Annotated in this window: 47 protein-coding genes and 1 riboswitch (2 of these 48 cut by a window edge); of the genes, 31 read left to right on the forward strand and 16 right to left on the reverse strand. The window is 70.9% G+C overall.

The genetic code is table 11. The annotated features are described in order from the left end of the window. Window positions 1-592: the 5' portion of a RecQ family ATP-dependent DNA helicase gene (locus tag I8N67_RS06745; protein ID WP_200301659.1), read on the reverse strand. It extends 1,589 nt beyond the left edge of the window; 592 of the gene's 2,181 nt are visible here — the first part of the coding sequence; it begins with the start codon at window positions 590-592; its stop codon lies off the left edge, out of view. A 133-nt stretch (window positions 593-725) separates the two neighbouring features. Between I8N67_RS06745 and I8N67_RS06750 the strand changes: the two genes are divergently transcribed. The 7 genes from I8N67_RS06750 (at window position 726) to I8N67_RS06780 (ending at window position 12,327) form a co-directional block, all read left to right on the forward strand. Beyond that, complete coding sequence (locus I8N67_RS06750; RefSeq protein ID WP_200301660.1) at window positions 726-2,264, forward strand: DUF4192 domain-containing protein; 1,539 nt, start codon at window positions 726-728, stop codon at window positions 2,262-2,264. Window positions 2,265-2,716: 452 nt separating this feature from the next. Then, a complete protein-coding gene (locus I8N67_RS06755) occupies window positions 2,717-4,933 on the forward strand; it encodes a glycogen debranching N-terminal domain-containing protein (protein ID WP_372443654.1) in 2,217 nt (738 codons plus the stop codon). Between the two features lie 151 nt (window positions 4,934-5,084). After that, window positions 5,085-5,843, forward strand: coding sequence for an NUDIX hydrolase (locus I8N67_RS06760; protein ID WP_200301661.1), 759 nt, complete (start codon window positions 5,085-5,087; stop codon window positions 5,841-5,843). A gap of 232 nt (window positions 5,844-6,075) precedes the next feature. Then, window positions 6,076-8,172, forward strand: a complete 2,097-nt coding sequence (locus I8N67_RS06765; protein WP_200301662.1) for an ABC transporter ATP-binding protein — start codon at window positions 6,076-6,078, stop codon at window positions 8,170-8,172. Between the two features lie 184 nt (window positions 8,173-8,356). Continuing rightward, complete coding sequence (locus I8N67_RS06770; RefSeq protein WP_200301663.1) at window positions 8,357-9,244, forward strand: FadR/GntR family transcriptional regulator; 888 nt, start codon at window positions 8,357-8,359, stop codon at window positions 9,242-9,244. Between the two features lie 559 nt (window positions 9,245-9,803). Continuing rightward, window positions 9,804-11,345, forward strand: coding sequence for an RNA polymerase sigma factor (locus tag I8N67_RS06775; protein ID WP_200301664.1), 1,542 nt, complete (start codon window positions 9,804-9,806; stop codon window positions 11,343-11,345). Between the two features lie 145 nt (window positions 11,346-11,490). Further along, complete coding sequence (locus tag I8N67_RS06780) at window positions 11,491-12,327, forward strand: S1 family peptidase (protein ID WP_200301665.1); 837 nt, start codon at window positions 11,491-11,493, stop codon at window positions 12,325-12,327. A gap of 117 nt (window positions 12,328-12,444) precedes the next feature. Here the strand turns inward: I8N67_RS06780 and I8N67_RS06785 are convergent, their stop codons facing one another. Continuing rightward, the gene (locus I8N67_RS06785; protein ID WP_013000244.1) at window positions 12,445-12,675 is read right to left on the reverse strand and encodes a DUF7455 domain-containing protein; all 231 of its coding nucleotides are present in this window, start codon (window positions 12,673-12,675) and stop codon (window positions 12,445-12,447) included. A 479-nt stretch (window positions 12,676-13,154) separates the two neighbouring features. Here I8N67_RS06785 and I8N67_RS06790 point away from each other — a divergent pair, with 479 nt between their 5' ends. From I8N67_RS06790 to I8N67_RS06800, 3 genes are all read left to right on the forward strand, one after another. Further along, a complete protein-coding gene (locus I8N67_RS06790; protein WP_200301666.1) occupies window positions 13,155-15,278 on the forward strand; it encodes a DNA gyrase/topoisomerase IV subunit B in 2,124 nt (707 codons plus the stop codon). 185 nt (window positions 15,279-15,463) lie between these two features. Beyond that, entirely contained in the window at window positions 15,464-16,003 is a 540-nt protein-coding gene (locus I8N67_RS06795; protein ID WP_200301667.1) for a DUF485 domain-containing protein, read from the forward strand. Then, window positions 16,000-17,592 (forward strand): monocarboxylic acid transporter, encoded by a 1,593-nt coding sequence (locus I8N67_RS06800; protein ID WP_200301668.1) that lies wholly within the window; start codon window positions 16,000-16,002, stop codon window positions 17,590-17,592. The genes I8N67_RS06795 and I8N67_RS06800 overlap by 4 nt, the downstream gene beginning before the upstream one ends. 31 nt (window positions 17,593-17,623) lie before the next feature. Here the strand turns inward: I8N67_RS06800 and I8N67_RS06805 are convergent, their stop codons facing one another. The 4 genes from I8N67_RS06805 to I8N67_RS06820 form a co-directional block, all read right to left on the reverse strand. Next, window positions 17,624-18,304, reverse strand: coding sequence for a response regulator (locus I8N67_RS06805; protein ID WP_200301669.1), 681 nt, complete (start codon window positions 18,302-18,304; stop codon window positions 17,624-17,626). Further along, the gene (locus I8N67_RS06810) at window positions 18,301-20,091 is read right to left on the reverse strand and encodes an ATP-binding protein (protein WP_234045214.1); all 1,791 of its coding nucleotides are present in this window, start codon (window positions 20,089-20,091) and stop codon (window positions 18,301-18,303) included. The genes I8N67_RS06805 and I8N67_RS06810 overlap by 4 nt, the downstream gene beginning before the upstream one ends. Window positions 20,092-20,217: 126 nt before the next feature. Beyond that, window positions 20,218-21,156: a ferredoxin family protein gene (locus I8N67_RS06815; RefSeq protein ID WP_200301670.1), complete on the reverse strand. Its 939-nt coding sequence runs from the start codon at window positions 21,154-21,156 to the stop codon at window positions 20,218-20,220. A 132-nt stretch (window positions 21,157-21,288) separates the two neighbouring features. Next, entirely contained in the window at window positions 21,289-22,569 is a 1,281-nt protein-coding gene (locus I8N67_RS06820) for a citrate synthase (protein WP_200301671.1), read from the reverse strand. 98 nt (window positions 22,570-22,667) lie between these two features. Between I8N67_RS06820 and I8N67_RS06825 the strand changes: the two genes are divergently transcribed. Then, complete coding sequence (locus I8N67_RS06825) at window positions 22,668-23,834, forward strand: citrate synthase/methylcitrate synthase (protein ID WP_200301672.1); 1,167 nt, start codon at window positions 22,668-22,670, stop codon at window positions 23,832-23,834. Window positions 23,835-23,959: 125 nt separating this feature from the next. Here I8N67_RS06825 and I8N67_RS06830 read toward each other — a convergent pair whose 3' ends face one another. Beyond that, window positions 23,960-24,196, reverse strand: coding sequence for a hypothetical protein (locus I8N67_RS06830; protein ID WP_200301673.1), 237 nt, complete (start codon window positions 24,194-24,196; stop codon window positions 23,960-23,962). A 223-nt stretch (window positions 24,197-24,419) separates the two neighbouring features. Next, window positions 24,420-24,902 carry a DUF6082 family protein gene (locus I8N67_RS06835; RefSeq protein ID WP_307835167.1) on the reverse strand — a complete coding sequence of 161 codons (483 nt, stop codon included), beginning with the start codon at window positions 24,900-24,902 and terminating at the stop codon, window positions 24,420-24,422. A 545-nt stretch (window positions 24,903-25,447) separates the two neighbouring features. Between I8N67_RS06835 and I8N67_RS06840 the strand changes: the two genes are divergently transcribed. Then, a complete protein-coding gene (locus I8N67_RS06840; protein ID WP_234045215.1) occupies window positions 25,448-26,575 on the forward strand; it encodes a CobW family GTP-binding protein in 1,128 nt (375 codons plus the stop codon). A gap of 26 nt (window positions 26,576-26,601) precedes the next feature. On the opposite strand, the gene I8N67_RS06845 is transcribed toward I8N67_RS06840, so the two are convergent. Beyond that, window positions 26,602-29,058 (reverse strand): DNA gyrase/topoisomerase IV subunit A, encoded by a 2,457-nt coding sequence (locus tag I8N67_RS06845; protein WP_200301676.1) that lies wholly within the window; start codon window positions 29,056-29,058, stop codon window positions 26,602-26,604. Window positions 29,059-29,453: 395 nt separating this feature from the next. On the opposite strand from I8N67_RS06845, the gene I8N67_RS06850 reads away from it, so the two are divergent. The 4 genes from I8N67_RS06850 to I8N67_RS06865 all read left to right on the forward strand — a co-directional run bounded on the left by I8N67_RS06850 (window position 29,454) and on the right by I8N67_RS06865 (window position 34,308). After that, a complete protein-coding gene (locus I8N67_RS06850; RefSeq protein ID WP_234045239.1) occupies window positions 29,454-30,851 on the forward strand; it encodes a M16 family metallopeptidase in 1,398 nt (465 codons plus the stop codon). Next, window positions 30,848-32,236: a M16 family metallopeptidase gene (locus I8N67_RS06855; RefSeq protein ID WP_200301678.1), complete on the forward strand. Its 1,389-nt coding sequence runs from the start codon at window positions 30,848-30,850 to the stop codon at window positions 32,234-32,236. Before I8N67_RS06850 ends, I8N67_RS06855 begins: the two co-directional genes overlap by 4 nt. 204 nt (window positions 32,237-32,440) lie before the next feature. Further along, window positions 32,441-32,615: riboswitch (cyclic di-AMP (ydaO/yuaA leader) on the forward strand. Between the two features lie 12 nt (window positions 32,616-32,627). Next, on the forward strand, window positions 32,628-33,413 hold the full coding sequence (locus I8N67_RS06860) for a M23 family metallopeptidase (protein WP_200301679.1): 786 nt from the start codon (window positions 32,628-32,630) through the stop codon (window positions 33,411-33,413). A 190-nt stretch (window positions 33,414-33,603) separates the two neighbouring features. After that, entirely contained in the window at window positions 33,604-34,308 is a 705-nt protein-coding gene (locus I8N67_RS06865; RefSeq protein WP_200301680.1) for a GntR family transcriptional regulator, read from the forward strand. 170 nt (window positions 34,309-34,478) lie between these two features. On the opposite strand, the gene I8N67_RS06870 is transcribed toward I8N67_RS06865, so the two are convergent. Further along, window positions 34,479-34,760 carry an HPr family phosphocarrier protein gene (locus I8N67_RS06870; RefSeq protein WP_200301681.1) on the reverse strand — a complete coding sequence of 94 codons (282 nt, stop codon included), beginning with the start codon at window positions 34,758-34,760 and terminating at the stop codon, window positions 34,479-34,481. 190 nt (window positions 34,761-34,950) lie between these two features. Between I8N67_RS06870 and I8N67_RS06875 the strand changes: the two genes are divergently transcribed. The 4 genes from I8N67_RS06875 to I8N67_RS06890 all read left to right on the forward strand — a co-directional run bounded on the left by I8N67_RS06875 (window position 34,951) and on the right by I8N67_RS06890 (window position 40,451). Beyond that, window positions 34,951-37,797, forward strand: coding sequence for a bifunctional acetate--CoA ligase family protein/GNAT family N-acetyltransferase (locus tag I8N67_RS06875; protein WP_200301682.1), 2,847 nt, complete (start codon window positions 34,951-34,953; stop codon window positions 37,795-37,797). A 182-nt stretch (window positions 37,798-37,979) separates the two neighbouring features. Continuing rightward, window positions 37,980-38,567, forward strand: coding sequence for a DUF5998 family protein (locus tag I8N67_RS06880; protein ID WP_200301683.1), 588 nt, complete (start codon window positions 37,980-37,982; stop codon window positions 38,565-38,567). Beyond that, window positions 38,567-39,754 carry an alkaline phosphatase family protein gene (locus I8N67_RS06885; protein WP_200301684.1) on the forward strand — a complete coding sequence of 396 codons (1,188 nt, stop codon included), beginning with the start codon at window positions 38,567-38,569 and terminating at the stop codon, window positions 39,752-39,754. Before I8N67_RS06880 ends, I8N67_RS06885 begins: the two co-directional genes overlap by 1 nt. A 49-nt stretch (window positions 39,755-39,803) precedes the next feature. Beyond that, window positions 39,804-40,451 (forward strand): thymidine kinase, encoded by a 648-nt coding sequence (locus tag I8N67_RS06890; RefSeq protein WP_200301685.1) that lies wholly within the window; start codon window positions 39,804-39,806, stop codon window positions 40,449-40,451. Window positions 40,452-40,468: 17 nt separating this feature from the next. On the opposite strand, the gene I8N67_RS06895 is transcribed toward I8N67_RS06890, so the two are convergent. Beyond that, entirely contained in the window at window positions 40,469-41,263 is a 795-nt protein-coding gene (locus tag I8N67_RS06895; protein WP_200301686.1) for a VOC family protein, read from the reverse strand. Between the two features lie 323 nt (window positions 41,264-41,586). On the opposite strand from I8N67_RS06895, the gene I8N67_RS06900 reads away from it, so the two are divergent. Next, window positions 41,587-42,414: a sulfurtransferase gene (locus I8N67_RS06900; protein WP_200301687.1), complete on the forward strand. Its 828-nt coding sequence runs from the start codon at window positions 41,587-41,589 to the stop codon at window positions 42,412-42,414. A gap of 169 nt (window positions 42,415-42,583) precedes the next feature. Here the strand turns inward: I8N67_RS06900 and sepH are convergent, their stop codons facing one another. The 3 genes from sepH to I8N67_RS06915 form a co-directional block, all read right to left on the reverse strand. Continuing rightward, window positions 42,584-43,612 (reverse strand): septation protein SepH, encoded by a 1,029-nt coding sequence (gene sepH / locus I8N67_RS06905; protein ID WP_200301688.1) that lies wholly within the window; start codon window positions 43,610-43,612, stop codon window positions 42,584-42,586. Window positions 43,613-44,014: 402 nt separating this feature from the next. Next, entirely contained in the window at window positions 44,015-45,334 is a 1,320-nt protein-coding gene (locus I8N67_RS06910; protein WP_200301689.1) for a D-arabinono-1,4-lactone oxidase, read from the reverse strand. Beyond that, on the reverse strand, window positions 45,294-46,535 hold the full coding sequence (locus I8N67_RS06915) for an MFS transporter (protein WP_200301690.1): 1,242 nt from the start codon (window positions 46,533-46,535) through the stop codon (window positions 45,294-45,296). The genes I8N67_RS06910 and I8N67_RS06915 overlap by 41 nt, the downstream gene beginning before the upstream one ends. Before the next feature lie 149 nt (window positions 46,536-46,684). Between I8N67_RS06915 and I8N67_RS06920 the strand changes: the two genes are divergently transcribed. Then, window positions 46,685-47,812, forward strand: coding sequence for a ferrochelatase (locus tag I8N67_RS06920; RefSeq protein WP_200301691.1), 1,128 nt, complete (start codon window positions 46,685-46,687; stop codon window positions 47,810-47,812). 8 nt (window positions 47,813-47,820) lie between these two features. After that, a complete protein-coding gene (locus I8N67_RS06925) occupies window positions 47,821-48,639 on the forward strand; it encodes an inositol monophosphatase family protein (protein WP_200301692.1) in 819 nt (272 codons plus the stop codon). A gap of 87 nt (window positions 48,640-48,726) precedes the next feature. On the opposite strand, the gene I8N67_RS06930 is transcribed toward I8N67_RS06925, so the two are convergent. Continuing rightward, window positions 48,727-48,900: a hypothetical protein gene (locus I8N67_RS06930; RefSeq protein WP_166662622.1), complete on the reverse strand. Its 174-nt coding sequence runs from the start codon at window positions 48,898-48,900 to the stop codon at window positions 48,727-48,729. 417 nt (window positions 48,901-49,317) lie between these two features. Between I8N67_RS06930 and I8N67_RS06935 the strand changes: the two genes are divergently transcribed. From I8N67_RS06935 to I8N67_RS06950, 4 genes are all read left to right on the forward strand, one after another. After that, window positions 49,318-49,971, forward strand: coding sequence for a response regulator transcription factor (locus I8N67_RS06935; protein WP_045561067.1), 654 nt, complete (start codon window positions 49,318-49,320; stop codon window positions 49,969-49,971). A gap of 6 nt (window positions 49,972-49,977) precedes the next feature. After that, a complete protein-coding gene (locus tag I8N67_RS06940; protein ID WP_200301693.1) occupies window positions 49,978-51,237 on the forward strand; it encodes a sensor histidine kinase in 1,260 nt (419 codons plus the stop codon). Between the two features lie 406 nt (window positions 51,238-51,643). Beyond that, entirely contained in the window at window positions 51,644-51,940 is a 297-nt protein-coding gene (locus I8N67_RS06945) for a DUF4193 domain-containing protein (RefSeq protein ID WP_005481602.1), read from the forward strand. A gap of 13 nt (window positions 51,941-51,953) precedes the next feature. Further along, the gene (locus I8N67_RS06950; protein ID WP_200301694.1) at window positions 51,954-52,904 is read left to right on the forward strand and encodes a hypothetical protein; all 951 of its coding nucleotides are present in this window, start codon (window positions 51,954-51,956) and stop codon (window positions 52,902-52,904) included. Between the two features lie 160 nt (window positions 52,905-53,064). On the opposite strand, the gene I8N67_RS06955 is transcribed toward I8N67_RS06950, so the two are convergent. Further along, window positions 53,065-53,526 carry a DUF3093 domain-containing protein gene (locus tag I8N67_RS06955; protein WP_200301695.1) on the reverse strand — a complete coding sequence of 154 codons (462 nt, stop codon included), beginning with the start codon at window positions 53,524-53,526 and terminating at the stop codon, window positions 53,065-53,067. 112 nt (window positions 53,527-53,638) lie between these two features. Between I8N67_RS06955 and I8N67_RS06960 the strand changes: the two genes are divergently transcribed. The 4 genes from I8N67_RS06960 to I8N67_RS06975 all read left to right on the forward strand — a co-directional run. Further along, on the forward strand, window positions 53,639-54,223 hold the full coding sequence (locus tag I8N67_RS06960; protein ID WP_200301696.1) for a PaaI family thioesterase: 585 nt from the start codon (window positions 53,639-53,641) through the stop codon (window positions 54,221-54,223). Beyond that, on the forward strand, window positions 54,220-54,750 hold the full coding sequence (gene dut, locus I8N67_RS06965; protein WP_200301697.1) for a dUTP diphosphatase: 531 nt from the start codon (window positions 54,220-54,222) through the stop codon (window positions 54,748-54,750). Before I8N67_RS06960 ends, dut begins: the two co-directional genes overlap by 4 nt. 1 nt (window position 54,751) lies before the next feature. After that, a complete protein-coding gene (locus I8N67_RS06970; RefSeq protein WP_200301698.1) occupies window positions 54,752-55,531 on the forward strand; it encodes a DUF3710 domain-containing protein in 780 nt (259 codons plus the stop codon). A gap of 219 nt (window positions 55,532-55,750) precedes the next feature. Next, window positions 55,751-57,671 carry the 5' portion of an ATP-binding protein gene (locus I8N67_RS06975; RefSeq protein WP_234045216.1) on the forward strand. The gene runs 644 nt beyond the window's last position, so only the first 1,921 of its 2,565 coding nucleotides appear in the window; its start codon is at window positions 55,751-55,753; its stop codon lies off the right edge, out of view.

The raw sequence follows: 57,671 nt of genomic DNA on the forward strand, positions 1-57,671 counted from the left end.
TCGTGGCGAGCACCGGCACGCCTGACGGGAGATCGGCGAGCATGGTGCGCAGCCGGCGGTAGTCGGGGCGGAAGTCGTGGCCCCAGTCAGAGATGCAGTGCGCCTCGTCGACCACGAGCAGACCCGTCGCGGCCGCCAGTTCGGGCAGGACCTGGTCGCGGAAGTCCGGGTTGTTGAGCCGCTCGGGGCTGACCAGGAGCACGTCGACCGTGCCCGCGGTGACCTCCTGGCGGATCGTGTCCCACTCCTCCGTGTTGGAGGAGTTGATGGTGCGCGCCCGGATTCCGGCTCGGGCGGCCGCCTCCACCTGGTTGCGCATGAGCGCGAGGAGCGGGGAGACGATGACCGTGGGGCCCGCGCCCCGCTCACGCAGCAGCGCGGTCGCGACGAAGTACACCGCGGACTTGCCCCAGCCCGTGCGCTGCACCACCAGGGCTCTGCGCTTGTCGGCGACCAGCGCCTCGATGGCGTGCCACTGGTCCTCGCGCAGCCGGGCGGTGCCCGCTGGGGCGCCGACGAGGCGGGTGAGCACGGCATCGGCGGCCGTACGCAGATCTTGGCGGTCGGTGGTGGGCAGGTCTTCGTCGCTCATGGCCCCATGCAACCCGATGACTCGGACATCGCGCGAACGAGGAGGGCGAACTGTGGACAGCTTCTGACGTGGTCATGGTCGGAGTTATCCACAGGGCAAAGCGGAATTTCAAGATCCGCGAGATGGTCGCCGCATGACGAATCACAGCGAAGCGGCCGGGACCTCCGGCAACAGTGACATCAGCGGGCAGAACGGATGCCGTGGCAGCGGTGAACCCTCCGCGTACCTCCAACACGGCGGAGCCACCGGACCTCACGGAGAACAGCAGGTCACCCTCCGCACACCGGCCGAGCTCGCCGACGCCTTGCCGTATCTGCTCGGCTACCGTCCCGAGGACAGCATCGTCCTCGTCGCGCTCCACGACCGCGACACCCGCGGACGGTTCGGCGGGCGCGCACGGCTCGGCATCCCGGCCCAGACCGACGATTGGCCCTCCGTGGCCCAGCAACTGGCCCACGGACTGGTGACCGGAAGCGAGCGCCGGGGAGCCAAGCCGGAGAGCATGGTCGCCTTCCTCTGCCAGGATCCGGCGAGCGGTGAGTCGTCGGAGGACGTCATGGAACGCCTGCGGCCACTCGCGCAGCTGTTGCGGAGGGCATGCGGCAGCCTCGACGTTCCTGTGGTGGAGGCCCTCTGCATCTCCGACGGCCGCTTCTGGTCCTACTGCTGTCCCGGCAACGGATGCTGCCCGCCCCAGGGAGCGGCGATGGGGCTGCCGGGCACCTCCGTGCTGGCCGCCGCCGCGACCTACGCCGGCCTTCAAGTCCGCGGTTCCCTGAAGGAGATGCGGGCGAGGCTCATGCCGTGGGAGACCGCGGCGGCGTTGCGGCAGGAGACCGCGCTCGACGCCGCCCAGTCCGCCCTCATCCCGCGGATTCTGGACGCGGAGAGTCGCGCGGACGTGGGCGAGGAGACACTTGCGGTGGCGCAACGAGTCATGGGGCGTCTCGCGGACACCCCTGCTGTGTCCGGCACGCTCGACGCGGACCTCCACGACGACGAACTCGTCGGACACGATGACGCCGCCACCCTGATCCTCGGACTCCAGGACCGGGCCACCCGCGACCGCGCGGCTGAATGGATGGAAGGCGACGAGGCCCGCACCGCCCTCCGGCTCTGGCGCGCGCTGGCCCGCCGCTGCGTCGGCCCCTACGGCGAGCATGCCGCCGCCCCGCTCACGCTCGTCGGCTGGGTCGCGTGGTCCTCCGGCGACGAACTGGAGGCCCGCGAAGCCCTAGCCATGGCCCTCGCCGCAGACCCGGACTACCTCTTCGCCCGTCTCCTGCACCAGGCCTGCAACGAAGGCCTCGACCCGGAGTCCATTCGCCGCTGCCTGCGATCGGAACGCAGGGGACGCGACCTGGCGGCGGCTTCCGAGGGCCCGGCCGCCGACGAGCTGATCCCCACCGAGCGGTGTTCCGGCGCGGAATCGTCAGCCGCTCAGCCCTGTGTCCCCACCAGCCCCCGCCGCCGACGCAGGTCCCGCCCCGACGGGAGTCCCGACGGCCGCACCACCCGGCGGTCCCCGGGCGCGGCTCATGCCCGCCGCCCGCGTTCCGCCGACGGCACCCGACCCGCCGGCCGGCGGCCGGGACGTGCGGCCGGCGGCGCGAGCGGTCGGGCACGGGCGCGCCGCGGTGGTGGAGCGCAAGCCGTGGAGGGGGAGGAGTGAGTAAGCAAGTCCAGCGCGGGACTCGCGTGCGGGTGTGGCTCTGGTTCCGGGCTCACCTGGCTGCGCTGATCCACTTCTGGACTCGCGTGAGGCTGTCACCTGGCTTGCCTGTTCACATGGCCGCGCTGCCCGGATCAGCCGCCCGCAGGACCGTGCCGTCCCCGTTCCGGGCTCCCCTCCGCCCGCCGTTCCGTTCTTGCCCCGGCTCACCCGGGCCAATCGTCGCCCGCAGCTTCACGGCCTCCCGAGCCGGCCCGTCGCTCCGTCATTCGGTCGGCTTCCGGAAGAGGAGGCGTTACCCGGAGCGGAGCCGTTCCGTTCACCCGTGTGGCGGTACCCGTGGCTTGCCCTCGGCGCCGCGTCACCCCATCCTCTTCCGGCTCCCCACCTGGTGCCGAGCGCACCCTACGCGCGCCGAACGCAGAAGAAGCCGCCTCATGCCCCTGCCCTCCATGCCCGACGCCTACGACGAGGTCCCCCCGTTTCGCAGGTCTGCCCAGCCCTCCGCCCGGGCCCGTGGGGACGCCACAGGCGCGCCGCGCACCGCCATCCGCGGTCCGGCGACCCGCCCAACGGGCTCGCGCTCAGGGAATCCGGGTGACCTGGTGGCTCCCCCGCCCGGGACGGGCAGGACCCAAGAGGGGGCTGCTGCCCATACCGGCGCGGCAGGCTCTTCCCCGCAGCCGCAGCCGCAGCCGCAGCCCGTCGCCCCGCGTCGCCCCGCAGAGCTGCCGCCGGCACACACCACACTGATCTGTGTCGCGCTCCCCGGCCTCGCGATCTCGACGGAGCAGGGGCAGCTGACCGGCAGCGGGCTGGAGGGCTTCTACCGAGCCGGTCGGCGCATGCTCTCGCGCTGTCAGGTGCGGGTGGCGGGACGGGAGCCACTCGCCGTGCAGGCACGGATGATCACGGCCGACCGAGCCCGGTTCTTGGGAACCCTGCGCATCTCCGCCGACGCAGGGCCGGACCCGGACGTCATGGTCGAGCGCACGCGTTACGCGGACGGTACCGAGCGGATCACCCTGCACAGCGCGGCCCGCCGTCCGTTGCGCCTGCCCGTCGAGGTGTCCCTGGGGACGGATCTCGCGGAACTGGGCGCCGTCGCCTCCGGCGGCGCCGGGCCGGAACTGCCTGCCACTGTCCATGACTCAGGCCTGCGCTGGTCCTGCGCCAGTGGGCACTCGACCGTGACCGCCAACCCTCCGCCCGCCGACGCCCTGGCATCAGCGGGGCTGCTGCGCTGGGAGTTGGAACTGCCGCCCGGCGGCACCCGGAGCGTGGAACTGCGGGTACGGCCGGACGGCGCGGGACCCATCAGACCGGTGGGACGCGGCGCCACAAGCCCCCTCGCCCAGGCCCAGGCCGCAGGGGACGACCCGGCGACGCAGGCTCTGCTGCGCACCTGCCTGGAGGATCTCGAAGCGCTGCTGCTGCGCGACCCGAAGAACCCGTCCGACACCCACCTCGCGGCGGGCGCGCCCTGGCGCTGCGGTATGGCTCCGGCCGACGCGTTGGTCGCGGCCCGGATGACGCTTCCGCTCGGCACGCGCCTCGCCGCAGGCACCCTGCGGACCCTCGCCCGCACCCAACTCGCCGGCCCGGGAACACAGGCCGGCATGATCCCCGGCCCTCGGCGGGACGCGGGCCCGCATCTGCCGCCGGGTTGCACCGGCACCGAGGCGACCCTCCTGTTCCCCGTGCTTCTCGCGGAGGCTCGGCGATGGGGGCTCCCGGAACAGGAGACGGAGGAGCTGCTGCCCGCCGCCGAGCGCTGTCTGCGGTGGCTGCGGGCCGCCGTCGGGGGCGGCATCTATCTGCCAGACCCGCGCCCCGGCGGGCCACTGCGCTGCGAGACCCAGGCACATGCGCACCGGGCCGCGCTGCTGGGCGCCGAGCTCCTCGATGCGTACGGCCGGCCCGGAGGGGCCGAGCTGAGGGACTGGGGGAGGGCACTGCGGACCCGGTTCGGGGCGGACTTCTGGGTCGAGGGCCGAGGTGGCGGCAGACCTGCGGCCGCCCGTACCCCGGACGGACGGATCGTGTCGCACCTCGGTGCCGGCGCCGCCCACCTTCTCGACACCGGGCTGCTCGGCGCGGGGGAGCAGGCCACGGGGCTCCTCGACAAGGTACGCACCGAGCAGCTCGCACGGCTGCTCGGCGCGCCCGCCATGGACTCGGGCTGGGGGCTGCGGAGCCTGGGTGCGAAGGAGGCGGCGTACAACCCGTTCGGCCACCGCAGTGGTGCCGTGCGCGTGCAGGAGACGGCGACGGCGGTCGCGGGGCTGGCAGCCGCCGGCTACGAGAAGGAGGCGAGTTCCCTGTTGCGGGGCGTGCTGGCGGCAGCCGAGAGCTTCGGCCACCGGCTGCCCGAGATGTACGCGGGAGAGCAGCGGAGTGCAGGAGGCGCCCCGTTGCCGCACCCCGCCGCGTGCAGACCGGCCGCGACGGCGGCGGCCGCCGGGGTTCTGCTGCTCACCACCCTCGCCGGGATCCGCCCCGACGCCCCTGCCGGGACCGTGACCCTACGGCCGGTGCGCAGTGCGCCGCTGGGCCAGATCGGTCTGACGGGACTGCGTGTCGCGGGAGCCCCGTTCGCCGTACGTGTGAGCAGGCTGGGGCTCGCCATGGTCGAGGAGGCGGCCGGTGGGCTGCAGTTGGGTGTGTGACCTCGCGTGACGTGTGGGAAGCGATCGACGGTGACGCGTGAGTGAGGTCGAAGGCCGGCTCATGAGGCCGGTATCGGACTGAAGTGGATCAAGCAGGGAAGCCACCGGCGAAGGGAGTGTTTATCGTCAGGCAGACGACTATGATCGCGACATGCCCTACGACCCGTCGGACTACCCGCCCTTCGCTGTCACTGTGGACCTGGTCGTACTGACCGTCCGTCGCCACGCGCTCTGCGCGCTGACGGTACGGCGGGGCGAGCAGCCGTTCCAGGGGCGGTGGGCGTTGCCCGGCGGCTTCGTACGGCAGGACGAGGATCTGTCGCAGGCCGCGGCGCGGGAGCTCGCCGAGGAGACCGGGCTGACCGCCCATGAACCGTCCGCCCCCGCGCAGGACAACGGCGCGCACCTGGAGCAGTTGGCGACGTACGGTGACCCGAAGCGCGACCCGCGGATGAGGGTCGTCAGCGTCGCCCACCTCGCCCTGGCCCCCGACCTGCCGGCACCCCGCCCGGGCGGCGACGCCAACAGCGCACGCTGGGCGCCTGTCGAGGAGTTGCTGGATCAGGGCGGTTACGGGCGGGACGGCGAGCCGGTGGCGCTGCTGGCCTTCGACCACGCGCAGATCCTCGCGGACGGCGTGGAGCGGGCCCGTTCCAAGATCGAGTACTCCTCGCTGGCCACGGCCTTCTGCCCGCCGGAGTTCACCGTGGGCGAGCTGCGCCGTGTCTACGAGGCGGTGTGGGGCGTGGCGCTGGATCCGCGCAACTTCCACCGCAAGGTGACGGGCACCCCCGGCTTCCTGGTACCCACCGGCGGCACCACCACGCGTCAGGGCGGCCGCCCCGCCCAGCTCTTCCGCGCCGGCGGCGCCACTCTGCTCAACCCGCCGATGCTGCGTCCCGAGGTCTGACGCGACGCAGCCGGTACCCGCACCACCGACTCCGGCAGCCGCCGCGGGTCGCCGCCGTCCACGGAGGCGGCGGCGAAGTGGCCCTGCACCGTCCGACGTGGTGGCGTGCGAACACAAGCCCGAGACATGCGCCCACCATCGGTCCGAGGCCTGCACGGCGACTGTGAAGCCGTCGTCGAAGCGAGCCTCAAGGTGACTGAAAAACTGGACATACCGCGCTATCTTGCTTCGGGTGATCCAGGCCATCGGACTGACCAGCAACCCCCGCAAGGAGCTTCCGCCCGCCGTCGACGACGTGTCCTTCGAGGCGCACTCCGGCCGCGTCACCGCACTCCTCGGTACGCCGGGGGCGGGCAAGTCGACAGCGCTGAAGCTCATGCTCGAACTCCAACGGGGCCGCGGAATCACCTACTTCAGGGGCCGTCCCCTCCATCGCATCGCACACCCCACGCGGGAAGTGGGCGTACTGCTCGGTGAGGTGCCCGGTCATCCGGCCCGCACGGTCCGTGGCCATCTGCGGATGCTGTGCGCCGCCGCGGGGCTGCCCGCACGGCGCGCCGACGAAGTCCTGGAGGTCATGGGCCTGGTCAGCCTGCGTGAGGCGCGTCTGAACACGCTCTCGCGGGGCATGGACCGCCGCCTCGGCCTGGCCTGCGCGCTGCTGTCCGACCCGCACACCCTCGTCCTGGACGACCCCGCCGACGGGCTCGCCGTCCGCGAAGGACGGTGGCTGCACGGCATCATGCGGGCGCACGCGGATCAGGGCGGCACGGTCCTGTTCACCACGGGTGACCCCAAGGAGGCCGCGCGGACCGCCGATCGGGTCCTCACCCTCGATCAGGGCAGGCTCGTCGCCGACCAGGAGGCCGCCGACTTCTCCCGCACCCGGCTCCGGCCACGTGTCGCCGTCCGCACCCCGCACGCCGCCCGGCTGGACGCCCTGCTCACCAAGGAGGCCCGGACCGCACGGCGTTCCGTGGAGATCGTGCGGGAGGGGGGCAACCGGCTGTCGGTGTACGGCAGTACGTGCGCCGAGATCGGCGAGACCGCCTTCCGGCACAGCATCCTCGTACACCAACTCGCGGACGAGATCGGCGACATGGGGCCGTCGGTGCGGTCACTGCCGCCGGTGGCGCCGCCGCCCGTCGAAGAGGCGCCGACCGAGGCCGAGAGCGCCCATGGCTCGGCCCAGGAGGCTCAGAGGCCGGTAGCGGAGACCCGGGTGCCTGCGGACGGTGCTCAGGCAGCCGTCGGTGGCTCACGGGCAGTCTCTGAAGAGCCCCAGGTGGCCGCTGCCGGTCCACGGGCAGCCTCGGCCGCATCTCAGATGGCCGCCGCAGGTCCGCGGCCGGCCTCTGAGGAGTTTCAGGCGACCGCCGCGGGTCGCGCACCCTCCGAGGGGTCTCAGCCGGCCATCGCCGGCCCTCGGACACCCGCCGTCTACGCACCGGAGGTCAACTCCGCGCCTCGCGCGAAGGCCGCGCTCCGTGATCGCCCAGCACAGCCGTCCGAGCGGGAGCCGCTGCCTCCGCTCCCGCCGCCCATCACCGTCCGCGCGGCGCGGAGCCCGTTGCGGCCGCTGCGCTACGAACTGCGCCGGGCCACCGGGGTCGGGACCGCGTACGTCACCGCCGCCGCCGTACTCGTCGCCTCCGCCCTCATGGCAGCGCTCCTGGCCAGGATCGGGCACACTCCCCAGCCGCGGCTGCTGGCCGCGTGGCCACGGGCGCTTCCGCTGCCACCCGCGGCCATCGGTGCGGGCCTGCTCGGCGCCATCGCCTTCGGCGACGAGTTCCGCCACCCCGCCCTGGCCGCGGACCGCGGCACCGTCCCCCGCCGGCTGGGACTGCTCGCCGCGAAACTCCTCGTCGCCGCCGCCACCGCGCTGCTGCTGGCCTTCCTCGCCGTGGGCTGCGATCTCGAAGTGCTCTATCTCGTCTACGGACCGGAGCTCATCGAGGTTCCCGCGGACTGGCTCTCACTCGGCGCGAGTTGGATCGGGCTCGTCGTGGGGTGCGCCTGGGCGGGAGTGCTCGCGGCGGGCGTCTTCCGTTCTACATCCGCTGGACTCGCCGCCGTGGTCGCCGTACCCCTCCTCGTCGTACCCCTGGTGCAGAAGGTGCTGGAGGGGCCGGCCGTGCGGAATGCCGTCGGGTTTCCGATGCGGCTGCGAGAGCTCGCGCTGATGCAGTGGCCTTTTGGTGGAGAGCGCTATCTGGAGGCCGTGGCACGGGTGATCGCCCAACCCGTGGGCGGGGCGCTGCTGTTGTCGCTGACCGCACTGCTGGGCGCCTACCTGCTCACGAACCTGCGGGGCAGAGTCCGCTGATGGTCGCACTTCTCCTTCGTGCTCACTGTCCGTGCCCGTCCGATGTCACAATGCGTGCAACTCCTCGTAGAACGCCCATTTCTTTCCGATAAGGCGTCAATTGCGACGGGGTGAGCGATCACCCTTTCGTGTGCTTTTCACCAAAGACCTCAAGGGAGTTGGGAACGCAGCCGACAAAGGATGCGTGAGTACCCTTGCGCACACCATGATGAACGCCGCCCGCTCCGCCGACTCCGGCCTCGCAGGACCGGGCGGACTCGACCGCTACCCGTATGCCGAGCACCCCGGCGTCGACCGCGTAGGCCTCCCCGCCTGGGAGGGCGCGGATCCCGAGCTGGGGCGCGTGGGCCGCCGCGCCGCCGGGAGCCGTGGACGCGGGCTGCACGGCCAACTCGTCCAGCAGCTCGGCCAGATGATCGTCTCGGGCGACCTGGGCGCGGACCGCCCTCTCGTACCCGAGGAGATCGGCCAGCGGTTCGAGGTCTCCCGCACCGTCGTCCGCGAATCCCTGCGCGTCCTGGAGGCGAAGGGCCTGGTCAGCGCCCGGCCCAACGTCGGCACGCGCGTACGACCGGTCAGCGACTGGAATCTGCTCGACCCGGACATCATCGAATGGCGGGCCTTCGGTCCGCAGCGTGACAACCAGCGGCGTGAGCTCAGCGAGCTGCGCTGGACGATCGAGCCGCTCGCCGCCCGCCTCGCTGCGGGGCACGGCCGTGACGACGTCCAGCAGCGCCTCGGCGACATGGTCGAGCTCATGGGGCACGCCATGGCGCAGGGCGACCCCCTGACCTTCTCCCGCGCGGACGCCGAATTCCACTCGCTGCTCATCCAGGTCGCGGGCAACCGCATGCTGGAGCACCTCTCCGGGATCGTCTCGTCCGCCCTCCAGGTCTCCGGCGGTCCGGCCACCGGCTGTGACCGGCCGGGCGAGTCGACCCTGGTGCACCACGCCCGGATCGTCGACGCCCTCGCTGCGGGCGACGGAGGGGCGGCCGAGGCGGCCATGCGGCAGCTGCTCACCGTCCACCCCGAGGTGGAGCGCGTGGTGCCGGCTCCACGCGAGCACTGAGGGCGCCGAGAGCGAGACAGGGGCGGTACGGCCCGGGCGCGAGTCCCGCTGTGGCATCGTCCGAGCGGCGAACCCGTGCCGCCGGACCCCATCGGATCCTTCTGGGATTCGGCGGGGTCCGGCGGCACGAGGGGTGGCGGGAATCGTCCGCGGCGGGAGCGGTGGATCTCGATGGGCCAGCGGGAGAGGCGGACCCGCTGAGGCGGTCGGATGTCGGTGGGGACGGTGATCCGCGTTGAGGAGTTCGTTCGGGAATCGTTCGGGTACACGTCGAAGTAGTGCCGGTCGTGGCCTTGGTCGATTACCTTCGGCCATATCTGATTGCTTTTGAGCGCTTACGGGGTGTGACTCGGGCCACGCAGATTGGGCGTAACGCTCGCGGGAACAGCGCGATGACCTAAGAGGTGACAGCCGCGGAGGGAATACGGACGCCGTTCAGGGCGCTGTGCATCTTCCCGGCCCCCGCCCGCACCGTCGGCCCACTCCCAAGCCGGTGGTCGGCTCCCGTCCGCGATGGACGGGGCCGGAAGTCGTTTTCCAACGTTCCGAGAGGTTGTTCGTGTCGGCCAGCACATCCCGTACGCTCCCGCCGGAGATCGCCGAGTCCGTCTCTGTCATGGCGCTCATTGAGCGGGGAAAGGCTGAGGGGCAGATCGCCGGCGACGATGTGCGTCGGGCCTTCGAAGCTGACCAGATTCCGGCCACTCAGTGGAAGAACGTACTGCGCAGCCTCAACCAGATCCTCGAGGAAGAGGGTGTGACGCTGATGGTCAGTGCCGCAGAGCCCAAGCGCACCCGAAAGAGCGTCGCAGCGAAGAGTCCGGCCAAGCGCACCGCCACCAAGACGGTCGCGGCGAAGACGGTGACCACCAAGAAGGCCACCGCCACAGCCGCTCCCGCGGTGCCCTCGGACGACGCCTCCGCCGAGGACGCCACCGCCAAGAAGGCCGCCGCAGCCAAGAAGACGGCTGCCAAGAAGACGGTCGCCGCCAAGAAAACCGTCGCCGCCAAGAAAACGGCGGCCAAGAAGACCACCGCCAAGAACGACGCCGAGGTGGTCGACGAAGAGGCACTGGAGGAGACTCCCGGTGCCAAGCCCGGTGAGGAGCCCGAGGGCACCGAGAGCGCCGGCTTCGTGCTGTCCGACGAGGACGAGGACGACGCGCCGGCCCAGCAGGTCGCCGCCGCCGGTGCCACCGCCGACCCGGTCAAGGACTACCTCAAGCAGATCGGCAAGGTCCCGCTGCTCAACGCCGAGCAGGAGGTCGAGCTCGCCAAGCGCATCGAGGCCGGTCTGTTCGCCGAGGACAAGCTGGCCAACGCCGACAAGCTGGCCCCCAAGCTCAAGCGCGAGCTGGAGATCATCGCCGAGGACGGCCGCCGCGCCAAGAACCACCTCCTGGAGGCCAACCTCCGCCTGGTGGTCTCCCTGGCCAAGCGCTACACCGGCCGCGGCATGCTCTTCCTGGACCTCATCCAGGAGGGCAACCTTGGTCTGATCCGCGCGGTCGAGAAGTTCGACTACACCAAGGGCTACAAGTTCTCCACGTACGCCACCTGGTGGATCCGTCAGGCGATCACCCGCGCCATGGCCGACCAGGCCCGCACCATCCGTATCCCGGTGCACATGGTCGAGGTCATCAACAAGCTCGCGCGCGTCCAGCGCCAGATGCTCCAGGACCTGGGCCGCGAGCCCACCCCGGAGGAGCTGGCCAAGGAACTCGACATGACCCCCGAGAAGGTCATCGAGGTCCAGAAGTACGGCCGAGAGCCCATCTCGCTGCACACCCCGTTGGGCGAGGACGGCGACAGCGAGTTCGGTGACCTCATCGAGGACTCCGAGGCCGTCGTCCCGGCCGACGCGGTCAGCTTCACGCTCCTGCAGGAGCAGCTGCACTCCGTCCTCGACACGCTCTCCGAGCGCGAGGCGGGCGTCGTCTCCATGCGCTTCGGTCTCACCGACGGTCAGCCGAAGACCCTCGACGAGATCGGCAAGGTGTACGGCGTCACGCGTGAGCGCATTCGCCAGATCGAGTCCAAGACGATGTCGAAGCTGCGCCACCCGTCGCGCTCGCAGGTCCTGCGCGACTACCTGGACTAGGTAGCACAGAGACCGCTCGCACGGTCGGCATCGAAGGCCCGGTTCCCTCGCGGGGGCCGGGCCTTCGGCATGGGCGCGGCATGCGGAAGCCTTTCTGGTGGATCACTCTGGGTGTGCCATCCAAGTCCCAGAGTGAGGAGCGCGCATGCGTCGATCCTTCGCCCGATTGCTGGCCCTCGCGGCCACCACGGCCGTCATACCCCTGGCGTCACCGCCGCCCGCCACGGCGGAGGTCGTCATCGGCGGTCATCCCGTCGAGATCTCCCAGGCGCCCTGGACGGTGGCGCTGTCCAGCCGTGACCGGTTCGGGGGTACGCGGGCCGGGCAGTTCTGCGGCGGTGTCGTGGTGGGCCGTACGACAGTCCTGACGGCCGCCCACTGCCTCAGCGAGGACGTGCTGGGCGCGCCCCCGGAACGTATTCCCGATCTGAGGGTCGTCGCGGGCCGCGCCGAGCTGCAGTCGAACGAGGGCCAGGAGATCGCGGTGCGCGACACCTGGGTCAATCCGGAGTACGGCGCCCACACGAACGCCGGGGACTTCGCGGTGGTCACCCTTGCCTCACCGCTGCCCGAGAACTCCGTCCTCGGATTGGCGGGGGCCGGTGACACGGCGTACCTACCAGGTGCGCGGGCCTCGGTCTACGGCTGGGGGGACACCACCGGTGCCGGCGACTATCCGGAGAGTCTCCGGGCGGCGCCGGTGGAGGTGCTTGCCAACGCCGTCTGTGAGAAGGCGTACCCGGGCAGTGCGGAGGGCAGATACCTGGCCGGCTCCATGGTGTGCGCCGGGGAGCCGAGCGGTGGGCGGGACGCCTGCCAGGGCGACAGCGGAGGGCCGCTGGTCGCCGAGGGCAAACTGATCGGGCTGGTGTCGTGGGGCAGCGGCTGCGGACTCGCGGGGAAGCCCGGCGTCTACACCAGAGGCTCGTACGTGGCCCGGGTACTGGCGGAGAGCCCCTCAGGCGGCGCCGAGGCGCCGTAGGCGGCCCGTTCCCTGTTGTGTCGGTACGCGAGCGGGCGGCCACCCCCTGTGTGTACGGGAGTGGCCGCCCAGTCACCGGCCCTGGGCCGGTATCGGCTCGTCGTTAAGTACGAAGCGTCAGCGCTCGTCCTCTTCTGCGGTCGCGGGGGCGGCCGTGAGCCGCTCCGTCTCGTCCTGTATCTCCGCGGCGATCTTCTTGAGCTCCGGCTCGAACTTGCGGCCGTGGTGGGCGCAGAACAGCAGCTCTCCACCGCTCAGGAGGACGACGCGCAGATAGGCCTGGGCGCCGCAGCGGTCGCACCGGTCAGCGGCCGTCAGCGGGGTCGCGGGGGTCAGAACAGTAGTCACGTCGCCTCTTCTCTAGCTCGACGAGCTGTCGTACCAGGGTCAACATCCAACCAGGCCGAAAACGTTCCCGCTCGCGGCTTTAACTCGAAAAAATCTTTCCGGGCCGGCTGTCTGCTGCCGGTTGGCGGCGAATGAGCCGTAGTGCGTGTCTTCGTGTCGTACGGGTTCGCGCTGGCTGTCGGGGGGTCTGGTGGTGGTTCTCTCGGTTGTTCTCTCGGTTGTACGGTCCTCGCGGCTGGGTTGCCGGTTGTTCATGAGGACGTGCCCGGAGCCTAAATGGTTCATGCCCCGAAGGGAACGTGATATGTACTTCACCCCATCGAGGGATCGAACATGCATACGACACTGGACTACTGTGAGTTTCGGACGAGGGTGGCGTTACAACGGCTCTACCAGGCCTCGGTACCCTCGGACCGGCAACAGAGCCCGGCCCCTTACCCAAATGGGCCTCACCTGAAATTCAGCGAGGAGCGAACCGCGTGACCGCCGATACGTCCGTGCCGTCCACAGCGCTGCTGACCGGAGCAGACCGGGACGGTTCCAACTACACCGCGCGGCACCTGCTCGTCCTTGAGGGACTTGAGGCCGTGCGGAAGCGCCCCGGCATGTACATCGGCTCGACTGACAGTCGAGGCCTGATGCACTGTCTCTGGGAGATCATCGACAACTCCGTGGATGAGGCCCTCGGGGGCCACTGCGACCACATCGACGTGATCCTCCACGACGACGCCTCCGTGGAGGTGCGGGACAACGGCCGCGGCATCCCGGTCGACGTCGAGCCCAAGACCGGTCTGTCCGGCGTCGAGGTCGTCATGACCAAGCTGCACGCCGGCGGCAAGTTCGGTGGTGGCTCGTACGCCGCCTCCGGGGGACTGCACGGCGTCGGCGCCTCCGTAGTGAACGCGCTCTCCGCCCGCCTGGACGTCGAGGTCGACCGCAGCGGCAACACGCATGCCGTCAGTTTCCGGCGCGGCGTGCCCGGTGCCTTCACGGGGAACGGCGCCGACGCCAAGTTCGAGGCGAGCAGCGGCCTGCGCAAGACCAAGCGGATCCCCAAGACGCGCACCGGCACGCGCGTGCGCTACTGGGCCGACCGCCAGATCTTCCTCAAGGACGCCAAGCTCTCGCTGGAGCACCTGCACCAGCGAGCCCGCCAGACGGCCTTCCTCGTGCCCGGCCTGACGATCGTCGTCCGTGACGAGTTCGGCCTCGGCGAGGGCGGCAGCAAGGGCGAGGAGTCCTTCCGCTTCGACGGCGGAATCAGCGAGTTCTGCGAGTACCTGGCCTCCGACAAGCCGGTCTGCGACATCCTCCGCTTCTCTGGGCAGGGCACCTTCAAGGAGACCGTGCCCGTCCTGGACGAGCACGGCCAGATGACGCCGACGCAGGTCACCCGCGAACTCGGCGTCGACGTCGCCATGCGCTGGGGCACCGGCTACGACACGACCCTCAAGTCGTTCGTGAACATCATCGCCACTCCCAAGGGCGGCACCCATGTCGCGGGCTTCGAGCAGGCCGTGGCCGGCACCATGAACGAGGTGCTGCGCGCCAAGAAGCTGCTGCGCGTCGCCGAGGACGACATCGTCAAGGACGACGCCCTGGAGGGCCTCACCGCCGTCGTCACCGTGCGTCTCGCCGAACCGCAGTTCGAGGGTCAGACCAAGGAGGTTCTCGGCACCTCGGCGGCCCGCCGCATCGTCGCGCAGGTGATCGCCAGGGAACTCAAGGCATTCCTGACCTCCACCAAGCGGGACGCCGCCGCGCAGGCCCGCGTCGTCATGGAGAAGGCCGTCTCGGCCGCCCGTACGCGTATCGCCGCACGTCAGCACAAGGACGCGCAACGCCGCAAGACGGCCCTGGAGTCCTCGTCCCTGCCCGCCAAGCTCGCCGACTGCCGTAGTGACGACGTGGCGCGCAGCGAGCTGTTCATCGTCGAGGGTGACTCGGCGCTCGGTACGGCGAAACTGGCGCGGAACTCCGAGTTCCAGGCACTGCTGCCGATCCGGGGCAAGATCCTCAACGTCCAGAAGTCGTCTGTGACGGACATGCTCAAGAACACCGAGTGCGGTGCGATCATCCAGGTCATAGGGGCTGGGTCCGGGCGTACGTTTGATATCGATGCGGCTCGGTACGGAAAGATCATCATGATGACCGACGCCGATGTGGACGGTTCGCACATCCGCTGTCTGCTGCTGACGCTCTTCCAGCGCTACATGCGGCCGATGGTCGAGGCGGGACGCGTCTTCGCCGCCGTGCCGCCGCTGCACCGGATCGAGCTTGTCCAGCCCAAGAAGGGGCAGGACAAGTACGTCTACACGTACTCGGACCGTGAGCTGCGCGACAAGGTGCTGGAGTTCCAGAGCAAGGGGGTGCGGTACAAGGACTCCATCCAACGCTACAAGGGCCTCGGCGAGATGGACGCGGACCAGTTGGCGGAGACCACCATGGACCCGCGCCATCGGACGCTTCGGCGGATCAATCTCGCGGATCTCGAAGCGGCTGAGCAGGTCTTCGACCTGCTGATGGGGAATGATGTCGCGCCTCGCAAGGAGTTCATTTCGAGTTCGGCGGCCACCCTGGATCGGTCGCGGATCGACGCGTAGGCGCTGCGCTCGCTCGGGCCGGGGCGTCTTCGGTCCGGTGGGTGGCTGGGTCGGGGGCCGGCCGCCCGTCGTCGGGGAGGGGCTGGGTGGTCCGGACGCCGGGACTCGGTCTGTGCTTCACCTGATGGGGTGAAGAATGGGGAAGAGGCGAGTCGGGGGTCTTGGCGGTCTGTCCATGCTTGGGCATGCAGTCAAGCACCGGCCGGCCCCGTCGACGCGGGGGCGGTTCTGAGAGCCCGGTTGAGCAGCACGAGGGGCCTGGCCTCGCCAGCGCGGACGTGCGGTTCGACGATCCCTGGTATGACGCGTTGGCCTCCGGCTGGGGGGAGTCGGACGGTACGGGCGGGCCGGTACCGGTCGTGGCGGATGCGCTGGAGGGCCGGGGCGGGGGTGCGGCGGACGTCTATCTGGAGGTCCAGCGGAGCGCGGCCTTCCAGGAGGTCCGCAGCCGGTATCGCAGGTTCGTGATCCCGGGTGTCGCCGTCTTCCTCAGCTGGTACGTGGGGTACGTCGTGTTGGCGACCACCGCTCCGGGGCTGATGGCACGGCCGGTGGCGGGCGCGGTGAACGTGGCGATGCTGGCGGGGCTCGGGCAGTTCCTCACGACGTTCCTGTTCACCTGGGCGTACGCGCGGCACGCCAGGCTGCGGCGGGACCGGGCGGCGCTCGATCTGCGCTGGGACACCCAGGAGTTGACGCGTGGCGTCAGAGGGGGCGAGCGGTGACCGTCGACCATCAGACGCTGGCGCTGCTGCTCTTCAGCGCGTTCGTGGCGGTCACGCTGGGGATCACGACCTGGGTGAGCCGCAATCGGCACGGCTCGGCGGAGGAGTTCTACGCCGGCGGACGGCTGTTCTCGCCTATGGAGAATGGTTTTGCCATCGCGGGTGACTACATGTCCGCCGCATCTTTTCTGGGGATCTCCGGGCTCATCGCGCTCTTCGGATACGACGGGCTGCTGTACTCGGTGGGCTTCCTGGTGGCCTGGCTCGTGGTGCTCTTCCTGGTGGCCGAACTGGTGCGCAACTGCGGGCGGTTCACGCTCGCGGACGTGGTCGCGTCACGGATGAGCGAGCGTCCCGTACGGATCGCGGTGGGAACTTCCTCGGTGGCGGTGTCCGTTCTGTATCTGGTGGCGCAGATGGTGGGAGCGGGCACCCTCGTCGCGCTGCTGCTGGGGGGAGAGGGCGAGGCGGCACAGGCCTGGACGGTCATCGGCGTCGGCGCACTGATGGTCGTCTATGTGTCGTTGGGAGGGATGCGGGCCACCACCTGGATCCAGATCGTCAAGGCGGTCCTGCTGATGGGCGGGGCGATCGCGCTGACCGTGCTCGTACTGGTGCGATTTCACGGCGACTTCGACCAATTGCTGCGTACGGCCGCAGAGCGCAGTGGGCGTGGAGAGGCTTTTCTCGCGCCCGGGCTGAAGTACGGCGGGGACTGGATCGCGAGCTTCGACTTCATCAGCCTCGGGCTCGCCCTGGTGCTGGGCACGGCCGGGCTGCCGCACATCCTGTCGCGCTTCTACACGGTGCCCACGGCGCGGGCCGCACGCCGCTCGGTGGTGTGGTCGATCGGGCTCATCGGCGGCTTCTATCTGATGACGATCGTCCTGGGCTTCGGCGCGGCCGCGATCGTCGGCCCGGAGGCTGTACGGGCGTCCAACGCGGCCGGGAACACGGCGGTGCCGCTGCTGGCGCTCGATCTGGGCGGTGGAGCGGGTTCGGCCGGCGGAACGGTTCTGTTCGCGATCGTCGCGGCCATCGCGTTCGCCACGATCCTCGCGGTCGTCGCGGGGATCACCCTCGCGTCGTCGGCGTCCGTCGCCCATGACCTGTACGCGTCGCTGCGGCGCAGGCGTTCCAAGCCGCGTAGTGAGGTGGCCGTCGCGCGGACCGCCGCGGTCGGGATCGGAGTGGTCGCGATCGCGCTGGGGCTGCTCGCCCGGGACCTGAATGTGGCCTTCCTCGTGGGACTGGCCTTCGCGGTCGCCGCCTCCGCCAATCTGCCCGTGCTGCTCTACTCACTGTTCTGGCACGGCTTCACCACCCGCGGCGCGGTGTGGTCCGTGTACGGCGGACTGGTCCCCTCCCTGGTCCTGGTGCTGATGTCGCCGGTCGTCTCGGGGAGTGCCGACTCGCTGTTCCCCGGCGTCGACTTCCAGTACTTCCCGTTGCAGAACCCCGGCCTCGTCTCCATCCCGCTGGGCTTCCTCGCGGGCTGGCTCGGTACGGTCACCTCGGCCGAACCGGCCGACGAGGCGAAGCACGCGGAGACCGAGGTCCGGTCGCTGACGGGCGCCGGGGCGGTGTGAGGGAGCCTCAGCTGCAGGTCGAGGGCTTCGCTCAGGGGCGGGTCGCCCACTCGTAGCGGTGTTCCGGGCGGCCCGCGTCGCCGTACTTGAGGGTCAGCCGGGCCCGTCCCGTGCGCTCCAGGAGCTTCAGATAGCGCTGCGCGGTCTGGCGGCTCAGGCCGGTCCGCTCGGCGATCTCCTGGGCGGACAGCGCGCTTTCGGCGGACATCAGGGCACGGCGTACGAGCTCGGTGGTGGTGGCCGAGTGGCCTTTGGGCAGGTCCGGCTCGCCGCCCGCCGAGAGCGCGCCGAAGATCCGGTCCACCTCGGCCTGTTCGGCCTCACCGCCACCGTCGAGGGTGCGCCGCAGCTCCGCGTAGGCCTCCAGCTTTCCCCGCAGCCCGGCGAACGCGAACGGTTTGACCAGGTACTGGAGCGCGCCCTGGCGCATCGCCGCCTGGACGGTGGAAATGTCACGGGCCGCCGTCACCATGATCACATCGGTCTGATGGCCGCGTCGGCGCATCTCCTGGACGACCGTGAGGCCCGTCTCGTCCGGCAGATAGTGGTCCAGGAGGACCAGGTCCACGTGGGGCAGCGTCTCCAGCTGGTGGAGTGCCTCGGCCGCGTTGTGGGCCACGCCCGCCACGTGGAAACCGGCGACCTTCTCCACGTAGGCGGCGTTGACGCGGGCGACTCTGGTGTCGTCGTCCACGATCAGGACCTCGATCATCGCGACTCCTTCTCGGCGGCTGTGGTGGCGGTTTCGGGCTCCTGCGCGGGGCCCGGTCGCTCGTCGGGGCCGGCCGTCGGCGCGTCCCGCCGAGCCGGCGTGTCGTGCCGGACAGGACCGTCGTCGGGCGCGGTGGACGCGGGCGTCGGTGGCGCGGTTGTCCGCGTCACCAGGTTGGGCTCCGCCAGCGCGTCGGGCAGTACGACGGTGAACTCCGCGCCACCGCCGTGCGCCTCCGCGACCTGGGCGCTGCCTCCCTGCCGCTCGGCGAGGCGGCGGACCAGGGAGAGCCCGATGCCGCGCTCGCGATGGGCCGGCGGCGTCTTGGTGGACCAGCCGTCCGTGAAGATCAACTCCCGCTTGTCGGGCGGGACTCCGGGGCCGGTGTCACGGACCCGGAGGATCGCCGTACGTCCCTCGGCGCGCAGATCGACCTCCACGCGCGCGTGCGGTGTGCCCGCGACGGCTTCCAGGGCGTTGTCGACGAGGTTGCCGACGATGGTGACCAGGCCACGGGGGTCGATCAGCCGGTCCGGCAGCATGGTGCCGCCCGCGACCGACAGGGCGACCCCGCGCTCGGCCGCGACGGTCGCCTTGCCGACCAGGACCGCGGCGAGCAGCGGATCGTGGATCTTCTCGGTGACCTGCTCGGCGGTCGCCCGGTGGTCGCCGACCACCTCGCCGACGAACTCCACGGCCTCGTCGTACATTTCCAGTTCGAGCAGGCCGAGCAGTGTGTGCATCCGGTTGGCGTGCTCGTGGTCCTGGGCGCGCAGGGCGTCTGTCAGGCCGCGCGTGGAGTCGAGTTCGCGGCCGAGCTGCTCCAGCTCGGTGCGGTCGCGCAGGGTGGCGACGGCGCCCCCGTCGTCGGTGGGCATGCGGTTGGTGACCAGCACGCGCCGGCCGCGGACGGTCAGCAGATCCGTGCCCGTGACCCGGCCGGCCAGTACGTCGGTCGTGCGGCCGGGGCCGAGCGCGTCGTCGAGCGACCGCCCGACCGCTTCGTCGCCTATGCCGAGCAGCCGCTGCGCCTCGTCGTTCAGCAGGCGTACGCGGCCGGCGCGGTCCAGCGCGACCACGCCCTCCCGGATGCCGTGCAGCATCGCCTCGCGCTCCGCGAGCAGCCCCGCGATATCGGAGAAGGCCAGGTCACGGGTCTGACGGTGGACCCGCCGGGAGATCAGATACGCGGCCAGCGTGCCGACGGCCATGGCTCCGCCGGCGTACGCGAGGAGCCCGGGGATCGCGTGGATGAGCCGGGCGCGCACGCTGTCGTACTCGATGCCGACCGAGACGGCGCCGACGGTTCTCCCATCGGCGTCGCGCAGCGGCACCTTGCCCCGGGCCGAGCGTCCCAGTGTGCCCGAGTCGATCTCCATGACCTCCTGCCCGGACAGGGCGCGGCGCGGGTCCGTCGAGACGAGCCTGCCGATCTCCGCCGGGTCGGGATGCGACCAGCGCACCCCGTCCGTGTCCATCACGACGACGTACTCGGCCCCACTGGCCTTACGGATCCGCTCGGCCTCGGCCTGCACCGGGCCGTTCACCGACGGCTCCGACGACACCAGGTCCTCCGCGACCTGCGGCTGGGCCGCCGTGGTCTGCGCTATCGCGAGCGCCCGGCGCATCGCCTGGTCGTCCAGCTGATCGCTGAGCGGTGCCAGGAACAGCCCGGTCGCGAGGACGGCGACCCCGGCGGCGATCGCCACCTGCATCAGCAGGACCTGCGAGAACACCCGCCGCGGCATGCCGAGACGCAGGCGGCGTGCGGGGGGAGTGGGGCTCATACCCATGACGGTACGTGGCGGGGGCGGGGCGGTCGTAGTGGGGTGTGGCGCGGATCTCAGGAAGCAGGGGTCTGCGGAGACGTGGTTCTGAAGGGGCGGCCGGCGGCTCCGCGGAGGTCGCGCCGGTCAGCTCGTGGGGGCCGTCGGCGCGAGTTCCCGTACGGCCACGACGTCCATCCTGGCCGGGGAGCCCAGCGGAGAGCCGCAGCTTTCCGGGCGAGCGGGCTCGGAGGCGCCCTGGGCGACGGTGACTGTCCAGCGGCGGCCGTCGGTGTGGGCGACGGTCACTTCCCAGTGGGGTGCCGTGCCGTCCGTGCTGACAATGGTGAGCGCGTCGGCCGCGTCGACGCCCGTCCGCGTACGTACCGCCAGCTCGGCCGCCTGTCCGGGGCGCTGCCATGCGGAGCTGCCGCGGCAGCCCTCGGTGACGACCCGCCCTTCGCGTACGCCTTGGAGGACCTCCTTGACGTGATGGGCCTCGGCGCGGCCGTACACGTATCCGAAGGGCAGTACGAGCAGGGTGGGCGAGAAGCGGTGACCACCGAGATGGGTGACCTCCCAGGTGCCCTCGACTCCGGAGGCGGCCAGTTCGGCGGCGAGCGGCCGACCGAGGAGGGCGCAGCAGCGGTCGCGCTTGCCGTTGGTGCAGACGAGCGCGAGGGGGTCGCCCGTGTGGGGCCGACCCCGCAGGACCGTTTCGACCGTGTGGTGGTCGCCCCGGCCGAGGGCGGTGAAGTCGAGGTCGAGCAACTGCTCGGGGTCGGCCGTCATGGCGCTGTGCAGCCATACGTTTCCGGGGACGGTGTGGGCCACGTACACCTGGCGCTCGCGGGCCTGGTGGCAGTCCGCGTGGCGGCCGGGGCGCCGGATGAGCGCCAGGCGTACGCCGGTGCCCTCCGCCGCGGCTTCCAGGGCGCGGCCGAGTGCGGGGTCCAGGTGGCTCGAAGTGAGCGCCTGGACGCCCCAAGGGCCCGGCTGTTCCAGCAGCAGCCATGTCCTCGCCGTGGCGGCGGTCCCCGCGAGAGGCTCGCCGAGGTGTCGGGACGCGGATGTGCACGTACTCACAGAGGTGAGCCTAACCTGAGTTGCGCGCGGGCGACTTCCGGCCGGGCCAAAGGGGTGCATACAGGGTCCACGAAGGGGCGCATTCGGGTCCCCCGGGCGTGGTGGAGCGCGGGATGCGGGCGCCTGGGGCGCTCATTGCGGGAGCGGTTGCGGTGGCCGCGCCCCCACGTACTGGCCGCTCGGGCGCATCCGTAGCGGACGCTCCCCGTACTCCTCCAGGGTGTGGGCGATCCACCCGGCGGTACGGGCCACGGCGAAGACGGTCTCGCCGGCGGTGGCGGGCATGCCGAAGGAGACGGTCAGGACCGCGAGGGCCAGGTCGATATTGGCGTGCAGGGGTGTGTGGCGGGCGCTGGTCGCCACGAGGTCGCGGGCGGCCGCGAGGGCCGGTGCCGCCTCGGGGATGTCCTCCAGCAGGGCGAACAGGGCACGCGCGCGTGGATCCTCGCCCGTGTAGAGGCGGTGTCCGAGCCCCGGGATGCTGCGGCCGACGCGCAGTTCGTCCGCGATCACAGGGGCGACACTGCCGTGGTCCAGTACGTCGAGGAGCAGCCGGTGGGCGAGTGGGCTGGCCGCGCCGTGCAGCGGGCCTTCGAGAGCGCCGAGACCGGCCGAGACCGCCGCGTACGCGTGGGCACGGGCCGACGCGGCGACGCGGACCGCGAGTGTGGAGGCGGCCAGGTCGTGGTCGGCGAGCAGCGCGAGAGCCGTGTCCAGGACGCGCAGTGACGCCTCGTCGGGGGTACGGCCGCTGAGCCGGGCCCAGAGGCGGTCGGCCAGCGGCCCCGAGTCGCGATGGGAACGGATGACTGGCGGGAGGGCGGCGACGAGGGTGGGGATGAGGGTGCGCGCGGTGCCGAGAACGGCTGCTTCGGAGAGGTCGAAGCGCAGCGGGTCCGCCGCCGCGGCGGCGATCGCGGCCACCCGCAGCCGGTCGACGGGGCCGCTGTGCTCCGGCAGAGAGTCGATCGCGCGGCGGGCGGCGGTCACGGACGCCTTCGGGGCGGTGAAGGTGACGCCGGGCCGCAACTCGCCCGTCCAGAGCCACTCGGCGACCTCTTCGTAGGAGTGGCGCGCGGCGAGCTCGGTCGCGTCGACACCGCGGAAGTAGTAGCGGTCCCGCTCGATGAGGGTGAGCCGGGTGCGGATGGAGAGCTCACCGCCCGTGGCCGGACTTCCACTGCTCTCGCGCCTGTTGCGCCCCGCGAGCGCCGCCACCTCCTCGGCGTCGAAGGTGCTGCCGCGTCCGCCCGGATCCCGTCGGCTGCTGAGCTGGCCGCGGCTCACATAGGCGTACACGGTCTCGGGTTTCACGCCGAGCAGTTCGGCGGTCTCCCTGGTGGTGAGCCGCCGGCCGGCGCGGGCGGGGCCGTGCGTCGCGTCCCCGGGTTCTCGATCGCCTTGCTCCTTCATGGACGTCACCGTATCCGTAATGACAGAGTATTGATTCAATCAATATTGACAGATATCCAGTCAAGCATGGACAGTCGAATCAAGTTCAAGGAGGAGACATGTCCAGCAATCGGGCCGTGATCAACCCCGTCGACGTGCCGCGAGGACTCGCGGGCGTTGTCGTCACCGACACCTCATTGGGTGACGTCAGGGGGCAGGAGGGCTTCTACCACTACCGTCAGTACTCGGCCGTCGACCTCGCCCAGACCCGTGACTTCGAGGACGTCTGGCACCTGATGGTCCACGGCGAACTGCCGGACGTGTCGCGGCGGGACGCGTTCGCCACCCGGGTCCGGCCCCTGCGCCGACTGCCTGACGACGTACGGGCCGCGCTGCCCGTGATCGCGGGGGCGAGTGCCCACTCCGGCCCGCTGTCCGGTCTGCGCACCGCCCTGTCGCTGTTCGGCGCCTCCCGTGGCTTCCGGCCGGTGTACGACCTCGACGCGGATCGGCGTCGCGCGGACGCCCTGGCCGCGTCGGCGGCCGTACCCACCCTGCTCACGGCGCTGTACCGGCTGGGGCGGGGGCTGGACCCCGTCGAACCGCGCGACGACCTGTCGTACGCCGCCAACTACCTCTACATGTTGACCGGTTCGGAACCCGAACCCCTCAAGGCGCGGGCGATCGAGCAATACTTGATCTCAACTATTGACCATGGATTCAATGCATCAACGTTCACTGCACGGGTGATCACGTCGACGGGCGCGGATGTGGCGGCCTGCCTCGTGGGTGCCGTGGGTGCGCTCTCCGGCCCCCTCCACGGAGGCGCCCCGAGCCGCGCCCTGGACACCCTCGACGCCATCGGCACCCCGGACCGCATCGATGCCTGGATCCGTGAACGCGTCCTCGCCGGTGACCGCATCATGGGTTTCGGCCATCCCGTCTACCGCACCGAGGACCCCCGCTCCCGCATGTTCCGCGGCATCGCGAAGCGGTTCGGTGGACCCCGTGTCGCCTTCGCGGTGGAGGTGGAACGGCAGGTCGAGTCGATCCTCGCCGAACTGAAGCCCGGCCGCGAGCTCCACATCAATGTCGAGTTCTACGCGGGAGTCGTCATGGAACTCTGCGGTCTGCCCCGCGAGATGTTCACCCCGACCTTCGCGGCGGCCCGTACCGTCGGCTGGAGCGCCAACATCCTCGAACAGGCGGAGGACTCGAAGATCATTCGGCCGGCCGCGCGCTATGTGGGGCCGGGGGCGCCGGTGGCGGTGCCCGTGAGGGCCTGACCGACTCCGCGGCGGGCGGTGTGAACGGCGCGCTTGCTGCGGCGGATCGAGCCGTGCGCTCATGGCCACCGGACGGGGAGCGCCAGGGGCCCGCACTGTAGTGCAGGCGAGCCCCCATGTGAGGATCAGGCGTCGGGGATGTCCGACTTTGCCCGGATCAGAGTCTCGCGGCTGATGACCACGATCCTCTCGTAGTCTGCGCGCGAGGCGTCAGCGGGAAGCTCGGGGTCGAGTTTCTCTGTCTGATCAGTCCCGATTACTGCGAAGTTGCCATCCTGCAGTTCGAAGATGTCTGGGCACGTCTGCCCCGCGGCACTGCCCCTCTCGCGGGGGGACGCACCGATGCGGCGCACGATTTTCAACGGGTTCGATCCTTGGGAGTAGTGATACGAGCGGGGCCAACCTATCCATCTGGAGTCGTTTGATACGCACGCATAGGAGACGTGCTGGAGTGAAGGCGGAGGCAGGGGTCGCGCTGTGTGGGCGCGAGCGCCGTGGGGGCGCGAGGGCCACGGAGCGAGGGCCATGGAGTGAGGGCCATGGAGTGAGGGTCATGGGGCGTAGGCCGTGGGGGCGAGGGCGGCGTCACTCGGCGGGCGGTTCGCCCACGACCCACCACTCGTCCGTGCTCGCTTCCTCCAGGTCGTGGATCAGGGCGTCAACCATCTTGCCGATCTCCGACTCCTCCGAGCCCTCCTTCAGGCTTGACCGGTGATGACGCGTGGCTGCCCAGTAGTCACGCATCAGGGCGCTCTGAAAGATGCCGCGAAGGTGGCCGTACAGCTCCGCCCGGCTGAAGACGCCCACCCGATAGCCCTGCAGGACGTGTGTGTAGAGGAGGTTGGCGAAGAGGTACTGCCGTTGCCTCTCCTCGGACAGCTCCTCCTCGTAGGCGTTCAGAACCGGCAACAGTGTCGGGTCCGAGGCCGCCCTCATGACCAGGTCGAAGTTGTGCTGCTGATAGGCGGTCAGCGACGTGCGCTGCTCCGTCTCGCGTTCCAGCCGTTCCAGGCGCCGCAGTACGGTGCTGATGCGTCGCTCCACGACGAACGCGCCAAGCGCTCCCACCGCGAAGGCGAAACCCGCTGCCGCGGCAGGGCCGAGTCCCCGTGCCCCAAAATTCTGTGTGGCCATGTCAACCCCCGGTTCAGGCGTCCAACCGCCGGTCGTCGGGTGTGGGTCGACAGGATGGGGACCGGCGAGCGGTGGGCGGCGCTTGCCGCCTTCCAGTGTCACCCAGAGGCGTTGGCCGGCCGGGGAGGCGGAGAGGAGGCGCACGGAGGGATGTGCGGGTCGCGCGAACCGGCGCCATGCCCAACGTGTGCCCCGCGGGCGCCGCTAACAATCGTTCACTCGACGTGGTGTTCGCCCCCACTCGTATCCTGGGGCGGCATTCAAAGGCCGTACGAGAGCCGCGGTGTTCCGGTGAGAGCCGGTCCATGAGCCGCCCTCGTGCGGCGGCCGGCCGCGAGCCGGCGCACGCAACGGTGTGACGGTGTGAGAGAGGGCGCGCGTTGAGCCAGTCGTCGAGTCCGAGCCCGAGCCTTGGTCCGAGCCCGAGCCCGAGCCCTGGACCGGGTCCTAGCCCTGGTTCGGGGCTGAGTCCGCAGGGTTTGCCGGGGGCACCGGTTCCGCAGCAGATCCCGGTCGTCGTCCTCGCCGGATTCCTCGGTTCCGGCAAGACCACGCTGCTCAACCACCTGCTCCACCGCAGTGGCGGTAGCCGTATCGGTGCGGTCGTCAACGACTTCGGGGCGATCGAGATCGACGCGATGGCGGTGGCGGGGGCGCTCGGCGATTCCACCGTCTCGCTGGGCAACGGGTGTCTGTGCTGTGCCGTCGACGCCGGCGAGCTGGATCTCTATCTGGAGCGGCTCGCCGAGCCGTCTGCCGGGATCGACGTCATCGTCATCGAGGCCAGCGGGCTCGCCGAGCCGCAGGAACTCGTGCGGATGGTGCTCGCCAGCGAGAATCCCCGGGTGATGTACGGAGGGCTCGTCGAAGTCGTCGACGCGGCCGAGTTCCTTGAGACCAGGCAGCGGCATCCCGAGCTCGACCGGCATCTCGCCATCGCCGACCTCGTCGTCGTCAACAAGCTCGACCGGGCCGAGGACGGGGATCGGGTCCTGGCGCTCGTCCGCTCACTCAGTGATCGCGCGGCCGTCGTGCCCGCCACCTACGGGCGTATCGACCCCGAGTTCCTCTTCGACTGCCGGCCCTCCGAGGAACGCATCGGCCAGCTCTCCTTCGACGACCTCCACCGACACGACGAGGCCGAGGAGAACGGGGGCGCGGGCGAAGGCGGCGATCACGCCGGGCATCCGCACACCGGCTACGACAGCCTCGCCTTCGTCTCCGACCTGCCGATCAACCCACGGCGGCTCATGGAGTTCCTCGACAGCAGATCCGAAGGGCTCTACCGGATCAAGGGGTACGTCGACTTCGGTCCGTACGACGTCCGCAACCGCTACGCCGTGCACGCCGTCGGGCGGTTCCTGCGGTTCTGCCCCGAGCCCTGGAACGACGATGACGGACCCCGGCTCACCCAACTCGTGCTCATCGGGGCGGGGATCGACGGCAAGGCCCTGACCAAGGAACTGGAGGCGTGCAAGGACGACGCCCCACAGGCCGACGAGCACAGCATGTGGGGCGTCCTCCGCTACGTACAGGAGCGGGAGGCTGAGGAACCCGACGCACCCGAGGAACCCGAGGAACCCCGGGTTCTTGACGACAGCCGCTGACTACGGCCGTCGCCGACGGCCTCGGCTCACACCGGTCCCGCCACCGACCACACCGTCCTGCCCAGGGACTCGCCCGAGCCGTCGCGGCGCGGGTCGATCTCCGGGAGCTCGGCCGGGGTGCCGTTCTTCTGGGCGGCGCGGGCCGGGACGGGCCCCGCCCAGGCGACGGACAGACAGTCCTCGCCCTTGAGGAACCGCTGGCAGCGGACGCCGCCCGTGGCACGGCCCTTGCGGGGGTACTGGTCGAAGGGGGTCAGCTTGGCCGTGGTCTGGACCGAGTCGTCGAGCGTGCCGCGGGAGCCCGCCACCGTGAAGACGACGGCGTCCACGGCCGGGTCGATCGCCGTGAAGGAGAGGACCTTCGCGCCCTCGGTGAGCTTGACGCCGGCCATGCCGCCCGCCGGACGGCCCTGCGGACGGACCACCGAGGCCTGGAAGCGCAAGAGCTGGGCGTCGTCCGTGATGAAGACGAGGTCCTCCTCGCCGGTACGCAGCTCGACGGCGCCGACGATCCGGTCACCCTCCCTGAGCGTGATGACCTCCAGCTCCTCCTTGTTGGTCGGGTAATCGGGGACCACCCGCTTGACGACACCCTGCTCGGTGCCGATGGCCAGCCCGGGCGACGACTCGTCGAGCGTCGTCAGACAGATGAGGGTCTCGCCGTCCTGGAGGGAGAGGAACTCCGTGATCGGGGCGCCGCCCGCGAGGTTGGGTGCCGCCGCCGTCTCCGGCAGCTGGGGCAGGTCGACCACGTTCAGGCGCAGCAGGCGGCCGGTGGAGGTCACCGCGCCCACCTCGCCCCGGGCCGTCGCCGGGACGGCGGAGACGATGACGTCGTGCTTGGCGCGCTTGCCGTCCTCGTCCACCGCGAACGGCTCGCCGTTGGCCGTACGGGCCAGCAGACCCGTCGACGACAACAGCACCCGGCACGGGTCGTCCGCGACCTGGAGCGGGACTGTGGCCACCGAGGAGCCCGAGGACTCCAGCAGCACCGTACGGCGCTCGGTGCCGAACTTCTTCGCCACCGCGGCCAGTTCACCGGAGACCAGCTTGCGCAGCTCCGCGTCCGACTCCAGGATGCGGGTCAGCTCCGCGATCTCGGCGTTGAGCCGGTCCTGCTCGGACTCCAGCTCGATGCGGTCGAACCTGGTGAGACGGCGCAGCGGGGTGTCGAGGATGTACTGCGTCTGGATGTCCGACAGGGCGAAGCGCTCGATCAGGCGCTCCTTGGCCTGCGAGGAGTTGTCGCTGGAGCGGATCAGCCGGATGACCTCGTCGATGTCCACTAGCGCGGTGAGCAGACCCTCGACCAGGTGAAGGCGGTCGCTTTTCTTGGTGCGGCGGAACTCCGAGCGGCGGCGCACGACCTCGAAGCGGTGGTCGAGGTAGACCTCCAGGAGCTCCTTGAGGCCCAGGGTGAGGGGCTGGCCGTCGACCAGGGCCACGTTGTTGATGCCGAAGGACTCCTCCATCGGCGTCAGCTTGTAGAGCTGCTCCAGGACGGCCTCCGGCACGAAGCCGTTCTTGATCTCGATGACGAGACGCAGGCCGTGCTGGCGGTCGGTGAGGTCCTTGACGTCGGCGACGCCCTGGAGCTTCTTCGAGCCGACCAGGTCCTTGATCTTGGCGATCACCTTCTCCGGGCCGACGGTGAACGGCAGTTCGGTGACGACCAGGCCCTTGCGGCGGGCCGTCACCGTCTCCACCGCCACCGCGGCGCGGATCTTGAAGGTGCCGCGGCCCGTCTCGTAGGCGTCCCGGATGCCGGAGAGGCCGACGATCCGGCCGCCCGTGGGCAGGTCGGGGCCCGGGACGTGCCGCATCAGCGTGTCCAGGTCGGCGTTCGGATACCGGATGAGGTGGCGGGCGGCCGCGATGACCTCGCTCAGGTTGTGCGGCGGCATATTGGTCGCCATGCCGACGGCGATGCCCGACGAGCCGTTGACCAGCAGGTTCGGGAAGGCGGCGGGCAGCGCCACCGGCTCCTGCTCCTGGCCGTCGTAGTTCGGCGTGAAGTCGACCGTGTTCTCGTCGATCGACTCCGTCATCAGGCTCGTCGCGTCGGCCATCCGGCACTCGGTGTACCGCATGGCGGCCGGCGGGTCGTCGTTGCCCAGCGAGCCGAAGTTGCCGTGGCCGTCGACCAGGGGGAGCCGCATGGAGAAGGGCTGGGCGAGTCGCACCAGGGCGTCGTAGATCGACGAGTCGCCGTGCGGGTGCAACTTACCCATGACCTCGCCGACGACGCGGGCGCACTTCACATAGCCGCGGTCGGGGCGCAGGCCCATCTCGTTCATCTGGTAGACGATCCGCCGGTGCACCGGCTTCAGACCGTCGCGGGCGTCCGGCAGGGCTCGGGAGTAGATGACCGAGTACGCGTACTCCAGGAAGGAGCCCTGCATCTCGTCGACGACGTCGATGTCGAGGATCTTCTCCTCGTACGTGTCGTCGGGCGGCGGGGTCTTCGTGCTGCGGCGGGCCATCGCTGCCGGCTCCTCTTTTTCTGGTCGCTCACCTACGGGGCACTCACGTCTCCGGCTCACTCCGACTGAGACGTGAACGGGGTCTGACGCGGACCATTGTGGACTGCCGCACTGACAACGCGGACCACAGCCCGGCGAACGCCGCTCCGGCCGAGGCCTCGCGATGTCCACCGGGCCACGTCAACGTCGTGCGCCGAACCGAACGAAGGCGCTCCGCGCGCGTAACCCCGGTCTCGCTCTCGGCGTACGACCCCCGGGAACTTCTCCAGGGGTCCGCGCGCTTGCATACAGTGGCAGGACCGGCAGGAAAACAGCGGTTTCCGCGACGATTCCACGACGGATTCCAGGACGGATTCCGCGATTACAGCACAGCGATCGAAGGGACGTACATGCCCATGGGTCACACGGCCACAGCCGAGGCAGGCTCCGAAGGCCTGACAGTGAAGGAGCACCGCCTGGACAACGGCCTGCGCGTGGTGCTCTCCGAGGACCACCTGACCCCGGTCGCGGCGGTGTGCCTCTGGTACGACGTCGGCTCCCGCCACGAGGTCGAGGGGCGCACGGGCCTCGCCCACCTCTTCGAGCACCTGATGTTCCAGGGCTCGGGCCAGGTGCAGGGCAACGGGCACTTCGAGCTGGTCCAGGGCGCGGGCGGTTCGCTGAACGGCACGACGAGCTGGGAGCGCACCAACTACTTCGAGACGATGCCCACCCACCAACTGGAGCTGGCGCTCTGGCTGGAGGCCGACCGCATGGGCAGCCTGCTCGTCGCGCTCGACCAGAAGAACCTGGACAACCAACGGGACGTCGTCAAGAACGAGCGCCGGCAGCGCTACGACAACGTGCCGTACGGCACGTCCTTCGAGAAGATCTTCCGCCTGGCCTACCCGGAGGGGCATCCCTACCGCCACACGCCGATCGGCTCGATGGAGGACCTGGAGGCGGCCAGCCTGGAGGACGCCCGCGAGTTCTTCCGTACCTACTACGCGCCGAACAACGCCGTCCTGTCGGTCGTCGGGGACATCGACCCGGAGCAGACACTCGCGTGGGTCGAGAAGTACTTCGGGTCCATCCCGGCGTACGACGGCAAGCGCGAGCCGCGGGACGGCGGGCTGCCCGACGTCATCGGCGAGCAGCTGCGCGAGGTCGTCGAGGAGAACGTGCCCGCGCGCGCGTTGATGGCGGCCTACCGGCTCCCGGAGGACGGCACACGCGCGTGCGACGCGGCCGACCTGGCGCTCACCATCCTGGGCGGCGGCGAGTCCTCCCGCCTGTACAACCGGCTCGTACGCCGTGACCGTTCGGCCGTGACGGCCGGGTTCGGCCTGCTGCGGCTGGCCGGCGCGCCCTCCATGGCATGGCTGGACGTGAAGACCTCGGGCGATGTCGAGGTGCCCGTCATCGAGGCCGCCGTCGACGAGGAGCTCGCCCGGTTCGCCGCGGAGGGTCCCACGGCGGAGGAGATGGAACGCGCTCAGGCCCAGTTGGAGCGCGAGTGGCTGGACCGGCTCGGCACGGTCTCGGGCCGCGCCGACGAACTGTGCCGGTTCGCGGTCCTGTTCGGCGACCCGAAGCTCGCCCTGACCGCCGTCGACCGCGTCCTCGAGGTGACGGCCGACGAGGTCCAGGAGATCGCCAAGGCGCGCCTGAGGCCCGACAACCGCGCGGTGCTCGTCTACGAGCCCGTCGCCGGCGAAGAGGGCGCGGACGAGGAAGAGGAAGCCGCCGAGGCGACTGCCGCGGCGACGGAGGCCGCCGAAACCACCGACGAGAACGAGGAGTCGGCGAAGTGACCGAGCTCGCGACCATGGACTTCCACCCGCAGCCCCAGGCCGGCGAGGCCAGGCCCTGGGCGTTCCCGGCGCCCGAGCGCGGCACGCTGGACAACGGTCTGACCGTGCTGCACTGCGACCGCCCCGGCCAGCAGGTCGTCGCCGTCGAGGTCCTCCTCGACGCGCCGCTGGACGCCGAGCCCGCCGGTCTCGACGGCGTCGCCACGATCATGACCAGGGCCTTCTCCGAGGGCACCGACAAGCACTCCGCCGAGGAGTTCGCCGCCGAGCTGGAGCGCTGCGGCGCCACCCTCGACTCGCACGCCGACCACCCCGGCGTACGGCTCTCCCTCGAAGTGCCCGTGTCACGGCTGGCCAAGGCGCTCGGCCTGCTCGCCGACGCCCTGCGGGCACCCGCGTTCGCGGACAGCGAGATCGAGCGGCTCGTGGCCAACCGGCTCGACGAGATCCCGCACGAGACCGCCAGCCCGGGCCGCCGGGCCGCGAAGGAGCTCTACAAGGAGCTGTTCCCGGCCACCTCGCGGATGTCCCGCCCCCGCCAGGGCACCGAGGAGACCGTGGCGAGCATCGACTCCGCGGCCGTACGCGCCTTCTACGAGAAGCACGTACGGCCCGCGACGGCCACCGCCGTGGTCGTCGGGGACCTCACCGGGGTGGACCTCGCCGCGCTGCTCGGCGACACCCTGGGCGCCTGGACGGGCTCCCCGGCCAAGCCGCGCCCCGTGCCGTCGGTGAGTGCCGACGACGCCGGGCGGGTCATCATCGTGGACCGCCCCGGCGCCGTCCAGACCCAGCTGCTCATCGGCCGGGTCGGCGCCGACCGGCACGACCGGGTGTGGCCGGCCCAGGTGCTCGGCACGTACTGCCTGGGCGGCACCCTCACTTCCCGCCTGGACCGTGTCCTGCGCGAGGAGAAGGGCTACACCTACGGTGTGCGCGCGTTCGGCCAGGTGCTGCGCGCCGCGCCCGACGGCTCGGGCACCGCGATGCTCGCCATCAGCGGCTCCGTCGACACCCCGAACACGGGTCCGGCGCTCGACGACCTGTGGACCGTGCTGCGCACCCTCGCCGCCGGGGGCCTGACCGACGCCGAGCGCGACGTCGCCGTACAGAACCTGGTGGGCGTCGCCCCCCTCAAGTTCGAGACGGCCGCGGCCGTGGCGAGCACGCTGGCCGACCAGGTCGAGCAGTACCTGCCGGACGACTACCAGTCGACGCTGTACCGGCAACTCGCCGCCACCGGCACGGTGGAGGCCACCGCGGCGGCCGTGAGCGCCTTCCCGGTGGACCGTCTGGTGACGGTCCTCGTAGGGGACGCCGCGCAGATCGAGGAGCCGGTCAGGGCCCTCGGCATCGGCGAAGTCACCGTCGTACCGGCCGAGTAGAGAACCGGACGGAAGCACACATACTCAAGGGGCCCTGGTGACTGAAGAGTCACCAGAGCCCCCGTTTGTCCATATTGATGGGGGAGGTTGTGTGTCTGGGCTGTGGCGTACGCAACAAAACCCGTGATCCGTTTGTTATTTCGAAGACGGCCCACTTAGCGTCAGTCCGGCTGTTCGTCAGCAGTTCGCCGCACCCGCGGCACCGGACAGCCATCGCCGAGTCCCCGCATGGCGCGAGCCAGGGGAGCCGGGGACCCACCGCAGTCCCTGGGGTGAATCGGACGCCCTTCGCGGAGCACCGCGAAACGAGGGGCATCCGTAGGAGACCTTCCTGCTCCGAACCCGTCAGCTAACCCGGTAGGCGAGAGGGAAGGAAAGGACCAGCCACTTCATGGCGTTCACCCGCGCCCCCGGGAAGCACCGCCGCCCCGGCCGTGTGCAGCGCACGACCACGAGGAACGTGGGCGTAGCCGCTCTCACCACCACCGGTGTCATCGGCACCCTGGCCGCCCCGGCACTCGCCGCGGAGCCCGCAGCCGAGCAGACCGGACTGAACCAGATCATCACCCTCGGCGACACGGTCGCCGACCAGGTCGACGCCCAGGCCGCCGCCCAGCAGCAGGCCGCCGAGGTGGCCGCCGCCAAGAAGAAGGCGCAGGAGGAGGCCCGGAAGGCCGCCGCCGAGAAGGCCGAGCAGGAACGTGCCGCCGCCGAGGAGCGCGAGGAGATCAAGGCGCGCGCCGCCCGCGCCGCCGAGCGCGAGCGCCTCAACGCCTACGTCGCCCCGATCAACGGCTCGTACATCTCCACCGGCTACAAGGCCGGCGGCGCCGTCTGGTCCTCCGGCAGCCACACCGGCATCGACTTCCACGCCGCGTCGGGCACCGCCGTCCACGCGGTCGGCTCCGGCACCGTCGTCGAAGCGGGCTGGGGCGGCGCGTACGGCAACAACATCGTCATCAAGATGACCGACGGCACGTACACCCAGTACGGCCACCTGTCGTCCATCGGCGTCTCCGTCGGCCAGACGGTCACCCCCGGCCAGCAGATAGGCCTCTCCGGGGCGACCGGCAACGTCACCGGCGCGCATCTGCACTTCGAGGCCCGGACGACGGCCGAGTACGGCTCGGACGTCGACCCTGCCGCGTATCTGCGCTCGCACGGCGTGAACGTCTGACGAACCGCTCAGCGCTTCCCAGGAGGCCCCGGCTCACCGAGCCGGGGCTTTCCGCGTTGTGACGTACCTCCTGTCCAAAAAATATCCATGGATTCCGGTCCGCCGTCGGAAATTCCCGCTCTCTGCAATAGAGTCGCTGGAACACACGTCAATCATCGACGTTTCACGGGGATTAAGACGGAGGTCGGTCATGCGTATTCCGGCGCACTCGGTATGCACGGCGATCCGTGATGACATCGTCGCGGGTGTCTACGAGCGCGGCAGCCGTCTCACCGAGGAACTGCTCGCCCGCCGGTACGGTGTCAGCCGGGTCCCCGTGCGCGAGGCGCTGCGCACGCTGGAGGCCGAGGGCTTCGTGGTCACCCGGCGGCACGCGGGCGCGTGCGTGGCCGAACCGACCGAACAGGAGGCCGCCGACCTCCTGGAGATGCGCATGCTGCTGGAGCCGCTGGGTGCCGCCCGCGCCGCCCAGCGCCGCACCGAAGCGCACCTCAAGGTCCTGCGCGGCCTGGTGAGACTCGGCCAGGAGCGGGCCAGGCGGGGCAGCAGCGACGACCTGCGCTCCCTGGGGGGCTGGTTCCACGAGACGCTCGCACAGGCGTCCGGCAGTCCCGCGCTGACCTCGACACTCGCCCAGCTGCGGCACAAGATCGCCTGGATGTACGCGATCGAGGCGCCGGCCAACCCCGTGGAGTCCTGGGCCGAGCACGGCGGCATCGTGGACGCGGTCGCACGCGGCGACAGTGAGCGGGCCCGGACGATCACTGCTCTGCACACCGAGCGCGCCACCACCGTGCACCGCCTCCGATTTCCGGCCGGGCCCGGCGGGGCGGAACGCCCGGACCGTGTGAGGACTTCGCAACACCCCGTAAACATGCAGAGCCTGCGGCATTAACACGGGCGCCGTATACAAAGAGGGAAGGAATTCGAAGGGCATGATTTCCGCTGCCCGCACAACGATTTCCTCTCTGTTTGTGTCGTGGAAATGTGAAGGGCTCGCCCGATAAATCGGACGAGCCCTTCGATGTTGTCCGCGGATGGCCTTTCAGGCCTTTATCGCGTCGCTCAGACCGTTTCGGGGAGTTCCTCCAGTCCCTCGGCCACGAGCTTCGCCAGCCGGTCGAGCGCGATGTCCGCGCCCTCGGCGTCGGAGGCGAGGACGATCTCCTCGCCGCCCTGGGCGCCCAGGCCCAGGACCGCCAGCATGGAGGCCGCGTTGACGGGGTTGCCGTCGGCCTTGGAGATCGTCACGGGGACACCGGAGGCCGTGGTGGCCCGGACGAAGATGGATGCGGGGCGGGCGTGGAGGCCCTCGGCCCAGCCGACGTTGACGCGGCGCTCAGCCATGTGATGCTGCCCTTCGGATGTCTCGGGTACCTAGAAGAGGTCTAGACCAGGCTGTCTAGACCAGTTTCCCATATCGTGGAGCGCGCCGGACAGGGCCCACGGCCTGACCGCGAACCGGCAGTCGCTCCTCTGTTGTTCTTCCCCAGACTGGCCCGCGACGTTGTCGTACGCGAGCCGTACTCTGGGGCCCATGCAGACCTCGTCGGACCGGCACGAGTACCCCGCCCACTGGGAGGCCGACGTGGTGCTGCGCGACGGCGGCACCGCACGCATCAGGCCCATCACCGTTGATGACGCCGAGCGTCTCGTCAGCTTCTACGAGCAGGTCTCGGACGAGTCGAAGTACTACCGCTTCTTCGCGCCCTACCCTCGCCTGTCCGCCAAGGACGTCCACCGCTTCACGCACCACGACTTCGTGGACCGGGTGGGGCTCGCCGCCACCGTCGGCGGCGAGTTCATCGCCACCGTACGCTACGACCGCATCGGCGCCGAGGGAATGCCCGCGTCCGCACCCGCCGACGAGGCCGAGGTCGCCTTCCTCGTCCAGGACGCCCACCAGGGCCGAGGTGTGGCCTCCGCCCTCCTCGAACACATCGCCGCCGTCGCCCGCGAGCGCGACATCAGACGCTTCGCCGCCGAGGTGCTGCCCGCCAACAACAAGATGATCAAGGTGTTCACCGACGCCGGGTACCAGCAGAAGCGCAGCTTCGAGGACGGCGTCGTACGCCTGGAGTTCGACCTGGAGCCCACCGACCGCTCCCTCGCCGTACAGCGCGCGCGGGAGCAGCGGGCCGAGGCCAGGTCCGTGCAGCGGCTGCTCGCCCCCGGCTCGGTCGCCGTCATCGGCGCCGGGCGCACACCGGGCGGAGTGGGCCGCAGCGTGCTCGCCAACCTCCTGGACGCGGGGTTCACCGGGCGGTTGTACGCGGTGAACAAGGCCCTCGGGGAAGCCGAGAAGGAACTCGGCGGCGTGCCCGCCCACCGCTCCGTCACCGACATCGAGGGCCCCGTCGACCTCGCGGTCGTCGCCGTCCCCGCCGCGTACGTCCCCGAGGTCGTCGCCGAGTGCGGTGAGCACGGTGTGCAGGGGCTCGTGGTCGTCTCCGCCGGGTACGCCGAGAGCGGCCCCGACGGGCGCGAACGCCAGCGCGAACTGGTGCGCCAGGCGCGTACGTACGGCATGCGCATCATCGGGCCGAACGCCTTCGGAATCATCAACACCGCCCCCGACGTACGGCTCAACGCCTCACTCGCCCCCGAGGCGCCGCGCTCCGGGCGCATCGGCCTCTTCGCCCAGTCCGGCGCCATCGGGATCGCGCTGCTGTCCCGGCTGCACCGGCGCGGGGGAGGGGTCACCGGGGTCACGGGCGTCTCCACCTTCGTGTCGTCGGGCAACCGCGCGGACGTGTCCGGCAACGACGTCCTTCAGTACTGGTACGAGGACCCGGACACCGATGTCGTGCTGATGTACCTGGAGTCCATCGGCAACCCCCGGAAGTTCACCCGCCTCGCCCGGCGGACGGCGGCGGTCAAACCGCTCGTCGTGGTCCAGGGGGCGCGGCACGGAGGTTCCGCGCCCCAGGGCCACGCCGTGCGCGCCACCCGGCTGCCCCACACCACCGTGTCCGCGCTGCTGCGCCAGGCCGGGGTGATCCGCGTCGACACGATCACGGAGCTGGTCGACGCCGGGCTGCTGCTGGCCCGGCAGCCGCTGCCGGCGGGTCCCCGGGTGGCGATTCTGGGCAACTCGGAGTCGTTGGGGCTGCTGACGTACGACGCGTGTCTCGCCGAGGGGTTGCGGCCACTGCCCCCGTCGGACCTGACCACGGGGGCCTCGGCCGAGGACTTCCACGCGGCGCTCTCGCGGACACTCGCCGACGACTCGTGCGACGCGGTGGTGGTGACCGCGATACCGGCGCTGGGGGAGGCGACGCCCGACGACGCGGCCCTGGCCGAGGCGTTGCGGTCCGCGGCGGCCGCGAATCCTTCGAAGCCGGTGCTTGTCGTCCATGTCGAGCTGGGCGGGCTCGCGGAGGCGTTGTCCGCGGCTTCGAGCACCGCACCCCAGTCGGGCAACAGAGCGCTCGGCGCAGCCCCCCGCCTCCGCCCCGCGGAACGACCGCCCACCGAGGGAACGGGCGCGGCGCCGACAGCCCCCTCCGGCTCCGCCGACTCCCGCCTCATCCCCGCCTACCCCGCGGCCGAGCGCGCCGTCCGCGCGCTCTCCGAAGCGGTGAACTACGCCCAGTGGCGGCGGGAGGGGGCGGATCCGGGGCGGGTGCCCGCGTACGAGGACATCGACGAGAAGGGGGCGGCCGAACAGATCGACGCGCTCCTTGCTCGTGGCGAAGGGCTCACACTCGGCGGCGACGAGGTGGGCGCGCTGCTCGTCCGGTACGGCATCGGCGTGCGGGCGGCGCGGCCCGCGCCCACACCCGACGAGGCCGTGGCGGCCGCGCGGACCATCGGCTACCCGGTGGCGCTCAAGACGACCGCCCCGCACCTGCGTCACCGGGCCGACCTGGGCGGCGTGCGGCTGGACCTGGCCGACGAGGAGCAACTGCGACGGGCGTACGCGGAGTTGACGGAGCTCTTCGGGAAGCCGGAGGAGCTGCGTCCGGTCGTGCAGGGCATGGCCCCGCGAGGAGTCGACACGATCGTACGGACGGTGGTCGACCCGGCGGCCGGAGCGGTGCTCTCGTTCGGGCTCGCCGGGCCCGCGTCCCAGCTGCTCGGGGACATGGCCCACCGCCTGATTCCGGCCACCGAGCGGGACGCGGCCTCGCTGGTCCGGTCGATCCGGACGGCACCGCTCCTCTTCGGCTGGCGGGGCTCCGCCCCGGTCGACACGGATGCCCTGGAGGAACTGCTGCTCAGGGTGTCCCGCCTGGTCGACGACCACCCCGAGGTGGTGGCGGTCTCCCTGGAGCCGGTGGTCGTGGCCCCGCACGGACTGAGCGTGCTCGGCGCCACCGTGCGGCTCGCGCGCCCGCCGGCCCGCGACGACCTCGGCCCGCGGACCCTTCCTGTGTACTGAGGGCGACGGGGCGCCGCTCCCGGTGCACCAGGGTGGCGAAGAGGGCACGCGGACTCCGCGAAGGACTCCGCGAAGGACTCCGCGAAGGACGGCGCACGGACCGTCGCATTGTTCCGTCCACGACAGAACAGAGACGGCAGAGCGGTCCCTCGCAGTCAGTGCGCCACCGTAGGATGGACGTCATGGCCAAGACCAGTACGACGACCCAGGGGCTGCGTGCGGCGATCGAGCGCAGCGGCTACTACCCGGCCCTCGTGGCCGAGGCGGTGGAGGCCGCTGTCGGCGGCGAGGCCGTCAAGTCGTACCTGGTCCATCAGGAGACGACGTTCGACGCGAACGAGGTGCGCCGGCACGTGACGGTGCTCGTCCTCACGGGCAGCCGCTTCATCGTGAGTCACACGGACGAGCAGGCCGCGGACAGCACCTCGCCGACGCCGTACGCCACGACGTCGACCGAGTCGGTGAAGATCGGCCGGATCTCGTCGGTCGTGCTCAGCCGTGTCGTCGCCAACCCCGAGTCGTACGCGCCGGGCACCCTGCCCCGCGAGGTCGTCCTGACCATCGGCTGGGGCGCCGTCGCCCGTATCGACCTGGAGCCCGCCGCCTGCGGCGACCCCAACTGCGAGGCGGACCACGGGTACACGGGCAGTTCGACGGCGGACGACCTCAGCCTGCGGGTCAGCGAGGCCGGGGACGGCCCGGAGACCGTGCGCCAGGCCCTCGCCTTCGCGCAGTCCCTCTCCGAGGCGACCGCGGACCCCGCCCGCTGATGGCACTGCCCACCTGGGACCACCCGGAACCCCTCGCCATCGGCTCCGCACCCGTTCCGGAGTACGGCGCCGGCTCGCTCGCCGACCTGCTGCCCACCCTCGCGGCGGGCATGGGGGTCCCCAGTACAACGGCCGTGATACCGGAGCTGACGGCGGCCGACCGCGCCTGTGTGTTCCTGATCGACGGGCTGGGCTGGGAGCAGCTGAAGGCGCACCCCGACGAGGCGCCCTTCATGACCGCGCTGCTGGGGTCCTCGCGCGGCGGCACCGGCCGCCCCATCACCGCGGGCTATCCCGCTACCACCGCGACCTCCCTCGCCTCGGTGGGCACCGGCCTGCCGCCGGGCGCGCACGGCCTGCCCGGTTACACGGTCCGTGACCCGGACACCGACGGGCTGATGAACCAGCTGCGCTGGCAGCCCTGGACGTCGCCGCGCGCGTGGCAGCCGTACCCCACGATCTTCCAGCTGGCCGACGCGGCGGGTGTGCTCACCGCCCAGGTCACCTCCCCGGCCTTCCAGAACACGCCCCTCACCCAGATCGCGCTGAGCGGCGGCACCTTCCACGGCCGTCTCTCCGGCGAGGAGCGCATGGACAAGGCCGCCGAGCGGCTGGCCGCCGGGGACCGCTCGTTGATCTACACGTACTACTCCGAACTGGACGGCGCGGGGCACCGCTTCGGTGTCGACTCGGACGCCTGGCGCGGCCAGCTCATGCATGTCGACCGGCTGGTCCAGCGCCTCGCGGAGCAACTCCCGCCGCGTACGGCCCTGTACGTGACGGCCGACCACGGGATGATCGACATCCCCTTCGACGAGCAGCACCGCATCGACTTCGACGAGGACTGGGAACTGCGCGCCGGGGTCGCCCTCCTGGGCGGCGAGGGCCGCGCCCGCCATGTCTACGCGGTGCCGGGCGCCGAGTCGGACGTCCTGACCTGCTGGCGCGAGGTGCTGGGCGAGCAGTTCTGGATCGCCTCACGCGACGAGGCGATCGCGGCGGGCTGGTTCGGACCGCACGTCGACGAACGCGTCTACCGCCGCATCGGCGACGTGGTCGCGGCCGCACGCGACGACGTCCTGATCATCGCGTCCGAGCGAGAGCCCAAGGAGTCGGCGATGGTCGGCAACCACGGCTCGATGACGCCGGTGGAACAGCTGATCCCGCTCCTCGAAGTACGCACCTGAAGCCCTGCCCCTCCTGCCGCCCTCCTTGCCGAAAGGTGCTCAACTCACCATGTCCGAGCTGGTGTTCTTCTCCGGAACCATGGACTGCGGGAAGTCGACGCTGGCCCTCCAGATAGAGCACAACCGCTCGGCGCGCGGCCTCCAGGGCATGATCTTCACGCGGGACGACCGCGCCGGCGAGGGCAAGCTCTCCTCGCGGCTGGGCCTGGTCACCGACGCCGTGGAGGTCGCGGACGGCCAGGACCTCTACGCGTACCTCGTCGACCACCTCTCCCAGGGCCGCCGCGCGGACTACGTGATCGCCGACGAGGCCCAGTTCCTCACCCCCGAGCAGATCGACCAACTCGCCCGCGTCGTGGACGACCTGGGCCTCGACGTCTACGCCTTCGGCATCACCACCGACTTCCGCTCCAAGCTCTTCCCCGGCTCCCAGCGCCTCGTCGAGCTGGCCGACCGCGTCGAGGTCCTCCAGGTCGAGGCCCTCTGCTGGTGCGGCGCCCGCGCCACCCACAACGCCCGCACCATAGGCGGCCACATGGTCGTCGAGGGCGCCCAGGTCGTCGTCGGCGACGTCAACCAACCCGACGACATCGGCTACGAGGTCCTCTGCCGCCGCCACCACCGCCGCCGCCTGACCGCCGCGACGGCCCACGCGAGCGCCCTCTCCCCGGACGTACTGCCGGTCGAGACGGTCTGACGAGACGGGCCGGGAGTTCAGCGTTCCGTGTGCACCACCGCGAACTTCGCGCCCTCCGAGTCCGCGAGTGTCGCCACCCTGCCGTGGGGGGTGTCGTGGGCGGGTTGGAGGAGGTGGCCCCCCAGGGCGAGGGCGTGGCGCGCGGCCTCGTCGGGGTCGGTGACCTCGAAGTAGGTCAGCCAGTGGGGGCCGCGGTCGCGGGGGAGGGCGTTGCCGATGCCGTGGATACCGGCTACGGGGCGGCCCTCGATGCGGAGGGTGACGTAGTCGAAGTCGGCGGAGACGACCGGCTCCTCCTGGTAGCCGAAGGTGGTCTCGTAGAACTTGGCGACGAGGGACGTGTCGATGGTGAGGAGTTCGTCCCAGGCGGGGGTGCCGGGGACGCCGGTGAGGTCCGCGCCGAGATGTTCCGCCGCCTGCCAGATGCCGAAGACGGCGCCCGCCGGATCGGAGGCGATCGCGAGGCGGCCCGCCTCGCCGGCGTCCAGCGGGCCGACGCCGACGGTGCCGCCGCAGTGCCGTACGGTCGCCGCCGTCAGGTCCACGTCGTCGGAGGCGAAGTACGGCGTCCAGGCGATGGGGAGATGGCGGTCGGGCTGCAGCTGGCCGATGCCGGCCACCTGGTTCCCGTCGAGCAGCGCCCGCACGTACGGGCCGAGCTGCTGAGGTCCGGGCTGGAACTCCCAGCCGAACAGCGCTCCGTAGAAGTCCTGGGTCGTGGCCATCCCGTGCACCATCAGACTCACCCAGCAAGGTGTGCCCGGTGGATACGCCGTACCGTTCAGGCCGGTCGACCCCCGTGCCTCGGTCATCGTCACTCTCTCCTCGGCCCCTCGCGGTGGCCGTGTCCGTCCGCCCTCCGTACGCGTGTACCGCGTCCACGCGCGATCACGCCCCGTGCCGATGCTCGCACCACCCGTAGCGCCACGGGCCCGCGCCGCACCGCCGCGCGACGCGCACGTACGTGCAGGACCCCCGGGCTCGCTGCACCGCTCGCATTCCGGGTCGCGGCCCCGCGGTGTCCATCGGTTGTACGGCATGTACCCGACCCCGTACGCCTTGTGATCGGCACCGCCCGGCGGGCAGAGTAACCGGCCCTGGACGACGCGGCCACCCCGTGCGTAAGGATGGGGCCATGAACGCCATCATCTCCGCATCCGATCTCGCGAGCGAGCTGGCGGGAGCCAACCCGCCGGTCCTCCTGGACGTCCGCTGGCAGCTGGGCGGCCCGAACCTGCGGCCCGAGTACGAGAAGGCGCACATCCCGGGGGCCGTCTTCGTCGATCTGGATTCCGAACTCGCCGGCCCGGCGGGTTCCGGCGGCCGCCACCCGCTGCCCGACCTGGAGGCCTTCGGTACGGCGATGCGGGCCGCCGGGGTCTCCGCAGACCGCGCCGTCGTCGTCTACGACGGGGGCCTCAACTGGGCCGCCGCGCGCGCGTGGTGGCTGCTCGGCTGGACGGGCCACCCCTCGGTGCGGGTCCTCGACGGCGGACTGGCGGCTTGGACAGGCCCGTTGACCGACGAGATCCCCGAGCCGGCCCCCGGCGCCTTCACGCCCACCCCCGGCGCACTGCCGCTGCTCGACGCGGACGGCGCCGCCGCGCTGGCCCGCACCGGGCTGCTCCTGGACGCGCGGGCCGCCGAACGCTACCGCGGCGACGTGGAGTCCATCGATCCGGTCGGCGGCCACATCCCGGGCGCGGTGTCGGCACCGACCACGGAGAACGTGACCGGATCCGGGCACTTCCACTCCGTCGCCGAACTGGCCGACCGCTTCAAGGGACTTGGCGCGACCACCGACTCGGAGGTCGGCGTCTACTGCGGCTCGGGTGTCTCCGGCGCCCACCAGGTCCTCGCGCTGGCCGTCGCGGGCGTCCCGGCGGCCCTGTACGTGGGCTCGTGGTCGGAGTGGTCCCGCGACGGCGGCCGTCCGGTGGCGACGGGACCCGAACCCCAGTGACCCACCGCTGACGCCGCCTACGCCGCGGACGGCACGCCGTGGGGCCCGCATCTGAACGACGCGGGCCCCACACACGTATGAATGACCGATCCTGCATTTCCGCAAAACCTGTCCGCGGACAGCGATCCGCACGAACGAACGGTCCTGCTGTCAACCGCTGTTGGTCCCGCTACTCCTGTTTCTTGCGTCGCGTGCCGAACACGATCTCGTCCCAGCTGGGCACCGCCGCGCGACGGCCCGGGCGCACGCCGTCGGCCTCGGCCTGCCGGTCGGTGGCACCGATGAGCCGGTCGCGGTGGCCGTTGACCGACCGCGGCATGAGGACATCCGCGTAGGCGGAACCGGCCGAGGCCGCAGGCGCGGCGGACTCTTCCTCCGGCACCTCCTCGACGGGCTCCTCCTGCGGTTCGGTGGAGGGCAGTTCGGGCACCACCAGGTCGCCCCGGTAGCTGGGGACCGCCTCCAGGATGCTGGTGAGCGAGTCGCGCTCGCTCACCAGCTCCTCGTCGGGGTCCGGGGGAGCGGGCAGGGCGGGACGTTCCGCCTGGCGGTCCAGGGGGCGGTCCCGGGGCAGCCGCGCGATCCTCGGCACGAACGGGAAGCTGGGCTCGGGCGCCCCGAGGTCGTCGGACTCGCCGATCAGCGAGCGCGCCTCGTCGTCGACGGCCTGGACGAGCCGCCGGGGCGGGTCGTACGTCCAGCTCGCCGAGTGCGGTTCGCCCGCGACGCAGTACACCAACAGGACTTCCCAGGTGCCGTCGTCGCGGCGCCACGAGTCCCACTGGACGGTGTCCTTCTCGGCGCCGCGCAGCAGCAGTCGCTCCTGTACGGCCTCACCGAGCTGAGGCCCGGCCGCGTTCTCGCCGGGGCGGCGGACCGGGGTCTTACGGGCCCGCTCCGCCATGAAGGCGCGCTCGGCAAGTACGGGACCCTCGAACCGGCGTACCCGGTCGACAGGGATGCCGGCGAGCTGCGCGACCTCTTCCGCCGAAGCGCCCGCACGTATACGCGCCTGGATGTCTCGGGGGCGGAGATGGCTCTCCACCTCGATCTCGATCTGGCCGAGGCGGGGCCGGTCGCCGCGCACGGCGGCACGCAGCCGCTCGTCGATCGGCAGCGTGTACTCCGTGGAATCGGCAGCCTTCAGCACCAGCCGTGTGCCGTCATTGGAGACGGCCACGACACGCAGTTCGGGCATGGGGACCTCCCGGGTGGTGCCTGCCGACGTCACGTGCGTCGCTGCTTCCGCTAGTCGAGTGTGGCCTGCCCGGGTGCAGCCTGCCACAACCTTGCCGAGTTGCCCGGCGTGTCGGGCGTGAACCCGAGGCCGCCGTTATGGCACGGTTACCTATTCGCAACGCTAAGTGACGAACCTCATCACCCTGTGCACGGATCCCCCTCCCGGTGGTCCTGGCAGGCCCCGGACGCCCTGGCGGGAGTCCGGACCCAGGGCTCGCAACAGTACTCCATTCGGGCCACTTGCGTGGATCGGCACGCCGCTCAACTTCTCATGAGAGACGGCAATCGGCAGCCGGAATAGACCTTTTCGTGACCTCGGGGAGGGGCGTGCTTCACGCGATCATCAGAACCGGCCGCCCGGCTAGGCCCCGAGGACTCGTCGCAAGTAGTCGTTCTGGAACCGCCGTTGGGGATCGAGTCGGTCACGCAGGGCGGTGAACTCGCCGAAGCGGGGATAGACCTTGGCGAAGTAGTCCGAGTCCCGCGTGTGCACCTTGCCCCAGTGCGGCCGCCCTTCGTGCGCGATGAAGATCCGCTCGGCGGCGGTGAAGTACGCCTGATAGGGCGTCCCCTTGAACATGTGCACGGCGATGTACGCGCTCTCGCGGCCGGAGGCGGTGGAGAGGGTGATGTCGTCGGCCGGGGCGGTGCGGACCTCGACGGGGAAGCTGACGCGCAGGTTCGATCGGTCGACCATCGCCTTGAGTTCACGCAGCGTGTCCACCACGGCTTCGCGCGGAACCGCGAACTCCATCTCCACGAAGCGCACCCGGCGCGGAGACGTGAAGACCTTGTAAGGGATGTCGGTGTACGTCCGCGCGGACAGGGCCCGGCTCGAGATCCGCGCGATCGTCGGGATGGTGGCGGGCACCGCCTGGCCGACCAGGTTGGCCACCTGGAAGACGCCGTTGGAGAGGAACTCGTCCTCGAACCAGCTGTTCAGCTGTGGTATCGGCTTCTCGGGGCCGGCGCTGCGGTTGTTCCGCTTGGTGTTGGTGCTGCCGGTGTGCGGGAACCAGTAGAACTCGAAGTGCTCGTTCTCGGCGTGGAGTTCGTCGAACTCGGCCAGCACCCTCTCGAACGGTATCGGCTCCTCGCGGGCCGTCAGCAGGAAGATCGGCTCCACGGCGAAGGTGATCGCGGTGACGATGCCGAGGGCGCCGATACCGACGCGGGCCGCCGCGAAGACCTCCGGGTTCTCCGTCGCGGAACAGGTCAGGACCGAGCCGTCGGCGGTGACCAGCTCAAGTCCCCGGATCTGGGTGGCGATCGAGGCCGAGTCGCGGCCGGTGCCGTGTGTGCCGGTGCTGGTCGCGCCGGAGACCGTCTGCTCCATGATGTCGCCCATGTTCGTGAGCGACAGCCCTTCGCGCGCGAGAGCCATGTTGAGCCTCTTGAGCGGGGTGCCGGCACCCACCGTGACGGTCATGGCGTCACGGTCGATCTTGCGTATACCGGTCAACAGTTGAGGGCGGATCAATACGCCGTCGGTCGCGGCGGCCGCCGTGAAGGAGTGGCCCGTGCCGACCGCCTTCACCCTGAGGTCGTCCTCGGCGGCCTTCCGTACGGCCGCGGCGAGTTCTTCGACGGTGGCCGGGGTGACCTCCCGTACGGGCCGGGCGGTGACGTTCCCCGCCCAGTTACGCCACGTGCCGCTCTTCCCGATCACTGTGGTGCTCATGGGGCCCTCCCCGCCTTGGAGCCGGCCTGCGCAGCCGGCGGTACCCGAGGAAACCGACCGCGACCGCGACGGCTCCGGACACCGCCGGAACCCCGTACCCCGCCTCCGCCCCTGCCGTGTCGATCACCCAGCCGGACACGGAGGATCCGAGCGCGACCCCGACCGCGAGCCCCGTGCCCACCCAGGTCATGCCCTCGGTCAGTTGCGCGCGTGGTACGTGCTCCTCGATCAGGGACATCGTCGTGATCATCGTGGGTGCGATGGACAGTCCGGCGACGAAGAGCGCCACAGCCAGAAACGGCAAGTTTCCGACCAGTAGGAGGGGGATCATACTCACGGCCATGGCACACACGCCCAGCAGCCATCGAAGCTCGGGGGCGCCGGTGAAGCGCAGCAGCCCGAAGACGATGCCCGCGACGCACGAACCGGCCGCGTACAGGGCCAGGACCACGCTGGCGGCGGCCTTGTGGCCCTGCTCCTCGGCGAAGGCCACCGTGACCACGTCGACGGCTCCGAAGATCGCTCCGGTCGCCACGAAAGTGACCACCAGGACCTGAAGTCCGGTCGAGCGGAGGGCGGATCGGCCCTTGTCGTGGTGCGCGCGCGGGTGCGGCGCCGGTTCGGTGGCCCGCTGGGCGGTCAGCCAGAAGACACCGACCGCGAGGAAACCGGCCGCGAGCAGCGGCCCCGCCTCCGGGAACCACGCCGTGGACAGCCCGATGGAGATGATCGGCCCGAAGATGAAGCAGACCTCGTCGAGGACCGACTCGAAGGAGTACGCCGTGTGCAGGTGCGGGGTGTCCCGGTACAGGGCCGCCCAGCGGGCCCGGGTCATCGCGCCGAGGCTCGGCACACAGCCGATGCCGGCCGAGCACACGTACAGCACCCAGTCCGGCCATCGGTAGTGCGCGGCGAACAACAGCCCGGCGGACGCCACCAGCGCGCAGAGCGTCGCCGGGCGCAGCACCCGTCGCTGCCCGTACTGGTCCACCAGCCGCGAGATCTGCGGGCCGGCCACGGCGGCGGACAGCGCGATGGTCGCCGAGAGCGCGCCGGCGAGGCCGTACCGCCCGGTGAGCTGGGAGATCATCGTGACCACGCCGATGCCCATCATCGACAGCGGCATCCGGCCGAGCAGACCCGCGGCGGTGAAGCCCTTGGTGCCGGGGGCGGCGAACAGGGCGGTGTAGGGGCTGGGCACAGGTCTCCGGTCTTTCCGGGAAGCGGAGTGACGAGTTCCTCGTAAGGTGCGAACTCCGTCGATACAGCTTACGAACCAGGTAACCCTAAGTCATCCGCGGGCCCAGGCCGGGATCCCGGCTGTCGGTGCCGGGTGGCAGGATCGGAGTCATGCCACACGCGCACGACGCCACCCCCTACGACGCCCTGCTCCTGCTCTCGTTCGGCGGCCCGGAGGGCCCGGACGACGTCGTCCCGTTCCTGGAGAACGTGACGCGGGGGCGCGGCATCCCCAAGGAACGCCTCAAGGAAGTCGGGCAGCACTACTTCCTGTTCGGCGGGGTCAGCCCCATCAACGACCAGAACCGCGCCCTGCTCGACGCCCTCCGCAAGGACTTCGCCGAGCACGGGCTGGACCTGCCGATCCACTGGGGCAACCGCAACTGGGCGCCCTACCTGACCGACACCCTGCGCGAGATGGTCGCCGACGGCCGCCGCCGCATCCTGGTCCTCGCCACCAGCGCGTACGCCTCGTACTCGGGCTGCCGCCAGTACCGCGAGAACCTCGCCGACTCTCTCGCCGCCCTGGAGGCCGAGGGCCTGGAGCTGCCGAGGATCGACAAGATCCGGCACTACTTCAACCACCCCGGCTTCCTGGAGCCCATGATCGACGGCGTCCTGGAGTCGCTCGCCGGCCTCCCCGAGGACGTCCGGGACGGCGCGCACCTCGCCTTCTGCACGCATTCCATCCCGAACGCCTCCGCGGACACCTCCGGTCCGTCGGAGGACCACGGGGACGGTGGCGCGTACGTCGCGGAGCACCTGGACGTCGCGACGCTCATCGCCGATGCCGTGCGCGAGCGGACCGGTGTCGAGCACCCCTGGCGGCTCGTCTACCAGTCCCGCTCCGGCGCCCCGCACATCCCGTGGCTGGAGCCCGACATCTGCGACCACCTGGAGTCGCTGCACGAGGCCGGGGCCCCGGCCGTCGTGATGGCGCCCATCGGGTTCGTCTCGGACCACATGGAGGTCCTGTACGACCTCGACACCGAGGCCATGGCCAAGGGCGCGGAACTGGGGCTGCCGGTGCGCCGCTCGGCCACCGTGGGCGCCGACCCGCGGTTCGCCGCCGCGATCCGCGACCTGGTCCTGGAGCGCGCCGCGATCGAGCGGGGCCGGGACGTGACCCCCTGCGCCCTCGGCACCCTCGGCGCGAGCCACCGACTCTGCCCGGCCGGCTGCTGCCCGGCCCGCGCCCCGCGCCCCGCAGCCGCGGGCGCCGACAGCCCGTACGCGTGAGGAGCACAGTGACCGATCAGTCAGAGCAGTCGGCCGGACTCAGGGCCGAGCTGCTGGAGATCGCCCTGGAGGCCGCCCACCGCGCGGGCACCTTCCTGCGCGACGGCAGGCCCGACGATCTCGGCGTGGCCGCCACCAAGTCCAGCGCGGTCGACGTCGTCACCGAGATGGACATCGCCTCCGAGAAGCTGATCACCGGCCTGCTGGCCGAGCGCAGGCCGCATGACGGCGTGCTCGGCGAGGAGGGCGCCAGCGTCGCGGGCACGAGCGGCGTCCAGTGGGTGATCGACCCCCTCGACGGCACCGTGAACTACCTGTACGGACTGCCCAGTTGGGCCGTGTCCATAGCGGTCCGGGTGGACGGCGAGACGGTCGTGGGCGTGGTCCACGCCCCACTGCGCGGCGAGACCTTCCGGGCCGTCCTCGGAGAGGGCGCGTACCTCGACGACCGTCCCGCGCGGGTGCGGCCCGCGCCCGCCCTCGAGCTGGCCCTCGTCGGCACCGGCTTCGGCTACCGCGCCGAGCGCCGGGCCGGGCAGGCGCGTGTGCTGGGTGAGCTGATCCCCCAGGTGCGTGACATCCGGCGCGGCGGCTCCGCCGCGATCGACCTCTGCGACGTGGCCGTGGGCCGCCTGGACGCGTACTACGAGCGCGGCCTGAACGCCTGGGACTACGCGGCGGGCGACCTCATCGCCCGGGAGGCGGGCGCCCTGACCGGTGGCCGCCCCACAGAGCCCCTCTCACCCGACCTGACCATCGCGGCCCCACCCGGCCTCTTCGAGGTCCTCCAGACCCGCCTGGAGGACCTCGGCGCCTGGCACGACTGACGGCCCCGTCGCAGACGGTGACGAACGCAGCGGGACCCCCGGCCTTGGATTACCGAGGGTCCCGCTGTCGTACGTGCGCGCTGTGAATCAGACGCTGAACGCGCCGACCTCCACACCATGATCGGCGGCGAGGCGGCGCAGGTCGTCGAGCTCGCCCTGCTCCACCTCGACGAGGAAGTCGTCGCCCTCGTCGCGAGCCCTGGTCAGGTCGGACTCGGTCGCCCTTATGCGCTGCAGAAGTCCTGCGGTGAATGCGTCCATGCTGCGCCCCCTCGTCCTGGGTCGTGGGTCGATGGCACGGGGGTGTGCCGTTCGGAAGGGGCGATCACGTCTCTTGTGGATGCCCAGCGCTGCCCTGGCCGGGCGGCGACGGTGCCGGACACCCACGCCCTGCTCTGCGGAAAGCGGAGCGCCGCGTACCGCATGGTGGTGCGGCACAAGCAGAGCGTGATCGCGGGGTGTAAAGCCGTCCTCCCCCCGGTCTCTCGAACGGAAACCTCAACCGGACGAAAAACTCCCGCATTCCCGGCCGCGCCCCGGACCCCGGCCGGCCCCGGGGTCGCCTTACAGCCGACTTACGGCTGAAAAAGGCAGGATGGAGGCCACACACCCACGAACACCCCGCCCGTGTGCGCCTTCCGACGCGCTACGCGGGTGGACACAGGAAGGACAAGCGACGTGCGCGTACTCGTCGTCGAGGACGAGCAACTGCTCGCCGATGCGGTGGCCACCGGACTGCGCCGGGAGGCCATGGCCGTCGACGTCGTGTACGACGGTGCGGCCGCCCTGGAACGCATCGGCGTCAACGACTACGACGTGGTCGTCCTCGACCGCGACCTCCCCCTCGTCCACGGCGACGACGTCTGCCGCAAGCTCGTCGAGCTGGGCCTGCCCACGCGCGTGCTGATGCTCACCGCGTCCGGCGACGTCAGCGACCGCGTCGAGGGCCTGGAGATCGGCGCCGACGACTACCTGCCCAAGCCGTTCGCGTTCAGCGAGCTCATCGCGCGCGTGCGGGCCCTCGGCCGGCGTACCAGCATGCCGCTGCCGCCCGTCCTGGAGCGGGCCGGGATCAAGCTCGACCCCAACCGCCGCGAGGTCTTCCGCGACGGCAAGGAGGTCCAGCTCGCGCCCAAGGAGTTCGCGGTCCTGGAGGTGCTGATGCGCAGCGAGGGCGCCGTCGTCTCGGCGGAGCAGCTCCTGGAGAAGGCATGGGACGAGAACACCGACCCGTTCACCAACGTCGTGCGTGTGACGGTGATGACCCTGCGCCGCAAGCTCGGCGAACCGCCGGTCATCGTCACCGTGCCCGGCTCCGGCTACCGGATCTGATCAGCCGTGGCCACGACCCCCGCGCCCCCGCTCGCGCCCCCGAAGCCCACCTGGGACCCCAGGAGGCCGCAGAACCCGCTCCCGTGGCTGCGCCCGACCATTCGGATACGGCTCACGCTGCTGTACGGCGGCATGTTCCTGATCGCGGGCATCCTGCTGCTGTCGATCATCTATCTGCTGGCCGCCCAGGCGATCACCACGGGCAACCAGCCGCTGTTCAAGATCGTCGGCGGCGACAGGATCAGTGTCTCCAGCGAGAAGTGCCCCGCGGTCGACGCCGACTCGGCCCTCAACATCCCGCTCACCGACTTCAACGCGGCGATCTCGGCCTGCATCGACGACCAGCGCAAGGTCGCCCTGGACGCCCTGCTCAGCCGTTCCCTGCTGGCCCTGCTCGGGCTCGCCGTGATCGCGTTCGCCTTCGGCTACGCGATGGCGGGGCGCGTGCTCGCGCCGCTCGGCCGGATCACCCGCACCGCGCGCGCGGTGGCCGGCTCGGACCTGTCCCGCCGTATCGAACTGGACGGGCCGGACGACGAGCTGAAGGAGCTGGCGGACACCTTCGACGACATGCTGGAACGGCTCCAACGGGCCTTCACGGCCCAGCAGCGGTTCGTCGGGAACGCCTCGCACGAGCTGAGAACACCGCTCGCGATCAACCGCACGCTCCTGGAAGTGCATCTCTCCGATCCGCACGCGCCGGCCGAACTGCAACAGCTCGGCAAGACGCTGCTGGCCACCAACGAACGCAGTGAGCAGCTCGTCGAGGGACTGCTGCTGCTCGCCCGCAGCGACAACCAGATCGTCGAGCGCAAGCCCGTGGACCTCGCCGAGGTGGCCTCCCAGGCCATCGACCAGGTGCGGTCCGAGGCGGAGGCCAAGAAGGTCGAGATCCGCGGCGAGCGGGTCCCGGCGGTCGTCCAGGGCAACGGTGTCCTGCTGGAGCGCATCGCCCTGAACCTCGTCCAGAACGCCGTCCGGTACAACGTGCCGGGGGCCGACGGCTGGGTCGAGGTGACGACGGAGCTCCAGCACGGCCAGGCGGTCCTGGTGGTCACGAACACCGGGCCCGTGGTCCCGGCGTACGAGATCGACAATCTTTTCGAGCCGTTCCGGCGGCTGCGCACGGAGCGTACGGGCAGCGACAAGGGGGTGGGCCTCGGCCTGTCGATCGTCCGGTCCGTGGCCCGGGCGCACGGCGGCCATATCGCCGCCCGGCCCCGTGAAGGAGGCGGGCTGGTGATGCGCGTGACCCTGCCTGTCTGAGAAAATGGCCCCCGGTCCCGGAACGTGTTCGCTTTGCGCGGAATTTTCCGGACGCCTGATCGAAACGGTCGTGCACGACCAATGTGTGATCGATCACATAGGCGAATTTCCAGCCATCTACCGAGCGTGATCATGTGGCCGTCGTAAAGCCGGGAAAATCCGGGTTTTCGGGGGTTGAGATCACGGGAAGTACATGCTGAGGCGCCTTTGAAATGCAGCCTAAGGACCGTGTACGGTCCCGTTCGCCATCCAAGCCGATCACTCTTGAGGAGTCCGGTTGGGTGTCGATTGAGTAACAGACCTTGATGTGAGGCAAAATCTCCGCCTCAGGTCGGGCACAAGTCCGGCCTCTCACGCGTTACGTGCGCTGGAGACACCGCAGACACCCAGAGGGGGAGAGCGCGACATGGCAACGGATTACGACACCCCACGCAAGACCGACGACGACGTCGACTCGGACAGCCTGGAAGAGCTCAAGGCTCGCCGGAACGACAAGTCGACCTCCGCCGTGGACGTCGACGAGTTCGAGGCCGCAGAAGGCCTGGAACTGCCCGGGGCCGACCTCTCGAACGAGGAGCTGGCCGTCCGGGTGCTGCCCAAGCAGCAGGACGAGTTCACCTGCATGAGCTGCTTCCTGGTGCACCACCGCAGCCAGCTGGCCCGCGAGAAGAACGGTCAGCCGATCTGCCGCGACTGCGACTGAGGCGGGGTCGGCCGTGACTGGCTCGACCCCACCCTGGAAGCGCCGCTTCCGGAAGGAGGCGGACCGAGAGCCGTACGACGGCTCTGACGGCGCGCGTGACGAAGGGCGAGGCTCCTCCGAATCGGGGGAGGCCTCGCTCGAACGTGCGTCCGGCACGGCGTCGGGGGGCGCCACGGATGAGCAGGGACGCCTGCCCGTACCGGTGGACACTCCGGCGCCGGTCGCCGCACGACGCGCGGCCGTCGTCCGCGACGGACTCAAACAAGGCCTCAAGGTCGGTGCCCGCAAGGGTGGCGACCGGGCCAGAGCGGGGCTCGCGTACATCACCGACCGCATCATCCAGACAGCCCCGAGAATCCCCGTACGGGACCTCGCGACCCTCCGCGCCCAGTTCCCGGGCCTGGGGCCCGAGCAGCTCGCCGACAAGCTCGTCGCGGGGGCCGCGAACGCGTCCTCCACGGTGGGCGCGGGCGTCGGGGCCGCCGCGATGCTGCCGACGCCGCCTGCCATGCCCGCGGAGTTGGCCGCCGAGATCACCGGCGTCGCCGCGGTCGAACTGAAACTCATCGCCGAGCTGCACGAGGTGTACGGGGCCAGACCGCCCGGCAACCTCCGCGAGCGCAGTACCGCCTACCTGGATTCCTGGTCGGGTGAGCGTGGCATCGACGTGACCAAACCGGCGTCGATCAACACGGCGCTCGGCGGGCAGCTGAAACGTCAGCTACGGCAGCAGATCATGAAACGCATGGTGCGGAATCTGCCGAACCTGATGCCGTTCCTGGTCGGGGCGGCGGTCGGCGCGGTCATGAACCGCCGGGACACCAGACATCTCGCGGCCCGGATTCGCAAGGACCTGCGGCGCGTTCAGGTGCCGTGGGAGGCGTTGCCGGAGCTGCCACCGCTGGAGAAACCGGCGGATCCGCTGCGCGTGGGGGAGTTGCCCGAGGAACTCGGCGGCGGCTGAGCCGACCGGCAGTTCCCCCGGCCGTGAATACGCGGCCGCGTACCGATCGACCGTCGCGGCGGAGCGGAAGCGGAAAGGGAATTCTTCCGGCCGACGACAACGGTAAGAGTTGGGCGAGAAAACCACGCTGCCTACGCCGCCGTCCAAGCGGCGAGCGGCGTCACGCCGTCGTCCTCGCCGCCTCCAGCGCCGCCACCAGCCGCTCCGGCTCCCGCGTCGACAGGTACACGTACGGCGTGGGGTCGGCCGGGTCGGTGACCGGGATGCGCAGGGCCCTCGGGATGTAGGCGCGCAGCAGCATGAAGGCGTGCGGGTTGGCCTTGTACGTCCGCCAGGCCTGGGCCTCCTCGCGGTCCAGGATCTCGGGCTCGCCCAGGGCGCTCACCGGGATCTTGGCCTCGCCCGCGATGAGGGCGTCGCCGACCACTCGGATGCGGACGGAGCCGTAGGAACTGGCGACGACGGCCGCGGCCGCGGTGCCGCCGGCCAGGCCGCCCAGAAGGGGGAGGGTGCCGAACGGGAGCAGGATCAGGGCCATGGATACCCCGACCAGGAAGCAGATCAGCCACCAGGAGCGGGGCGCGGTGAGGCGTTCTTCGTACGGCGAGGCGGAGAGCTGCATGGCGTCAAGCTTGGCACGCTGCCCGTCCGCCTCCGGAACAGGGGCGCCCGAGGGAAAACCCTGCCCCCAGGGGCGATGGCCGGACGCTGACGGACGGGTAGGGTCTGCGGCTGTGAGAGGTACATCCACGGCCCTGCGGCCCCCGGCGGACGCCACGGTGCCCGTACGGCATCCCGAGGCACCCGCCCCCGGTGAGTTGCTCGGCGCGCACTACGGGCAGTGTTTCGGCTGCGGCGAAGGGCAGCCCCACGGGCTGCACCTGGAGTCCCGGGCCGGTGAAGGGGTGTCCCTGACCGCCGAGTTCACGGTGAGGTCCGCGCACCAGGGGGCGCCCGGGCTGGCGCACGGAGGGGTCCTGGCCAGTGCCCTCGACGAGAGCCTCGGCTCCCTCACCTGGCTGCTGCGCACCATCGCGGTGACCGGACGCCTGGAGACCGACTTCGTACGGCCCGTGCCCGTGGGGGCCGTGCTGCACCTCCAGGCCGAGGTGACGGCGGTGGCCGGGCGGAAGATCTACGCGACTGCCAAGGGACGCATCGGCGGCCCCGACGGCCCGCTGGCCGTCCGCGCCGACGCGCTGTTCATCGAGGTCAAGGTCGACCACTTCATCGACCACGGCCGGCAGGAGGAGATCCGGGCGGCCATGGACGACCCGGACCAGGCCCGGCGGGCCCGTGCCTTCGAGGTGAACCCGTGAGTGACGGCCGTGCCCCTCTCGACGTTCTGGTCCGGCGCGTGGACCCCGAGGTCCCGCTGCCGGAATACGCGCAGCCCGGTGACGCCGGCGCCGATCTGCGCACCACGGAAAGCCGTGAACTGAAGCCCGGCGAACGGGCCGTACTGCCCACGGGAGTGTCCATCGCGCTCCCGGAGGGGTACGCGGCCTTCGTGCACCCGCGATCCGGTCTCGCCGCCCGCTGCGGCGTCGCCCTGGTGAATGCCCCGGGGACGGTTGATGCCGGGTACCGTGGGGAGATCAAGGTGATCGTGGTGAATCTCGACCCGCATCAACCCGTGCGGTTCGAGCGCTTCGACCGGATTGCCCAACTGGTCGTCCAGCAGGTCGAGAAGGTGCGCTTCCAGGAGGTGGCGGAGCTTCCCGACTCGGCGCGGGCCGAGGGGGGCTTCGGGTCCACCGGCGGCCACGCCGCCGTGGGCGGACCATGGGTGGCAACGGGTGGGAATCGATACGCTTCGGTCGTATCCGACCGGGAAGGACAGTGACGTGTTCGGACGTCGCAAGAAGAAGGGCTCCGCTGAGGACGCGGCGGACGCGGCGAGCGAGGCCGAGCAGGTCGACGGCGTTGTTGGGGACGTCGACACTGAGGCGGACGAGGTCGAACGCGAGCGCGTGCGGCTGGAGCCCGAGCCGCGGCCCGACGGGCCGTGGGACAGCACCGAGGTGCGCGACCCCGGCGAGGGCCGGGTGGACCTCGGCGGCATCTTCGTGCCCGGAGTCGACGGCATGGAACTGCGGGTCGAGGTCGCGGGTGACGCGATCGTCGCGGCGACCGTCGTCCTGCGCGACAGCGCGGTCCAGCTGCAGGCCTTCGCCGCCCCCAAGCGCGAGGGCATCTGGGGCGAGGTCCGCGAGGAGATCGCCAGCGGCATCACCCAGCAGGGCGGTGTGATCGACGAGGTCGAGGGCCCGCTGGGCTGGGAGCTCAGGGCCCAGGTGCCGGTGCAGCTGCCGGACGGCACGGGCGGTTTCCAGGTCGTCCGGTTCGTCGGCGTGGACGGGGCCCGCTGGTTCCTGCGCGGCGTCATCTCCGGCCGCGGGGCGGTCGAGCCGGGTACCGCCGGGCTGCTGGAGCAGATCTTCCGGGACACGGTCGTCGTCCGCGGCGACGGGCCCATGGCCCCGCGCGACCCGATCGTCCTGAAGCTGCCCAACGACGCGCAGATGGTCCCCGAGGGTGTCCAGCAGGAGGAGCAGAGCGGTTCCCGCTTCTCCGGCGGCATGGGGCAGTTGCAGCGCGGGCCGGAGATCACCGAGGTCCGTTAGGTGTCTGAGGGCGCGTACCTCTCGTACGCGCGACTGTCGTACACGTGCATGGGCCGTATCCCTCGGGGTGCGGCCCATCGTCCTCTCCGGGCGCTGTGGGACGGGGCGTCAGGGTTGCGTCAAAGAGCGCCGCCGGCTCCCTTCATGTCCTCTTTGCCGTGATTGTTGGCCGTAGGGTCGACGCTGCGTGGGCGGCGGTCACGGGAAGACAATGGGGCCATGGGACGCGGGAAGCTTCGGATCTACCTCGGTGCGGCACCGGGCGTCGGCAAGACATACGCGATGCTGTCCGAGGCGCACCGCCGCGTCGAACGCGGCACCGACTGCGTGGTCGCCTTCGTGGAGCACCACAATCGGCCGCGCACCGAGGTGATGCTGCACGGTCTTGAGCAGATCCCCCGCCGGGAGCTGGCCTACCGGGACGCGGTCTTCACCGAGATGGACGTGGACGCCGTCCTCGCCCGGCGGCCCCAGGTGGCCCTCGTGGACGAGCTCGCGCACACGAATGTCCCCGGCTCGCGCAACGACAAGCGCTGGCAGGACGTCGAGGAGCTGCTGGCGGCCGGGGTCGACGTGATATCGACCGTCAACATCCAGCACCTGGAGTCGCTCGGCGATGTCGTCGAGTCGATAACCGGTGTGCGGCAGCGCGAGACCGTCCCCGACGAGGTGGTGCGGCGGGCCGACCAGATAGAGCTGGTCGACATGTCGCCCCAGGCACTGCGGCGACGGATGGCGCACGGCAACATCTACAAGCCCGACAAGGTCGACGCCGCCCTGTCGAACTACTTCCGGCCCGGGAACCTGACCGCGCTGCGGGAGCTGGCCCTGCTGTGGGTGGCGGACCGGGTCGACGAGTACCTCAACGCGTACCGCAGCGAGCACCAGGTGTCGAGGATCTGGGGCTCGCGGGAGCGGATCGTCGTCGGGCTGACCGGCGGCCCCGAGGGGCGGACCCTGATCCGCCGGGCCGCCCGGCTCGCCGAGAAGGGCGCTGGCGGCGAGGTGATGGCCGTCTACATCGCCCGCAGCGACGGCCTCACCTCCGCCTCGCCCAAGGAACTCGCCGTCCAGCGCACCCTCGTCGAGGACCTCGGCGGAACGTTCCACCATGTCGTCGGCGACGACATCCCGGCCGCCCTGCTGGCCTTCGCGCGCGGGCTCAACGCCACCCAGATCGTTCTAGGCGTCTCCCGCCGCAAGAGCTGGCAGTACGTCTTCGGGCCGGGCGTCGGCGCGACCGTCGCCCGGGACTCCGGCCCCGACCTCGACGTCCACCTGATCACCCACGGCGAGGCGGGCAAGGGACGCGGACTGCCCGTGGCCCGGGGCGCGCGGCTGGGCCGGGCCCGGACGATCTGGGGCTGGCTGGTCGGCACGGCCGGACCCGTGCTGCTGGCGCTGCTGCCGGCCAACCTCGAAACCGATCTGGGCCTCGCCAACGACATGCTCCTGTTCCTGTCGCTGACGGTGGCGGCGGCCCTGCTGGGCGGTCTGCTGCCGGCGCTGGCCTCCGCGGTGCTGGGCTCGCTGCTGCTCAACTGGTTCTTCACCCAGCCGGTGCACACCCTGACCGTCGACGACCCCAAGAACATCGTCGCCATCGCGGTCTTCATAGGGGTCGCGGTGTCCGTGGCGTCCGTGGTGGACCTGGCGGCCCGGCGCACGCACCAGGCGGCCCGGCTGCGCGCCGAGTCGGAGATCCTGTCCTTCCTCGCGGGCAGTGTGCTGCGCGGCGAGACCAGCCTGGAGGCCCTGCTGGAACGGGTCCGCGAGACCTTCGGGATGGAGTCGGTGGCCCTCCTGGAGCGTGAGAGCGATGTGGACCCGTGGACCTGTGCGGGCAGCGTGGGCGCGCGGCAGCCCGTGGACCGACCGGAGGCCGCGGACGTGGACATGCCGGTCGGCGACCACATGGCGCTCGCCCTCTCCGGGCGCGTCCTGCCCGCCGAGGACCGCCGGGTGCTGGCCGCGTTCGCCGCGCAGGCCGCCGTCGTACTGGACCGCCGACGCCTCCAGCAGGAGGCCGACCAGGCCAAGGAACTCGCCGAGGGCAACCGCATCCGCACCGCGCTGCTCGCCGCCGTCAGCCACGACCTGCGCACCCCGCTGGCCGGGATCAAGGCCGCCGTGTCGTCCC

It is taken from the genome of Streptomyces adelaidensis, from assembly GCF_016598475.1.
In the GTDB taxonomy this organism is placed as follows: domain Bacteria; phylum Actinomycetota; class Actinomycetes; order Streptomycetales; family Streptomycetaceae; genus Streptomyces; species Streptomyces adelaidensis.

Bases quoted from the DNA above. Each gene is read 5' to 3' on its own strand.
- I8N67_RS06755 (WP_372443654.1), top strand. From the start codon at position 2,717: ATGCCCGACGCCTACGACGAGGTCCCCCCGTTTCGCAGGTCTGCCCAG.
- sepH (WP_200301688.1), bottom strand. From the start codon at position 43,612: ATGCCCGAACTGCGTGTCGTGGCCGTCTCCAATGACGGCACACGGCTG.
- I8N67_RS06885 (WP_200301684.1), top strand. From the start codon at position 38,567: ATGGCACTGCCCACCTGGGACCACCCGGAACCCCTCGCCATCGGCTCC.
- I8N67_RS06900 (WP_200301687.1), top strand. From the start codon at position 41,587: ATGAACGCCATCATCTCCGCATCCGATCTCGCGAGCGAGCTGGCGGGA.
- I8N67_RS06865 (WP_200301680.1), top strand. From the start codon at position 33,604: ATGCGTATTCCGGCGCACTCGGTATGCACGGCGATCCGTGATGACATC.
- I8N67_RS06930 (WP_166662622.1), bottom strand. From the start codon at position 48,900: ATGGACGCATTCACCGCAGGACTTCTGCAGCGCATAAGGGCGACCGAG.
- I8N67_RS06760 (WP_200301661.1), top strand. From the start codon at position 5,085: ATGCCCTACGACCCGTCGGACTACCCGCCCTTCGCTGTCACTGTGGAC.
- I8N67_RS06920 (WP_200301691.1), top strand. From the start codon at position 46,685: ATGCCACACGCGCACGACGCCACCCCCTACGACGCCCTGCTCCTGCTC.
- I8N67_RS06910 (WP_200301689.1), bottom strand. From the start codon at position 45,334: ATGAGCACCACAGTGATCGGGAAGAGCGGCACGTGGCGTAACTGGGCG.
- I8N67_RS06810 (WP_234045214.1), bottom strand. From the start codon at position 20,091: ATGAGCCCCACTCCCCCCGCACGCCGCCTGCGTCTCGGCATGCCGCGG.
- I8N67_RS06795 (WP_200301667.1), top strand. From the start codon at position 15,464: ATGCAGTCAAGCACCGGCCGGCCCCGTCGACGCGGGGGCGGTTCTGAG.
- I8N67_RS06825 (WP_200301672.1), top strand. From the start codon at position 22,668: ATGTCCAGCAATCGGGCCGTGATCAACCCCGTCGACGTGCCGCGAGGA.
- I8N67_RS06860 (WP_200301679.1), top strand. From the start codon at position 32,628: ATGGCGTTCACCCGCGCCCCCGGGAAGCACCGCCGCCCCGGCCGTGTG.
- I8N67_RS06895 (WP_200301686.1), bottom strand. From the start codon at position 41,263: ATGACCGAGGCACGGGGGTCGACCGGCCTGAACGGTACGGCGTATCCA.
- I8N67_RS06945 (WP_005481602.1), top strand. From the start codon at position 51,644: ATGGCAACGGATTACGACACCCCACGCAAGACCGACGACGACGTCGAC.
- I8N67_RS06805 (WP_200301669.1), bottom strand. From the start codon at position 18,304: ATGATCGAGGTCCTGATCGTGGACGACGACACCAGAGTCGCCCGCGTC.
- I8N67_RS06890 (WP_200301685.1), top strand. From the start codon at position 39,804: ATGTCCGAGCTGGTGTTCTTCTCCGGAACCATGGACTGCGGGAAGTCG.
- I8N67_RS06875 (WP_200301682.1), top strand. From the start codon at position 34,951: ATGCAGACCTCGTCGGACCGGCACGAGTACCCCGCCCACTGGGAGGCC.
- I8N67_RS06780 (WP_200301665.1), top strand. From the start codon at position 11,491: ATGCGTCGATCCTTCGCCCGATTGCTGGCCCTCGCGGCCACCACGGCC.
- I8N67_RS06845 (WP_200301676.1), bottom strand. From the start codon at position 29,058: ATGGCCCGCCGCAGCACGAAGACCCCGCCGCCCGACGACACGTACGAG.
- I8N67_RS06850 (WP_234045239.1), top strand. From the start codon at position 29,454: ATGGGTCACACGGCCACAGCCGAGGCAGGCTCCGAAGGCCTGACAGTG.
- I8N67_RS06750 (WP_200301660.1), top strand. From the start codon at position 726: ATGACGAATCACAGCGAAGCGGCCGGGACCTCCGGCAACAGTGACATC.
- I8N67_RS06880 (WP_200301683.1), top strand. From the start codon at position 37,980: ATGGCCAAGACCAGTACGACGACCCAGGGGCTGCGTGCGGCGATCGAG.
- I8N67_RS06955 (WP_200301695.1), bottom strand. From the start codon at position 53,526: ATGCAGCTCTCCGCCTCGCCGTACGAAGAACGCCTCACCGCGCCCCGC.
- I8N67_RS06820 (WP_200301671.1), bottom strand. From the start codon at position 22,569: ATGAAGGAGCAAGGCGATCGAGAACCCGGGGACGCGACGCACGGCCCC.
- I8N67_RS06870 (WP_200301681.1), bottom strand. From the start codon at position 34,760: ATGGCTGAGCGCCGCGTCAACGTCGGCTGGGCCGAGGGCCTCCACGCC.